Origin of the sequence: Mesobacillus jeotgali (genome assembly GCF_900166585.1) — a bacterium.
Lineage (GTDB): Bacteria > Bacillota > Bacilli > Bacillales > Cytobacillaceae > Mesobacillus > Mesobacillus jeotgali_A.
Genome location: NZ_FVZC01000009.1, coordinates 1 through 56,953, shown reverse-complemented (window position 1 = coordinate 56,953; position 56,953 = coordinate 1). Strand labels below are relative to the sequence as shown.

54 protein-coding genes, 15 tRNA genes, 2 rRNA genes, 1 pseudogene and 1 riboswitch are annotated in these 56,953 nt (G+C 42.6%); of the genes and pseudogenes, 19 read left to right on the top strand and 53 right to left on the bottom strand.

Annotated elements, in window-relative coordinates:
• Positions 1-250: 250 nt before the first annotated feature.
• Positions 251-619 carry a YidH family protein gene (locus B5X77_RS10370; protein ID WP_079507816.1) on the bottom strand — a complete coding sequence of 123 codons (369 nt, stop codon included), beginning with the start codon at positions 617-619 and terminating at the stop codon, positions 251-253.
• Between the two features lie 342 nt (positions 620-961).
• Here B5X77_RS10370 and B5X77_RS10365 point away from each other — a divergent pair, with 342 nt between their 5' ends.
• Positions 962-1,648, top strand: a complete 687-nt coding sequence (locus tag B5X77_RS10365) for a DUF421 domain-containing protein (RefSeq protein ID WP_079507814.1) — start codon at positions 962-964, stop codon at positions 1,646-1,648.
• A 112-nt stretch (positions 1,649-1,760) separates the two neighbouring features.
• The gene (locus B5X77_RS10360; protein WP_139378414.1) at positions 1,761-2,024 is read left to right on the top strand and encodes an ArsR/SmtB family transcription factor; all 264 of its coding nucleotides are present in this window, start codon (positions 1,761-1,763) and stop codon (positions 2,022-2,024) included.
• 224 nt (positions 2,025-2,248) lie between these two features.
• On the opposite strand, the gene B5X77_RS10355 is transcribed toward B5X77_RS10360, so the two are convergent.
• The 3 genes from B5X77_RS10355 to B5X77_RS10345 all read right to left on the bottom strand — a co-directional run bounded on the left by B5X77_RS10355 (position 2,249) and on the right by B5X77_RS10345 (position 5,148).
• The gene (locus tag B5X77_RS10355; protein WP_079507810.1) at positions 2,249-3,178 is read right to left on the bottom strand and encodes a cation diffusion facilitator family transporter; all 930 of its coding nucleotides are present in this window, start codon (positions 3,176-3,178) and stop codon (positions 2,249-2,251) included.
• Positions 3,179-3,349: 171 nt separating this feature from the next.
• The gene (locus tag B5X77_RS10350) at positions 3,350-4,756 is read right to left on the bottom strand and encodes a SpoVR family protein (RefSeq protein WP_079507808.1); all 1,407 of its coding nucleotides are present in this window, start codon (positions 4,754-4,756) and stop codon (positions 3,350-3,352) included.
• 68 nt (positions 4,757-4,824) lie between these two features.
• Positions 4,825-5,148 (bottom strand): DUF3889 domain-containing protein, encoded by a 324-nt coding sequence (locus tag B5X77_RS10345; protein WP_079507806.1) that lies wholly within the window; start codon positions 5,146-5,148, stop codon positions 4,825-4,827.
• Positions 5,149-5,323: 175 nt separating this feature from the next.
• On the opposite strand from B5X77_RS10345, the gene B5X77_RS10340 reads away from it, so the two are divergent.
• Entirely contained in the window at positions 5,324-5,578 is a 255-nt protein-coding gene (locus B5X77_RS10340) for a YhdB family protein (protein WP_079507804.1), read from the top strand.
• Between the two features lie 100 nt (positions 5,579-5,678).
• Here B5X77_RS10340 and B5X77_RS10335 read toward each other — a convergent pair whose 3' ends face one another.
• From B5X77_RS10335 to B5X77_RS10315, 5 genes are all read right to left on the bottom strand, one after another.
• Complete coding sequence (locus B5X77_RS10335) at positions 5,679-6,338, bottom strand: response regulator (RefSeq protein ID WP_079507802.1); 660 nt, start codon at positions 6,336-6,338, stop codon at positions 5,679-5,681.
• Between the two features lie 17 nt (positions 6,339-6,355).
• On the bottom strand, positions 6,356-7,468 hold the full coding sequence (locus B5X77_RS10330) for a GAF domain-containing sensor histidine kinase (RefSeq protein WP_079507800.1): 1,113 nt from the start codon (positions 7,466-7,468) through the stop codon (positions 6,356-6,358).
• A 142-nt stretch (positions 7,469-7,610) separates the two neighbouring features.
• Positions 7,611-8,333: an SDR family oxidoreductase gene (locus B5X77_RS10325; protein ID WP_079507798.1), complete on the bottom strand. Its 723-nt coding sequence runs from the start codon at positions 8,331-8,333 to the stop codon at positions 7,611-7,613.
• Between the two features lie 37 nt (positions 8,334-8,370).
• Positions 8,371-10,116 (bottom strand): phospho-sugar mutase, encoded by a 1,746-nt coding sequence (locus B5X77_RS10320; protein ID WP_079507796.1) that lies wholly within the window; start codon positions 10,114-10,116, stop codon positions 8,371-8,373.
• Between the two features lie 353 nt (positions 10,117-10,469).
• Positions 10,470-12,008 (bottom strand): bifunctional GNAT family N-acetyltransferase/carbon-nitrogen hydrolase family protein, encoded by a 1,539-nt coding sequence (locus B5X77_RS10315; RefSeq protein WP_079507794.1) that lies wholly within the window; start codon positions 12,006-12,008, stop codon positions 10,470-10,472.
• Positions 12,009-12,282: 274 nt separating this feature from the next.
• Between B5X77_RS10315 and B5X77_RS10310 the strand changes: the two genes are divergently transcribed.
• Positions 12,283-12,720, top strand: coding sequence for a disulfide oxidoreductase (locus B5X77_RS10310; protein WP_079507792.1), 438 nt, complete (start codon positions 12,283-12,285; stop codon positions 12,718-12,720).
• Between the two features lies 1 nt (position 12,721).
• Entirely contained in the window at positions 12,722-13,192 is a 471-nt protein-coding gene (locus B5X77_RS10305; RefSeq protein ID WP_079507790.1) for a thioredoxin family protein, read from the top strand.
• Positions 13,193-13,229: 37 nt separating this feature from the next.
• Here B5X77_RS10305 and B5X77_RS10300 read toward each other — a convergent pair whose 3' ends face one another.
• On the bottom strand, positions 13,230-13,628 hold the full coding sequence (locus B5X77_RS10300; RefSeq protein ID WP_079507788.1) for a YhcU family protein: 399 nt from the start codon (positions 13,626-13,628) through the stop codon (positions 13,230-13,232).
• Positions 13,629-13,801: 173 nt separating this feature from the next.
• Between B5X77_RS10300 and B5X77_RS10295 the strand changes: the two genes are divergently transcribed.
• The gene (locus B5X77_RS10295; protein WP_079507786.1) at positions 13,802-14,722 is read left to right on the top strand and encodes an RluA family pseudouridine synthase; all 921 of its coding nucleotides are present in this window, start codon (positions 13,802-13,804) and stop codon (positions 14,720-14,722) included.
• 67 nt (positions 14,723-14,789) lie between these two features.
• On the opposite strand, the gene B5X77_RS10290 is transcribed toward B5X77_RS10295, so the two are convergent.
• Positions 14,790-15,047, bottom strand: a complete 258-nt coding sequence (locus B5X77_RS10290; protein WP_079507784.1) for a GlsB/YeaQ/YmgE family stress response membrane protein — start codon at positions 15,045-15,047, stop codon at positions 14,790-14,792.
• 413 nt (positions 15,048-15,460) lie between these two features.
• The gene (locus tag B5X77_RS10285; protein WP_079507782.1) at positions 15,461-16,288 is read right to left on the bottom strand and encodes an aldo/keto reductase; all 828 of its coding nucleotides are present in this window, start codon (positions 16,286-16,288) and stop codon (positions 15,461-15,463) included.
• Between the two features lie 386 nt (positions 16,289-16,674).
• Between B5X77_RS10285 and B5X77_RS10280 the strand changes: the two genes are divergently transcribed.
• On the top strand, positions 16,675-17,292 hold the full coding sequence (locus B5X77_RS10280; protein WP_079507780.1) for a DUF47 domain-containing protein: 618 nt from the start codon (positions 16,675-16,677) through the stop codon (positions 17,290-17,292).
• A gap of 12 nt (positions 17,293-17,304) precedes the next feature.
• Entirely contained in the window at positions 17,305-18,303 is a 999-nt protein-coding gene (locus B5X77_RS10275; RefSeq protein ID WP_079507778.1) for an inorganic phosphate transporter, read from the top strand.
• Positions 18,304-18,363: 60 nt separating this feature from the next.
• On the opposite strand, the gene B5X77_RS10270 is transcribed toward B5X77_RS10275, so the two are convergent.
• Together B5X77_RS10270 and B5X77_RS10265 are read right to left on the bottom strand one after the other, a co-directional pair.
• Positions 18,364-18,747: a DUF302 domain-containing protein gene (locus B5X77_RS10270; RefSeq protein ID WP_079507776.1), complete on the bottom strand. Its 384-nt coding sequence runs from the start codon at positions 18,745-18,747 to the stop codon at positions 18,364-18,366.
• Between the two features lie 159 nt (positions 18,748-18,906).
• Positions 18,907-19,089: an H-type small acid-soluble spore protein gene (locus B5X77_RS10265; RefSeq protein WP_079507774.1), complete on the bottom strand. Its 183-nt coding sequence runs from the start codon at positions 19,087-19,089 to the stop codon at positions 18,907-18,909.
• A gap of 216 nt (positions 19,090-19,305) precedes the next feature.
• Here B5X77_RS10265 and B5X77_RS10260 point away from each other — a divergent pair, with 216 nt between their 5' ends.
• The 3 genes from B5X77_RS10260 (at position 19,306) to B5X77_RS10250 (ending at position 24,650) form a co-directional block, all read left to right on the top strand.
• Positions 19,306-21,120, top strand: coding sequence for a dihydroorotate dehydrogenase (locus B5X77_RS10260; RefSeq protein ID WP_079507772.1), 1,815 nt, complete (start codon positions 19,306-19,308; stop codon positions 21,118-21,120).
• Between the two features lie 1,483 nt (positions 21,121-22,603).
• Positions 22,604-23,905 (top strand): NCS2 family permease, encoded by a 1,302-nt coding sequence (locus B5X77_RS10255; protein ID WP_079507770.1) that lies wholly within the window; start codon positions 22,604-22,606, stop codon positions 23,903-23,905.
• A 169-nt stretch (positions 23,906-24,074) separates the two neighbouring features.
• Positions 24,075-24,650: a YitT family protein gene (locus B5X77_RS10250; RefSeq protein ID WP_079507768.1), complete on the top strand. Its 576-nt coding sequence runs from the start codon at positions 24,075-24,077 to the stop codon at positions 24,648-24,650.
• Positions 24,651-24,750: 100 nt separating this feature from the next.
• Here the strand turns inward: B5X77_RS10250 and B5X77_RS10245 are convergent, their stop codons facing one another.
• The 4 genes and pseudogenes from B5X77_RS10245 to ytvI all read right to left on the bottom strand — a co-directional run bounded on the left by B5X77_RS10245 (position 24,751) and on the right by ytvI (position 28,132).
• Positions 24,751-26,103 (bottom strand): L-cystine transporter, encoded by a 1,353-nt coding sequence (locus B5X77_RS10245; protein WP_176167410.1) that lies wholly within the window; start codon positions 26,101-26,103, stop codon positions 24,751-24,753.
• A 251-nt stretch (positions 26,104-26,354) separates the two neighbouring features.
• A pseudogene (locus tag B5X77_RS24005) lies at positions 26,355-26,576 on the bottom strand (glutaredoxin domain-containing protein); the annotation flags it as partial.
• Positions 26,577-26,842: 266 nt separating this feature from the next.
• On the bottom strand, positions 26,843-27,022 hold the full coding sequence (locus tag B5X77_RS10230) for an H-type small acid-soluble spore protein (RefSeq protein ID WP_079507760.1): 180 nt from the start codon (positions 27,020-27,022) through the stop codon (positions 26,843-26,845).
• A gap of 78 nt (positions 27,023-27,100) precedes the next feature.
• On the bottom strand, positions 27,101-28,132 hold the full coding sequence (ytvI, locus tag B5X77_RS10225) for a sporulation integral membrane protein YtvI (protein ID WP_079507758.1): 1,032 nt from the start codon (positions 28,130-28,132) through the stop codon (positions 27,101-27,103).
• 157 nt (positions 28,133-28,289) lie between these two features.
• Here ytvI and B5X77_RS10220 point away from each other — a divergent pair, with 157 nt between their 5' ends.
• Both B5X77_RS10220 and B5X77_RS10215 read left to right on the top strand, forming a co-directional pair.
• A complete protein-coding gene (locus B5X77_RS10220; protein WP_079507756.1) occupies positions 28,290-28,931 on the top strand; it encodes a DNA-3-methyladenine glycosylase in 642 nt (213 codons plus the stop codon).
• Positions 28,928-29,458, top strand: a complete 531-nt coding sequence (locus B5X77_RS10215; protein WP_257391785.1) for a D-glycero-alpha-D-manno-heptose-1,7-bisphosphate 7-phosphatase — start codon at positions 28,928-28,930, stop codon at positions 29,456-29,458. The genes B5X77_RS10220 and B5X77_RS10215 overlap by 4 nt, the downstream gene beginning before the upstream one ends.
• Before the next feature lie 1,103 nt (positions 29,459-30,561).
• Here B5X77_RS10215 and B5X77_RS10210 read toward each other — a convergent pair.
• From B5X77_RS10210 to B5X77_RS10185, 6 genes are all read right to left on the bottom strand, one after another.
• Entirely contained in the window at positions 30,562-31,107 is a 546-nt protein-coding gene (locus B5X77_RS10210; protein WP_257391784.1) for a 2-oxoacid:acceptor oxidoreductase family protein, read from the bottom strand.
• A complete protein-coding gene (locus tag B5X77_RS10205) occupies positions 31,107-31,865 on the bottom strand; it encodes a thiamine pyrophosphate-dependent enzyme (RefSeq protein ID WP_257391783.1) in 759 nt (252 codons plus the stop codon). Before B5X77_RS10205 ends, B5X77_RS10210 begins: the two co-directional genes overlap by 1 nt.
• Positions 31,862-32,926, bottom strand: a complete 1,065-nt coding sequence (locus B5X77_RS10200) for a 3-methyl-2-oxobutanoate dehydrogenase subunit VorB (protein WP_079507750.1) — start codon at positions 32,924-32,926, stop codon at positions 31,862-31,864. Before B5X77_RS10200 ends, B5X77_RS10205 begins: the two co-directional genes overlap by 4 nt.
• A gap of 16 nt (positions 32,927-32,942) precedes the next feature.
• Positions 32,943-33,173 carry a 4Fe-4S binding protein gene (locus B5X77_RS10195; RefSeq protein ID WP_079507748.1) on the bottom strand — a complete coding sequence of 77 codons (231 nt, stop codon included), beginning with the start codon at positions 33,171-33,173 and terminating at the stop codon, positions 32,943-32,945.
• 14 nt (positions 33,174-33,187) lie between these two features.
• A complete protein-coding gene (locus tag B5X77_RS10190; protein WP_079507746.1) occupies positions 33,188-33,862 on the bottom strand; it encodes a nucleotide-binding protein in 675 nt (224 codons plus the stop codon).
• 286 nt (positions 33,863-34,148) lie between these two features.
• Complete coding sequence (locus B5X77_RS10185; RefSeq protein ID WP_079507744.1) at positions 34,149-34,469, bottom strand: hypothetical protein; 321 nt, start codon at positions 34,467-34,469, stop codon at positions 34,149-34,151.
• Positions 34,470-34,979: 510 nt separating this feature from the next.
• A riboswitch (purine riboswitch) is annotated at positions 34,980-35,081 on the top strand.
• A gap of 101 nt (positions 35,082-35,182) precedes the next feature.
• Here B5X77_RS10185 and B5X77_RS10180 point away from each other — a divergent pair.
• Positions 35,183-36,475, top strand: coding sequence for an NCS2 family permease (locus B5X77_RS10180; RefSeq protein ID WP_079507742.1), 1,293 nt, complete (start codon positions 35,183-35,185; stop codon positions 36,473-36,475).
• 54 nt (positions 36,476-36,529) lie between these two features.
• Here B5X77_RS10180 and B5X77_RS10175 read toward each other — a convergent pair whose 3' ends face one another.
• Positions 36,530-37,375, bottom strand: coding sequence for a DegV family protein (locus B5X77_RS10175; RefSeq protein WP_079507740.1), 846 nt, complete (start codon positions 37,373-37,375; stop codon positions 36,530-36,532).
• Positions 37,376-37,582: 207 nt separating this feature from the next.
• Here B5X77_RS10175 and B5X77_RS10170 point away from each other — a divergent pair, with 207 nt between their 5' ends.
• On the top strand, positions 37,583-38,257 hold the full coding sequence (locus B5X77_RS10170) for a hypothetical protein (RefSeq protein ID WP_079507738.1): 675 nt from the start codon (positions 37,583-37,585) through the stop codon (positions 38,255-38,257).
• A 1-nt stretch (position 38,258) separates the two neighbouring features.
• Here the strand turns inward: B5X77_RS10170 and B5X77_RS10165 are convergent, their stop codons facing one another.
• A complete protein-coding gene (locus B5X77_RS10165) occupies positions 38,259-38,486 on the bottom strand; it encodes a thioredoxin family protein (protein ID WP_079507736.1) in 228 nt (75 codons plus the stop codon).
• A 364-nt stretch (positions 38,487-38,850) separates the two neighbouring features.
• Between B5X77_RS10165 and B5X77_RS10160 the strand changes: the two genes are divergently transcribed.
• Positions 38,851-39,681 (top strand): aldo/keto reductase, encoded by an 831-nt coding sequence (locus B5X77_RS10160; protein ID WP_079507734.1) that lies wholly within the window; start codon positions 38,851-38,853, stop codon positions 39,679-39,681.
• Between the two features lie 170 nt (positions 39,682-39,851).
• Positions 39,852-40,811 (top strand): NAD(P)H-dependent flavin oxidoreductase, encoded by a 960-nt coding sequence (locus B5X77_RS10155; RefSeq protein ID WP_079507732.1) that lies wholly within the window; start codon positions 39,852-39,854, stop codon positions 40,809-40,811.
• A 116-nt stretch (positions 40,812-40,927) separates the two neighbouring features.
• On the opposite strand, the gene B5X77_RS10150 is transcribed toward B5X77_RS10155, so the two are convergent.
• From B5X77_RS10150 to B5X77_RS10140, 3 genes are all read right to left on the bottom strand, one after another.
• Positions 40,928-41,683 (bottom strand): NRDE family protein, encoded by a 756-nt coding sequence (locus tag B5X77_RS10150; RefSeq protein WP_079510188.1) that lies wholly within the window; start codon positions 41,681-41,683, stop codon positions 40,928-40,930.
• A 375-nt stretch (positions 41,684-42,058) separates the two neighbouring features.
• A complete protein-coding gene (locus B5X77_RS10145; RefSeq protein ID WP_079507730.1) occupies positions 42,059-43,000 on the bottom strand; it encodes a sugar-binding transcriptional regulator in 942 nt (313 codons plus the stop codon).
• A gap of 200 nt (positions 43,001-43,200) precedes the next feature.
• A complete protein-coding gene (locus tag B5X77_RS10140) occupies positions 43,201-44,718 on the bottom strand; it encodes a glycine betaine uptake BCCT transporter (RefSeq protein WP_079507728.1) in 1,518 nt (505 codons plus the stop codon).
• Positions 44,719-45,028: 310 nt separating this feature from the next.
• Between B5X77_RS10140 and B5X77_RS10135 the strand changes: the two genes are divergently transcribed.
• Positions 45,029-45,829 (top strand): C39 family peptidase, encoded by an 801-nt coding sequence (locus tag B5X77_RS10135; protein ID WP_373887808.1) that lies wholly within the window; start codon positions 45,029-45,031, stop codon positions 45,827-45,829.
• A 70-nt stretch (positions 45,830-45,899) separates the two neighbouring features.
• Here the strand turns inward: B5X77_RS10135 and yhbH are convergent, their stop codons facing one another.
• The 7 genes from yhbH to queG all read right to left on the bottom strand — a co-directional run bounded on the left by yhbH (position 45,900) and on the right by queG (position 53,749).
• On the bottom strand, positions 45,900-47,069 hold the full coding sequence (gene yhbH / locus B5X77_RS10130; RefSeq protein WP_079507726.1) for a sporulation protein YhbH: 1,170 nt from the start codon (positions 47,067-47,069) through the stop codon (positions 45,900-45,902).
• A gap of 310 nt (positions 47,070-47,379) precedes the next feature.
• Positions 47,380-47,562 carry a hypothetical protein gene (locus tag B5X77_RS10125; RefSeq protein WP_079507724.1) on the bottom strand — a complete coding sequence of 61 codons (183 nt, stop codon included), beginning with the start codon at positions 47,560-47,562 and terminating at the stop codon, positions 47,380-47,382.
• A 257-nt stretch (positions 47,563-47,819) separates the two neighbouring features.
• Positions 47,820-49,715: a PrkA family serine protein kinase gene (locus B5X77_RS10120; protein WP_079507722.1), complete on the bottom strand. Its 1,896-nt coding sequence runs from the start codon at positions 49,713-49,715 to the stop codon at positions 47,820-47,822.
• A gap of 525 nt (positions 49,716-50,240) precedes the next feature.
• Entirely contained in the window at positions 50,241-50,990 is a 750-nt protein-coding gene (gene nfsA / locus B5X77_RS10115) for an oxygen-insensitive NADPH nitroreductase (protein ID WP_079507720.1), read from the bottom strand.
• A 59-nt stretch (positions 50,991-51,049) separates the two neighbouring features.
• A complete protein-coding gene (gene trmL, locus B5X77_RS10110; RefSeq protein WP_079507718.1) occupies positions 51,050-51,529 on the bottom strand; it encodes a tRNA (uridine(34)/cytosine(34)/5-carboxymethylaminomethyluridine(34)-2'-O)-methyltransferase TrmL in 480 nt (159 codons plus the stop codon).
• An 84-nt stretch (positions 51,530-51,613) separates the two neighbouring features.
• Positions 51,614-52,504: an amidase domain-containing protein gene (locus B5X77_RS10105; protein ID WP_079507716.1), complete on the bottom strand. Its 891-nt coding sequence runs from the start codon at positions 52,502-52,504 to the stop codon at positions 51,614-51,616.
• 87 nt (positions 52,505-52,591) lie between these two features.
• A complete protein-coding gene (queG, locus tag B5X77_RS10100; RefSeq protein WP_079507714.1) occupies positions 52,592-53,749 on the bottom strand; it encodes a tRNA epoxyqueuosine(34) reductase QueG in 1,158 nt (385 codons plus the stop codon).
• A 107-nt stretch (positions 53,750-53,856) separates the two neighbouring features.
• Between queG and B5X77_RS10095 the strand changes: the two genes are divergently transcribed.
• Positions 53,857-54,525: a B3/B4 domain-containing protein gene (locus B5X77_RS10095; protein WP_079507712.1), complete on the top strand. Its 669-nt coding sequence runs from the start codon at positions 53,857-53,859 to the stop codon at positions 54,523-54,525.
• Between the two features lie 129 nt (positions 54,526-54,654).
• Here the strand turns inward: B5X77_RS10095 and B5X77_RS10090 are convergent.
• The 17 genes from B5X77_RS10090 to B5X77_RS10010 all read right to left on the bottom strand — a co-directional run.
• Positions 54,655-54,728, bottom strand: a tRNA-Gly gene (locus B5X77_RS10090).
• A 52-nt stretch (positions 54,729-54,780) separates the two neighbouring features.
• Positions 54,781-54,865 (bottom strand) — tRNA-Leu (locus B5X77_RS10085).
• Positions 54,866-54,913: 48 nt separating this feature from the next.
• Positions 54,914-54,988 (bottom strand) — tRNA-Cys (locus B5X77_RS10080).
• A 9-nt stretch (positions 54,989-54,997) separates the two neighbouring features.
• A tRNA-Gly gene (locus B5X77_RS10075) sits at positions 54,998-55,072 on the bottom strand.
• 3 nt (positions 55,073-55,075) lie between these two features.
• Positions 55,076-55,150, bottom strand: a tRNA-Gln gene (locus tag B5X77_RS10070).
• 40 nt (positions 55,151-55,190) lie between these two features.
• Positions 55,191-55,266, bottom strand: a tRNA-His gene (locus B5X77_RS10065).
• A gap of 11 nt (positions 55,267-55,277) precedes the next feature.
• A tRNA-Trp gene (locus tag B5X77_RS10060) sits at positions 55,278-55,351 on the bottom strand.
• A gap of 8 nt (positions 55,352-55,359) precedes the next feature.
• Positions 55,360-55,444: transfer RNA gene (locus B5X77_RS10055), tRNA-Tyr, on the bottom strand.
• Positions 55,445-55,516: 72 nt separating this feature from the next.
• A tRNA-Phe gene (locus tag B5X77_RS10050) sits at positions 55,517-55,592 on the bottom strand.
• A 151-nt stretch (positions 55,593-55,743) separates the two neighbouring features.
• Positions 55,744-55,819 (bottom strand) — tRNA-Asp (locus B5X77_RS10045).
• Positions 55,820-55,859: 40 nt separating this feature from the next.
• Positions 55,860-55,933: transfer RNA gene (locus B5X77_RS10040), tRNA-Met, on the bottom strand.
• A gap of 181 nt (positions 55,934-56,114) precedes the next feature.
• Positions 56,115-56,190, bottom strand: a tRNA-Val gene (locus tag B5X77_RS10035).
• Between the two features lie 26 nt (positions 56,191-56,216).
• Positions 56,217-56,291 (bottom strand) — tRNA-Glu (locus B5X77_RS10030).
• Between the two features lie 17 nt (positions 56,292-56,308).
• Positions 56,309-56,400: transfer RNA gene (locus tag B5X77_RS10025), tRNA-Ser, on the bottom strand.
• 4 nt (positions 56,401-56,404) lie between these two features.
• Positions 56,405-56,479 (bottom strand) — tRNA-Asn (locus B5X77_RS10020).
• Between the two features lie 65 nt (positions 56,480-56,544).
• Positions 56,545-56,660 (bottom strand): 5S ribosomal RNA (gene rrf, locus B5X77_RS10015).
• A gap of 178 nt (positions 56,661-56,838) precedes the next feature.
• Positions 56,839-56,953, bottom strand: a 23S ribosomal RNA gene (locus B5X77_RS10010); the annotation flags it as partial.

Below are 56,953 nucleotides of genomic sequence, written 5' to 3'. Positions count from 1 at the left end.
CCTATGGCCAATCCTGAAAGGTGGAATTGAAATGAAAACGGAGAAAAGCAGTGGAAATAGGCACGGATTCGTGACGGACTGGTGGTTTGTCGAAAGGACAAGCAAGTTCGGACAAAACACGTCCTGGTGGTGATCGTTTTGTCTGAAGCAGAGGCAAGTTCGGACAAAAGGCCGGCTGATGGTGATCATTTTGTCTGAAGCAAAGGCAGGTCCGGACAAAATAAAAGATCATAATGTCGAGGAAAAGTATCTAGAACAAGATCGTAATTAAATATAATCCCAGTAACAGGAAAATCAAAAATATAATTCCGGTTGATACCTTTATCAAATTATTTGCCGATACGAAAGTTTGGCTGTTTATGTTTCTCCGAACCGAAAAATAATGGACAGTGGCAAGCAGGAGGATTGTCAATCCAATAAGCAGTGAAAAAATACTGACAAACACAGCAATCGTGTCGGCAAGCTGGCTCACTGACTTAATATTGTTAAAATGCAGGCTTGAAGCTAAAAACCCAATCCCAATGATGGCGATGGATGTCCTTACCCAGGCAAGATATGTCCGTTCATTTGCAAGATGCTGCTGGATATACTTGGACTCTGCCGTTTGATTTTCTTCCATCTCGATCACCTCTTTCTTATTAAAAGGCTGTTTTCGTAAAGATTGTTGTTAAAATCCTAAAGCCGATTTTAACGAGATAAAAGCCATTTTGCAGGTCGGTACTAAGTTGGCAAGCTCTTTTCTCTTATTAAGCGTTAGTTTTGTGAAGAAACTTATGTAATTCCATCCTATTTTGTAGTCAATTGCAACAAAGTTTGAGAAAAGAACCTATTAAAATTAAGTTTATCATTATGTAAAGATGATTCCCCTTCATTTGCTCATCTACTATCCACTTTCTGCCTGTTTTAGCTTTCCTCCATACCGGGAATAGATATTCATCGTCAATGAGGAGAGGTGTACTTTATGATATATTTCATGCTCGCATTAAAGCTGGTGATCGGGCTTGCTGCGTTGATCATTGTCACCAGGCTTCTTGGAAAAAAGGAGATGTCGCAGGTCACTCCTTTCGATTTTGTGTACGCGGTTGTTTTAGGTGGATTGGTAGAAGAGAACTTATTTGAAAAGTCATCTTCAACAATCTGGGAAATGCTTTTTGGAATTGCAGTGTGGGGAATCTTAATATTCATAGTTGAAAAAACAACCCAGAAATCAGATAAGCTGCGGCCAATCCTTAAAGGTAAAGCAGAGCTGCTGGTGAAGAATGGAAAAATACAGATTGAAAACTTAACAAAGGCTGAGCTTGAAATGGAACAATTAAAATCCCTTTTAAGACTTAAAGGTGTCTTCTCAATGAATGACGTGAAGGATGTATTCCTCGAAACAAGTGGAAGCATCAGCGTACTGTTAAAGCCTAAAGCACAGACGCCAACATATGACGGACTTGGTGTACAAGCCCCTGGTACTGATATCCCTGAAATTGTCGTCGATGAAGGGAAACCAGAAATGAATGGCTTGAAAAATATCGGCAAGGACGAAAACTGGCTCAGTCAAAAACTAAGTGAGGAAGGTGTACAAGAGTTGAACGACATTTATTATGCAGAATGGTCAGAGTCTGACGGCTTCTATATCCAGCATAATATCGACAGCTGATTTTAAAAAGCCATGATTCCAGCCGTTGATGAGTTATAATAGGGGTGGGAGGCTGATTACATTGAAGGAAAAGAAAAAGGAGACTTCCGGGCTGGACGAGGAAACCTTATTCATGGTGTCACAAACCTTTAAGGCCTTATCCGACCCAACTCGGCTTAGGATTCTGCATTTGCTGTTTGAGGGTGAACATTCTGTAAATGAAATTGCCGAAAAGCTTTCATTGCTGCAATCTACGGTCTCACATCAGCTGCGTTTTTTAAAGAACCTCAGGCTGGTCAAATTCAGGAGAGAGGGTACTACCCTTTATTACACACATGACGACGAACACGTTATTGACTTGCTTAGACAAAGCATAGAACATGCCAGCCATCATTAAAATTGAGGGCTGGCACTTTTTTTAAAAGGCTGTTTTCGTAAAGATTGTTGTTAAAATCCTAAAGCCGATTTTAACGTGATAAAAGCCATTTTGCAGGTCGGTACTAAGTTGGCAAGCTCTTTTCTCTTATTAAGCGTTAATTTTGTGAAGAAACTTAGGTAATTCCATTCCTATTTTTTAGTAAATAGCAATTAAAGCTTGAGAAAAGAGCCTTTTAAAAACATTTAATTACAAGGTCCGTGTGCACACGGACATCCGTGTTCCCCTGCTTCTACCTGAAGGGTGCTATGGTCGATGCCAAATCGCTCATGCAGCAATTCTTGCGCAGCTCTCAGGACACGGTCATGCGCTCCTTCCCCTTCGACAGCTATATGGCCGCTAAGCATGAAAACACCTGACGTGATTGACCAGACATGGACATCGTGCACATCTTTAACCTCAGGAATCTTCATTATTTCATCTTTTACTTCTTTCAGTTTAATCTGCTCTGGTGTACCTTCCATCAATACATGGAAGCTTTCCTTCGTTACCCTCCAGCCACTGATGATGATCAGGATTGCCACTGCGATGCTTGCAATTGGATCTGCAAATCCCCACCCGAAAAAGTAAATCAGCAATGCTGCTGTGATTGCGCCAACTGACCCTAGCATATCACCTATTACGTGGAGGAACGCACTCCTTACGTTTAAGTTCTCATCTTTGTCCCCACGCATTAAAATCCACGCGGCAACAATATTGACAAGCAAACCTACGACCGAAATTGTCAGCATCCCCAGGCTCTGTACTTCAGGAGGGTCAATTAAACGTTGGTACGCTTCTGCAAAAATATAAATCGAGATAACGATTAAGGTTAGTCCATTGAGTGCCGCTGCAATGATTTCAAATCTTTTAAATCCGTATGTCTTGGAATGGGTCGCTTTCCTCTCCCCGAGCTTCATCGCAAAAAGACTAAGACCAAGTGCAGCTGCATCGGAAAGCATATGTCCGGCATCTGAAAGAAGTGCCAGACTGTTAGTGATCATTCCTCCAATTACCTCAACAATCATGAAAGCTGCGATTAAAAGAAAAGACCAGAATAATGCCCTTTTATTGTTTGTATGACTATGGCTATGGCCATGAGCATGACTGTGGCCATGGGAATGATTATGTCCCATTTGTTCCCCTCCTTTCGCATATATGAGTATATGCTCATATATATTATTATGACGCATCTTATAAAATGGTTCAATATCAAGCCTGTCTTTTTATTTATCTTTCTATTTACCTTTTTATTATCAACTTTACACATTAAAAAAACCGCCGATAGACAGCGGTTTGTTAGCAACTTATAAATATTTCCGGTGAACTCCCTTGCCATCGTATGTGTAAAGCATCGCTCTGCCTTCGACCATCGTTTCGATATGGCATTTCCGGCCCCAGAGCTGGTGGATATACGGCAGAACCTTTTCCAAGTATTTAATATCAAGTTCGATTCCTTCGAATCCGTGCGTTATATAGAGCTCCCCGTTCTTGAGGTAATCACCGTCAGTCACAGTCAGATAAGGGAATCCGCCATTCACCCTCATGCTTACAAGCTGGTCACGGACCTGTTCCCAGGCTTTGTCGACGACTTTGTATTCCCGTCCCTGCTTTTGGAAAAGGTACATATCCTCACGCATGACCAAATCCTTCGTTAAGTAATTGCGCAAAAAGGAAATATCAGATTCAATTTCCCGGACTTCGAACATTTTTTCCCGGCCAGAACCCGGTTTGACACCTCGGCGTTTCATTTCCTCGGTCGGGTTATTATAACGCTCTTCGATATCTTCAAAAATTTTGATTCCTAAATAATAGGGGTTAATCCCTGTCTTTGACGGCTGCACAACTCCGGCATTCAATTTGGCAAATTCGATTGATTCCCCGCTGGTGAGATCCATCTCACGGAGGATTCTCTGGTGCCAGTATGATGCCCAGCCTTCGTTCATGATTTTCGTCTCCAGCTGCGGCCAAAAATAGAGCATTTCTTCACGCATCATCGTCAGGATATCCCGCTGCCAATCAGCCAATTCACGGCTGTAGCTTTCTATGAACAATAATAGATCTTTTTCAGGCCGCGGCGGAAATTTCTTCTTCTTTTTTTCTTTAGGTTCTGCCTTTTTCGTATCAAGGCCCCAAAGATCATCATACGGAGTAGCTGAAACTTGCTCATCATCCTCGTCATCATCTTCAATTGACCAGGCAAGCTTCGGTCTCATCAAGGACGGATCAATATGTTCTTCTATGGCCAATACAGCATCTAGAAATGACTCAACCGTTTGCTTTCCATGTTCGATTTCATACTTGCGAATCCTTTCCGCTGTTGCTGCCATGCTTTCAACCATATCCCTTTTGGTATTTTGGAAACGCACATTGTTCTTGAAAAAATCGCAGTGTGCAAGCACATGGGCAACAATCAATTTGTTCTGGATCAGCGAATTCGAATCGAGCAGGAAAGCGTAACAAGGATTCGAATTGATTACCAATTCGTAAATCTTTGAAAGACCAAGGTCATAGTGAAGCTTCATTTTATGGAACTGTTTTCCAAAGCTCCAATGTGAAAATCTCGTTGGCATACCATATGCTCCAAATGTATAGATGATTTCGGCAGGACAAATTTCGTACCGCATCGGATAAAAATCCAGCCCAAATCCCCTGGCTATTTCAGTAATTTCAGAAATGGCTTTTTCGAGTGACTTCTGTTCTTCCGACACCATCTCTCCTCCTTTCGCCTCTTACAACAATGTATGAGAAAAAAAGGAGAAAGATGAACAGGTTAAAAACTTTACTGCTGCGGCTGTTCAGCTACGCTAAGGTTTAATAATCTGTTATTTTTCAAATCGTGTGTGATTAGCACATTCATCAAAACAGGTTTTCCACTGACATTGACTTTGAATTGGAAGGAATCTAGAACCTGACGATCATCAATTTGCTTTCGGCCCATATACTTATAATCCATGACCTCTTCTGCAGGAAAATCCTCTTTGATCACAGCGGTTGCGATCCTGCCATACTTTTCATAATCCGGCCTTTGCGCGCTGATATCGATACTTAGAATTCCCATTAACAAAATCAACAATGTACTTATAGCGATAAAATACTTTTTCATAAAAAACTCCTTTCGGCTGCCTGGTTTCCTTCGTCTAACACTCGTTCATTTCCAATGCCGTTTATACAGGTAAAATTTAAAAACCCCTGTAAACAAGGACGTCCAACATTTTCTGAGGAAGTTCCATGAGCAACTCCATATAATATTATCAACTCCTCATTAAGGAGGATTGAAAATGAACAAAACGGATTACGATCGAGCATTGTATTACACGCACCGGTCTCAATGGGATAACTTGCTCATCCTGATGGTAAGGACCGAGGACCAGTTTCTTGCTAAAAAGATTGAACATTTTCTCCACGCTTACAACTTTGAAAAAGATTATGCTGTCATTGAAAAACGCCTGTATTCACTGCTGAGATATATCGACCACGCAAACGAAGCCGACGGCGATGACTACCTGGACACCGCTGTTACAGGCTCTTTTTAAACAGAGAATTCCACCAAAAAATAACACGGCCACCTATATTAAGGTGCCGTGTTTGTTTATTTTTATGCTGCTAATGCATAGGTATTTATTGGATTCATTGTTATGCGGATGGGGGATCCTGGTTTACAAGGCGATTGCGGACGGCATATAAAGCTGCCTGTGTTCTGTCCGCAACTTCCAATTTTGCAAGAACATTGGATACATGGGTTTTGACTGTTTTCTCTGTGATAAAAAGCGAAGCTGCGATTTCCTTATTGCTTTTGCCGCTGGCTATTTCTTTCAGCACCTCTACCTCCCGCTTTGTTAACTCATCTAGCGGTCGTTTATCATAACGGTTATTGCCGGAAAGGTGTTTTAAAACAAGAGAGGTTGCTTTCGGATGAAGGTGATTTTCCCCTTCCACAATCCTTATGATCGATTTGACTAGTTCATCAGGCTGTATATCTTTTAGCTGATAGCCAGATGCACCTGCTTCAATCGCTGGAATCACATGTTCCTGGTCTGAAAAGCTTGTCAGCATCATGATTTTAATATCCTTATTTTTGGCTTTGATAAGTTTTGTCGCCTCAATTCCATTCATCTCGGGCATGATTAAATCCATTAATATAATGTCAGGATTCAGCTTTTCGGCAAGTTCAACTGCTTCCCTCCCATTGCCCGCTTCTCCTACAATTTCAAGCTGATCTTGTGTCCTGAGAAAAAAAACTAATCCCCTTCTGACGACATGATGGTCATCGGCTATAAGAACTTTAATCGCCATATCCTTTTCCTCCATTATTAAATTGGGATTTTGACAATAACCAGGGTTCCTTCCCCATGTTTACTTGCAATTTCCAGGCTGCCCCCAAGGGAGGCAGCACGTGTCTGCATACTTTTCAACCCCAGAGAAGGCAGCACTTTATCAGGATCATAATTAAAACCCCTGCCTTTATCTCGTATACTCATCTCGACCATTCCACTGGTAATTTCAAGTTCCAATTCAACCTTTTTTTCCTGTGCATGCTTCTTGCAGTTGCCCAGTGCTTCCTGCCCAATTCTCCAAAGCACTTCTTCCACCTTCCCAGGCAGACTCGCTGCGCCAGAAACCTTTGTTTCCATTTCTAGATCCAGCATTTCGGCATACCCGGAAAGTGCGAAAATAATCCCATTTTCAAGGCCGCGGGGACGCAATTGCCAGATCAGCGCCCTCATTTCCCCCTGTGCTTCCTGTGCGAGGTTTTGTATGTATGAAAATGTATCTTTCAGCTCCGAAGTTCCTGCCATCTCCATTCCAGCTCTTGCTGTCAGACTCAATGAAAAAAGGAGTTGGTTCACTGAATCATGAAGATCCCTTGCCAGGCGATTCCGTTCAGCCGCAAGCGCAAGCTCCTGCTCCTGCTGGGCAAGACGCAGTCTTTTAATCGCCGTACCGATCTGGAATGCAACCGACTCAAGCAAAGCAAGCTCATCTTGTTTGAAATGTGTTTTATGGGGGGAGCCAACATTCATGACGCCAAACTTTTCCTCTCCGGCGCGCAATGGAACTGTTGCATGATGCGTCAATCCATTGGTGTCACCAGTTTGATTTTCAATTGCTTCCTCAAGCCTTTTACATTCAAATATATTCGTCGCTTTATTTAATCTTCCATCATTGTAACGGTCTACACACCAGCAGCCGCCCTCACACATCGGTGCACAATGGTTCAATGATAATGCTGGGGGCAGCTCTTCCTTTGCAGCCAACTGGTACTTACCATCATTGTCGATTAGAAAGATCCAACCAGTTTCCAGCCCAGTTATATGCAATAGCCTTCTTAAGACCTCGGTCAGAACACGATTAAGCTCCGTTCCCTCGTTCAATAATTCAGCAATCTCCTTAAGAATGCCAATATGTGAATCATTACCAGCCATTGTAATCACCCCATTTCCCATTATTATATCTTTAATTTAAACATTGCGCTTTCAGAAAAGGTCTGAATTTTTCTCAGTCTAAAGTCTCAATGGCAATAAAAAATCCGAAGAGAAACAGATTCTCTTCGGATGGGATTTAGCGTTATGCAATTGGGTAGTTCTGTACTAGTGGGTGGATAACAATTTCATCGATCAGCATATGCTTTGGAGCAGACGCCATATATACAACAGCATTTGCGATATCTTCCACCTTGAGCCAGTCGTGTTTCTCGGGAAGGCCCTGTTTTGAATCGGCAAAATAAGTATCAACCATTCCCGGGTTGATGGTGCCAACACGGATCCCGAATTCCCTTACTTCCTGGGCAAGTGCCCCGCTGAAGCCCTGTACAGCATACTTTGAAGCAGTATAAGCACTCCCGTTTGGAATGGTATAACGGCCAACATCAGATGAGATCGTGATGATGGTACCGGTCTTTCGTTCCTTCATATGCGGCAGCACAGCTTTAGCGCCCAGGAAAACACCCTGGACATTGACTTCAAAAAGCTTCTTCCATTCATCAATTGTCACTTCTTCAGCTAACTTGAAAAAGCCGATACCGGCATTATTCACAAGTACATCAACCTGGCCGAAAGCTTCAAGCGTCTTCTCTACAAGGTTTTTCACCTGCTGTTCATTGCTGACATCAGTCTGTACAGCAATGACCTCCGAAAACCCCTGTTGCTTCAGCTCTTCGGCTGTTTTGTGGATATCGTCTGAGGTTCCTGCCAGCGAAAGCTTCATTCCCTGCTCAGCCAATTTCACTGCGATTTCTTTGCCAATACCTCTTGATGCGCCTGTGACTATTGCGACTTGTTCTTTTAACATTCCATTCTTCCTTCCTTGCTGAATCTCTATGTTGAACTTATAGTGTTTTGGCGGCTTCCATTTTCTTTTCTACCAGGTCCATGAAATCCTGTTCAAGCTGCTTAAGTTTTTGCTGGCTGTCTTTAAGGCTCTGGTCATTTACGCCAAAATAGAATTTGATTTTCGGCTCCGTCCCTGATGGACGAAGGCACATCCAAGAACCATCTTCAAGATAGTATTTGATGACATTTGACGATGGAAGCTTGATTTTCTCTTCCTCATTACCTGAATTCACTCTAATACCTGTCAAATAGTCTTCCACAGACGTAACTTTCAATGCTCCGAGCTGCTTGAGCGGCTCCTTGCGGAAAACTCCGAGAGTTTTCTGGATTAGTTCTGCGCCCTCTTTTCCTTTTAGCGTCAGTGAACGCAGGCCCTCCTGGTAATAACCAAACTCTTCAAAAACACTAAGCAGCGCTTCGTATAAGGACATTCCCTTCTTTTTATAATAAGCGCAAACTTCAACAGCAAGCATGGCTGCCTGGACCGCATCCTTATCCCTGGCAAAGTCGCCAATCAGGTAACCGTAGCTTTCTTCATATCCGAACAGGAACCTGTACTCCCCTGTTTCTTCATATTGTTTGATTTTTTCAGCAATGAACTTGAAACCCGTGAGGACATCAATTGTGTCAAGACCGAAAGATGACGCGATTTTGCGGCCAAGTTCGGAAGTCACAATCGTTTTCAACACGACTCCATTCGCAGGTAATGTGCCTTTTTCCTTCTTTTGAGTAAGAATATAGTGCAGCAGAAGCGCACCAGTCTGGTTTCCAGTCAGGACAGTATACTCCCCATCCTGACCCTTTACCGCAATACCTAGACGGTCAGCATCTGGATCAGTTGCGATCAGCACATCCGCATCAATTGTCTTTCCTTCGCGGATGGCCAGTTCAAAAGCAGCATGCTCCTCCGGGTTCGGACTCTTTACTGTTGAAAACTCAGGATCCGGAAGCTCCTGTTCTTTTACGACCGTGACATTTTGGTACTTCAAATTCGTCAGTATATTGCGGACTGGCATATTTGCCGTTCCATGCAATGGAGTGAAGACAACTTTTACATCGGTTTCATCTGAAAGTGTCGGATTTTCAGATATGATCATCAGCTTCTCGAGATAAGCCCGGTCCACTTCAGGTCCAATCATCTTGATCAAACCCTTTTCTTTCAGCTCCTGCTCGTCCATAACCTCAATTGACAGTTCATTTTCAATTTCGTTTACTTTGGCAATGACTTCGTCCGCACTGTCCGGTGGAAGCTGCCCGCCGTCTGGTCCGTATACTTTATAGCCGTTGTACTCAGGCGGATTATGACTGGCCGTGATGACAATTCCTGCGTATGCATGAAGGTAACGGACTGCGAATGAGAGTTCAGGAGTAGGTCTCAATTCTTCAAAAACATATGTCTGGATGCCGCGCGTGGCCAATGTCTTAGCAGCTTCCATGGCAAATTCAGGTGACTTATGGCGGGAATCATAGGCAATCGCCACACCGCGCTGCTTCGCCTCAGCTCCTTGTTCTTCTATGTATGCAGCCAGCCCGGCAGATGCCTTTCGGACAGTATATATATTCATGCGATTTGTCCCGGCGCCAATCTCCCCGCGCATTCCGCCAGTACCGAATTCAAGGTTTTTATAAAAGACTTCTTCTAAATGCTTCTCGTTATTTTTAAGTGAATCAAGTTGGGTTTTCAGCTCTGGATCTAATCCAGCAAAACCAAGCCACTTGTCAGCGTTCATCTTCCAATCCATCGAATGACCTCCTGAAAAAATAAGATTTGAATCTTAGCTAATTATAAAACAAGATGTAGCTTGATTGATAATATTTGTTGATTTTATTTAAGGCAGTTTATTTTTTAGAAAAAATTCCTTTTAATGGTAAACGACTTTCAGCTTTCTGCTAATTTAGTGCACCAAAACGGGTTATTGGTCTTTCCCCTGTAATTTAAGATTCCAACACTCTCTATAGGTTACCTCTTTTTCCTCCTCGCGGTTTAGGGCACCCAATCTCGCAAAACGCTTAAACACACTAAATCAATGCATCTCAATCACCACAGAAAAAACACCTGGGAATACTCTTCTCTCTCCCAGGTGCTCCAGTTAGCCTACTTCTTATACTGAATGCGGTAAATATCGTGGCGCCGGTCTTTAAGCTGGCGAACTGTTCCGTCCTGTCGCTGGCGGCGGAGGATTTCGAGGTCAACATCGCCAATCATGACCATTTCAATATTCGGGTTTGTTTCACCGACGATTCCGTCTCTGGCAAATTCAAAATCAGATGGTGCGAAGATTCCGGACTGTGCATATTGGATATCCATGTTTTCCGTCTGCGGCAGGTTCCCGACTGTTCCTGAGATAACGGTGTAGACCTGGTTCTCGACTGCTCTGGCCTGAGCACAGTAACGGACACGAAGGTACCCCTGGCGGTCTTCTGTACAGAAAGGAGTAAAGATGATTTTTGCTCCCATATCCGTGGCGATTCTCGCAAGCTCAGGGAATTCGATATCATAACAAATCTGGATAGCGATTTTGCCACAGTCTGTATCAAAGACCTTCAGCTCATCACCCCTGCTGATGCCCCACCATCTGCGCTCATTTGGTGTAATGTGGAGCTTATATTGCTTATCGATTGTTCCATCGCGGCGGAATAAGTAAGAAATATTGTAAATTTCTTCATCATCTTCTTTAACTAAATGAGAACCTCCAATAATGTTGACATTGTATCTTACAGCCAGATCGGTAAAAAGCTCAATGTATTGCTCTGTGTATTCAGTAACCCTTCTGACAGCCAGTGATGGGGATTTTTCATTCATGAATGACATGAGCTGTGTCGTGAAAATCTCCGGGAACACCGCAAAATCTGAGCCAGCATCTGAAGCAACATCGGTAAAGTACTCTACCTGATGTGCAAAATCTTCAAATGATTCAATCTGTCTCATCATATACTGGACAACGCAAATTCGGACCGGGTTGCTGGTCTTGAAGAAACGCTTGGACTTTGGCTGGTATTCAACATTATTCCATTCCATCAATGTCGCATATTTATTTGACTGGAGGTCGTCCGGCAAATAATTCGGATTGATCCTCATCAAAATAAAGTCATTCCTTAGCTGGAAAGATAGAACCGGATCATATATTTTATGAGAAGCAACCTGCCGGACATATTCACGGGGTGACATTTCTTCTGCATGAAGATGATAATTTGGGATTCTGCCGCCGATAATTATACTCTTCAGGTTCATCTGCCGGGCGAGGTCCTTCCTTGCTTCATACAGACGGTAGCCCACCTTCATCCGCCTGAATTCAGGGTGGGTCATGACTTCAATTCCATATAAATTATAGCCATCAGGGTTGTGATTGGTGATGTAGCCTTCATCTGTGACATCATCCCAGCTATGGCGGTCATCATATTCGTCAAAGTTTATAATCAGGCTGGAGCAGGATCCAACCACATTGCCGTCATACTCAGCAACGAACTGGCCTTCCGGAAATATTTCCAGGTGGCTTTCCAGCTGATCCCGCTTCCATGGATCCATGCCAGGAAAGCAGCTATTTTGCATTTTAATGATTTCGTCTATATCCTCATATCTCGTATTGCGGATGATCATTCTTTTTTCAAATTTTGATAAGTCCAGTTCAGTCATATCGTCGTGCACCCTTTCTTTCGTAAAAAATTCGTCTTGTTTCGGGCTCTTGCAGATCCTTATGTAAAAAGAGTCAAAACATCATATCCCTATACCCTTTTTCAACCCAGCCTAATACATTTTCTTTAGCTTCTCCACATCCATTGGGAAAAATTATTTCACATAATGTTAATTGAAATATTTTATTACATTCCTTAAGATGTAATGAGAGATAATTTTATTCCTTTGATAAAAATTGTTTCAATAGAGATTACATTAATTAGGGGAGATTAGCTTGAAAGAGCCGAAAAAAGATTTAAGGGAAACCTTATTATTTGCTGCATGGGCCACTTCCATCATCGCGATGTTTGGCAGCCTGTACTTTTCAGAAATCCGCCAGTATGAACCTTGCCTCCTATGCTGGTATCAAAGAATCCTTATGTATCCTTTTACTTTGATTCTGGGGATTGCCGTTGTGAAGAGGGATTATAAAATATCTTTTTATACAATGATCATGGCTGCTGCGGGCGGTCTGATATCGCTTTACCATTACTCGTTGCAAAAAGTGCCATTCATGGCTGATAATGCTGTTACATGCGGAAGAGTGCCTTGTACCGGGCAGTACATAAACTGGTTGGGTTTCATCACCATTCCATTCCTGGCTTTGACCGCATTCATCATTATTTTTGCATTGAGCCTTGTTATTTGGAAGAAATCGAAGGAGGAAGCTTAATTTGAAAAAGGTTATCATTTTTTTAGTTATTATCGTAGGATTGTTCGCGGCTTTATTCTTTGTTAATAAAGCACAAAATGAAGAAAAGGCTGAGGGGAATCCATACGGAAAAGATACGCTCCATCCCGAAACCGTCAAACAACTGGATGATCCAAACTATCAGAATATTATCCTGCCAGACGATCTTGACAAGAAGCTTGAAGATGGCGAAGATGTTACGGTTTATTTTTACAGCCCGACATGCCCACACTGTGTGCGTACGACCCCAATAGTCGCTCCTCTGGCAAAGGATATGAATGTAAATCTCGTACAATACAACCTACTTGAGTTCGAACAGGGCTGGAATGATTATGGTATTGAATCAACACCAACGATTGTTCAATACAAAGATGGAAAAGAAGTCAACAGAGTTGTCGGCTATCAGGAAGAAGCCACATTCGAAAATTGGTTTAATGAGAACACATTGAAATAAAGAAAACGCCTGCTATTCTGCAGGCGTTTTCTTTCTACTATAACAGTAATCGATTGGCAGCTTTTGAGTAAGTACTGATATAATCCAGATGGACATGTTCTGAATCAGAGAACTGATTGTAATTAAAAGGGAAGCATATCCCATAGTCCGTCAAAATCTGTACATTTTTACGGAACATTGCCTGATATTTTCCGGGAATATGGCCAGATTCCAAGATAGAGATCAATGTCTGCATACTTGTGATTACCTGGAAAGCATCTCCAAGTGTACTGAATCTCTCGAACTGTTCGGGTCTGGTATGTAAAACTTCAAGCCTTTCAAATTCTTGAATGTCTTCATCCGTGAAGTATAATGGAAAAATATCAGTGTAAAAATAATTTGCCAGCTCTACAATTTTCTCTTCTTGTCCGGGCGTAGACGCATAAACAATTTTCAATGATTGACCCACCTTTTATAACCCTTTGTAATCTATTCGTAATATATATACCTAGAATAACATATCCATTCCAATTAACTGGGTGGTAATTATGCCCATGGGGAAGGTAAAAGTTGACAAAATTGCAAGTATAATAAAAACTTTTCACACATGGCACAAACAAGGAGATTTCGATGAATCAAACAAACAAAAAAGGCGACTGGTTTGAAGTCACCATTCCTGAAACATGGGAACAATACACGCTTGAAACATTATTCAAGGATTTTTGGAAGGCACCGAAAAAACAGGTCCATAATTTCAGAATGGAAAAAAGTGTCTTAATTAATGGAATAGTTCCTGATTGGACTCTTCCCCTCCGTAAAAATCAACGATTAAGCATTAAACTTTTCACAGAAGAAGAGTCGGCCTTCATACCCGAATATATGAATGTTGATATCATTTTTGAAGATGATCACATGATTGTTTTCAATAAGCCTGCAGGAATGGACACTCATCCTAATGAAGCCAGCGAGACTGGCACTCTCGCGAATGCAGCTGCGTTTCATATGCAGGCAAATGGTGAGGCAAACCGCCCGCGCCATATACACAGACTCGATCGTGATACTACAGGAGCTGTCCTGTTTGCAAAAAATCCGCTCATTGCAGCAATTCTCGATAAAATGCTCGAAGAACGCTCTATAAAAAGAACTTATCTGGCACTCGCGGATGGAATCATCAAGCAAAAAAAAGGCACGATTGATAAGCCAATCGGGCGCGATCGGCATCATCCGACAAGAAGAAGAGTATCGGAGACAGGCCAGAAGGCGATCACTCATTTTAAAGTTTTAGATAAACTCAAACAAAAAAATCTTACCCTTGTACAGTGTTTTCTGGATACTGGCAGGACCCACCAAATTCGTGTCCACCTTAACGCCATTGGCCACCCGCTTGCAGGAGACAAGCTGTATGATGGAAGTGACCAATTTTACCGGCAGGCATTGCACGCCGTCAAAATGGAATTCATCCACCCTTTTACACAGGAAAAAATAATATGTCATGCTCCTTTTATCGACAGGGAACCGATTTTCGTTAATATCGATCCCTATGAAATTTAACTCCAAGGTTTCAAACAATCGCACAAAAAAATCCCTTCCGAAAACGGAAGGGATTTTTTGCTGAATATTAGTCAGCTTTACGCATGCTCTTCATTACAAGGCTGACGATGAATACTAACGCAATTGCACCAATCAAGGCTGGAACAATCGCAAAGTCAGCAACTACTGGTCCCCAGTCACCTAAAATAGCTTGACCAATCCAAGCACCTACAAAACCGGCAATGATGTTACCGATAACGCCACCTGGAATATCTCTTCCAAGGATTAATCCTGCTACCCATCCAATAATACCACCGATAATTAATGCCCAAAGAAAACTTAACATAATTTTTTTCCTCCTTATAATGTTAATGTAATGTAAAGTAGTAGTGCCGGGTATTTCCACACCCATTTTCATACTGCAGAGTTTTTGTAAAATTAGGCTGTACTGATGAGTATTGCATCCCGGGAGCTTATCAGCTTGCTCTAATTTTATCTTACCTCTAATTTGGAGGTATTAAACCATTGTTTCTGCAGCAGACAAGCAGTCAGTCTAGGATGTTGTTTCATGTTGCTTTCTGCTTGTACACCTACATTACCACCCTCTGTTTATTTTAAAACCTTCCCAAACTGGAATTTGTTTTAAAACGGTTTAAAAGGGCCCGGCTTTCTCTTAATGTATCCAATTTGGAAAATAAAAAACGGGCTGATAAAAAATTCAGCCCGTTACGTGCTATCTTTATTTCTTCTGGTGAAACATTAAAAATCGATATGGTCAGGATCGGCACCAAAACGCTGATCTTTGTTAAGTCCATCAATCTCCGCCATCTCTTGTTGACTAAGCTGGAAATCGAATACCTCAGTATTTTCTTTCAGCCTTGATGGATTGACCGATTTTGGAATCGGAATAATCTCATGCTGCAGATGCCATCTTAAAATGATCTGGGCAGATGTCTTTCCATAGCGATGCGCGATGCTGCTCAATATTGGGTCAGTAAGGAATCTTCCTCTGGATAATGGGGACCATGCTTCGACTATAATGTCATTTTGACGGCAGTAATTTCGAAGCTCTTCTTGCGAAAGCAGTGGATGGAGTTCTACTTGATTAATAACTGGCTTTTCCTCGCAATGATTTAAAAGATCCTGCAAATGATGTATTTTAAAATTGCTGACACCAATCGCCTTTACCCTTCCTTCATGATAAAGCCTCTCCAGGGCCCGCCAGGTTTCCAAATACACCCCTTTTACAGGCCAATGCACTAAATACAAATCAAGGTACTCCAGACCAAGTCTGTCCATACTTCGATTGAATGCCCGTAAAGTATTGTCATATCCCTGTTCCGAATTCCAGACTTTCGTGGTGATGAATAGTTCTTCCCTTGGAATATTGCTGTTCCTGATTGCTCGCCCTACACCTTCTTCATTGTTGTAAAAAGAAGCGGTATCAATCAGCCTGTAGCCTAAATCAAGGGCTGATTGAATCGTTTCTTCGATTTGCACCCCTTCTTCTACTTTATAAACACCAAGACCGAAAACAGGCATTTCCACTCCATTATGTAATTTTACCTTATCAAAAACGTTTGCCATGAAATCCCCTCCTGTTTTATACATTTTATCCCTGAGTCAAGATCATTACAAATCAAAACGGCTGCCATGCCGACAGCCGTGAATCTATATAAACGGCTCAATAGCCGAAGTTTTCAGGTGGGTAATTTCTAATTTCCCGGCAAAAAATTGTCCTAAACAGGTGGACAAATCATTATAGAAAAAATAGGCTTTTCCACTGAAAAATTGTTTAGAGGATGAATAAACGAGGAATCTAATATTAATCTTTTGTGAAGAATGTAAAAAGTAAAACGAGGCAATTATTAAGTTTTTGTAAATTTTTTTGCAAACATCTTCATATTTCGACATCTATAGGCTAAAATGAATCTCGCTTCAAAAATTATTTGGATAACAGTGGGGGTAACATTATGGTTTTCAGGAAAAAAGACAAGTTTGCCATCTTGCTTACGGATATTTCCGTGAATCTGAAAGAAAGCAGTGAGTATTTTGCTGATTATAAGCTAAACAATGCAAGCGATCTAAAAATTTTCACTGAAAAAATGAAGGATATGGAGACGAAGGGTGATAATTTGATCCATGATGTGATCATGGAATTGAATAACGCATTCATCACTCCTATCGAAAGAGAAGATATTCTAGCCCTTTCTATGTCAATGGATGATGTCCTTGATGGAATGGAACAATGTGCGAACCTGTTCGACATGTATTCAATCACGAAAGCTGATGAGTTCATGATGCAGTTCGTGGCTGCCATCAAGAGTGCTTCATTTGAGATTGAACAAGCTGTTCAGTTATTAACTACAAAGAAACTTAAACAAATAAGAGAACATGCCATCCGGATTAAAGATCTTGAATCAAAATGTGATGGCGTCCTTCGCCAATCCATTAAGCATCTATTCTCTGTTGAAAAGGACCCAATCCGAATCATTCAGTACAAGGAAATATATGAAGGTCTTGAAGAGATCGCAGACAGCTGCCAGGATGTTGCAAACACCCTCGAAAGCATTGTCATGAAAAACGCGTAAGGAGCCTGAGAAATGGATGTAGTATTTTTAGTAACAGTATTGATTGTTATTGGGGCTCTTGCATTTGACTTTATCAACGGTTTCCATGATACAGCTAATGCGATCGCCACTTCCGTGTCAACAAAAGCTCTTAAACCCCGCCATGCGATTTTGTTGGCTGCCATCATGAACTTTGTTGGAGCCATGACGTTTACTGGTGTAGCTAAAACAATTACAAAAGATATTGTCGATCCTTTCACCCTTGAAAATGGATCGCTAGTTATCTTAGCTGCTTTGATTGCTGCAATCTTCTGGAACCTGTTGACATGGTATTACGGAATTCCCAGCAGTTCGTCGCATGCTATCATTGGCTCGATTGCCGGTGCGGCAATTGCAGCTTCAGGATTTAGTGCCCTGAATTACAACGGATTCTTAAAAATTCTTCAGGCACTGATCATTTCACCACTTTTAGCATTTGCAGTAGGATTCCTTGTTTACAGCATTTTTAAAGTCTTGTTCAGGAATAACAATCTGACAAAGACAAACAAGAATTTCCGTTATTTCCAGGTTGCTACGGCGGCCTTGCAGTCTTTTACACATGGAACGAACGATGCGCAAAAGGCCATGGGGATCATTACGATGGCATTGATTGCAAATAATTATCTGACAACCAATGATATTCCTTTCTGGGTTCAATTCTCCTGTGCTCTTGCTATGGGTCTTGGTACATCAGTCGGAGGCTGGAAAATCATTAAGACAGTCGGCGGAAACATTATGAAAATCCGTCCTGTAAACGGTGTAGCCGCAGATTTAACAGGTGCCATGATCATTTTCGGAGCAACCTATATACATCTGCCTGTAAGTACAACTCACGTTATTTCATCTTCTATTCTAGGAGTTGGAACAGCACACAGAGTAAAAGGCGTAAAGTGGACAACTGCTCAACGTATGATTATTACGTGGGTTATTACCTTGCCAATTTCGGCAACTGTAGCAGCCATCTCGTACTTTATTTTAAATGCTATCCTTTAATAAGATCAAAAGGCCCAGGGAATCCTCCTGGGCCTTTTGATTTCTGTTTTTTAAAAACTACTATTTAATGCTGTCAATCGCACCGATCAATCTCTTTTCAATGTCTGAAGCAATTGCCTGCAAGTCATCGTTTTCAACAAATTTAATTAATTCTGTTGGTTTTGGAAGCCCAACTTTGGTTGAATCATTTTCTTTATAGACAACAACTTTGCAAGGAAGGAAATAGCTTATAAGAGGATTTTTCTCCAGTACCCTTTTTGCCTCATGCGGATTGCAGACTTCAAGGATGATATAGTCCCCATCTAGTTCAACGCCCTTGCCTGCCAGTGTCTCCTTCATATTCAATGACCAGAGGACACCAAATTTCTCATTTTTCAAGCTCGCTTCCAGTGCCGATACCGCTTCGTCCAATGACTTGTCCACTTCAATTGTATGATGGAACATTTTCATCTCTCCTTTCAAATGTAAAATACCTATAAACAACAGTGAATAAACCTCTATAGGTATTATTTATATTGTGCCATACTAAAAAACCGCCGTACATTTATTTGCATAACGGCGGTCATGATTATTTAAAAAGTGGCCTCTCCTCGCCTCATTAAATCAAGACCTTTCCTGCAGCTCGGAAATTTCCACGGTAGTCCTCTCTTCCAGCGGCCCCCGAAGGTGTACGGTCGCCGTCCTGCCATCCTCATTTAATTGGTCAATCCAGACGGAAGCACCATTATAAGTGACATCAATTTCTGCAGATGAAGATAATATTTGCTTAACACGGTTTACATCCATTCTTCTACCTCCACATTCAAATTTCTACCCTATTTTTGCTAGAAGTATTCCTTTTTATGCAGGGCAAACGGGAAACTATGTACACTTACAAAAGATTTCTTCCATTTCACATTTCTAATTGCAGTCGATTTTTCTTAAAAGTTTATTTTGCCCAGCTGCCACGTGAATCCTTTTACGTTAGAATGAAAAGAAAAGATACAAATTTTGGAGGTTATTATGCCGGACTGGTCATATCACCCGCTATTTAAACCCTGGCTGTCTCGGCTGCCGGGGAATGCAGGCCGGGAACTTATCCACCGGGGAATGTCGACGATTTCTAAGCTGCCAGGAGGAAGATCATTCATCGAGTTTCTTGGTCATTTGTCTCCTTCCGAAAAAATATCCCGCTCTCTCTTTGGAGTCCATTTCAAAAGCCCGATTGGGTTAAGCGGAAAAATAGACCCTGGATTAACAGGAATTCACGCTTTCCCAAACCTTGGGTTCGGTGCTATTGAGATTGGTCCAATCACTACTCAGCCCAGGAAACCTGAAACTAAAGCATCCATTTCCCCGACAGGAGATGTCCTGATTCTGCCTGAAAATCCACAAACGATTGGTCTTAAAGCTACAATCGAATCCTTAAAAAAGGCCAGTGTTACTGTCCCAGTCATGATACGGATTGAGGAACCAGAAATAATTGCCGGACAATTAAAAGAAATTGGTGATGCTTTTGTTATTGGAATTGATTGTATAAAAAGCCGCGAGGATCTTGTAAACCTAAAAACAGTATTGAGCAATAAACCTTTACTTTTAGCTATCAGGCATTCGGAAGTTGGTGAAAGTCTATCAAAGCTTAAGTTTGCAAGTCAGTTCTGTGATGGAATCATGATTGAGGAAGACCGTGTGCTGACAGCACATAACCAAGTTTTGCCCCTGCAGCAAACTAACGATTTGGTGCGCGCTATAGAGTTGGTAAAGCAAAAAATTGCTTTACCCGTCATAACATCAGGCGGAGTGGCTGAACCGGCTGACGCACTTGAACTATTCAAAGCAGGAGCAGAACTTGTCTTTTTGTCTGGAGGCTATGTCGCTTCAGGACCAGGCTTGCCTAAAAGAATCTATGAAGCAATGTTGGATTGCCGACAAGAAGAAAAAGTTATTTATCCAGGATGGCTTTGGTATTGGCTGTTTGGGCTGTTTATTCTAATCGGGGGCTCTGTTGTTCTATTCTTTAGTTTTACAAAGGTGATCCTTTCCTATGATGAAGCTTTCATGCAGATGAGCAGGCTGGAGTTGATGGCCTATAACCCAAATCTGTATAAATTCATGTCCCATGACAGGATGACCCTGGCCGGAACGATGATTTCTGGTGGATATATTTATATGCAGCTTGCCCGGCATGGCATCAGACACGGAATCCACTGGACAAGGAAAGCGTACAATATCGGCGCCATCACCGGCTTCCTCGGAATTTTGCTGTTCCTTGGGTTCGGTTATTTCGACTGGGTTCACGGCTTGTTTTGGCTGATTCTGCTCCCTGTATATATACTTGGATTCAGAAAGACACGGGCAGTGAATGAACCGCCAATTTCCAAAAACCGCACGAACCATCCAGCCTGGAAAAAAGCAGTTTATGGTCAGTTTATGTTTGTAATCTTAGGGTTCTCTTTTGTCCTGGGAGGAATCGTGATTTCCACTATCGGAGCTACATATGTCTTTGTCGATACAGATCTCCAATATATTTGCATGACACCTGATCAGCTAAATTCTCTGAATCAAAAACTGATCCCTGTGATCGCCCATGACCGTGCAGGATTTGGCAGTGCACTTTTCAGCGTAGGACTGCTGGTCCTCACTTTAGCTCTTTGGGGTTTCCACGAAGGCTCAAGCTGGGTTTGGAGGGCATTTTTGTTTGGCGGTATTCCAGCTTTTTCTGCTGGGATATTCACACATTTTTATATCGGTTATATTGATTTTATTCATCTTCTCCCTGCCTATTTTGCCCTGGCACTTTACCTTGGCGGTTTATGGCTGACAAAAGACTTTTTTTAAAAAATCCAGGTGATTAAAGACTGCAGATAAAGCCTGCAGTCTATTTTAATGAATAAAGATGCTATTCCGCTCGATCGGGACCCTTATGGGGGTGAGAACGTTCTTATAAGGACCTCTTTACGGCCGATCGGCACCCTTATGCAGGATAGAAACCATCCATAAGGGTCTCTTTACGGCCGATCGGCACCCTATGCGGGAGAGAGCGCGCTCATAAGGACCTCTTTCCGCTTGATCGGGACCCTTATGTGGGAGAGAACGCGCTTATAAGGACCTCTTTACGGCCGATCGGCACCCTTATGGGGGAGTGAAACCGTCCATAAGGGTCTCTTTCTGTCCAATCGGCACCCTTATGCGGGAGAGAGCGCGCTCATAAGGACCTCTTTACGGCCGATCGGCACCCTTATGCGAGAGAGAACGCGCTCATAAGGGCCTCTTTACGCTCAATCAGCACCCTTATGCAGGAGAGAATACGCTCATAAGAACCTCTTTCCGGCCGATCGACACCCTTATGCGAGAGAGAATGCGCTCATAAGGACCTCTTTACGCTCAATCAGCACCCTTATGCAGGAGAGAATGCGCTCATAAGAACCTCTTTACGGCCGATCGACACCCTTATGCGAGAGAGAATGCGCTTATAAGGACCTCTTTACGGCCGATCGGCACCCTTATGCGGGAGTGAAACCGTCCATAAGGGTCTCATTCTGTCCAATCGGCACCCTTATGCGGGAGAGAGCGCGCTCATAAGGGCCTCTTTACGCTTGATCGGGACCCTTATGTGGGAGAGAACGCGCTTATAAGGACCTCTTTACGGCCGATCGGCACCCTTATGCGGGAGTGAAACCGTCCATAAGGACCTCTTTACGGCCGATCGGCACCCTTATGCGGGAGAGAAACCACCCATAAGGGCCTCTTTATGGCCGATCGGCACCCTTATGCAAAAGAGAACGCGCTCATAAGGACCTCTTTCCGCTTGATCGGGACCCTTATGTGGGTGAGAAACTATTTATAAGGTCCTCTTTACGCTCAATCGGCACCCTTATAGGGGAGTGAAACCATCCATAAGGGTCTCTTTCCGGCCGATTGGCACCCTCATGCGGGAGAAAACGCGCTCATAACGACCTCTTGCGCTTGATCGGGACCCTTATGTGGTAGAGAAACCAATCATAAGAATCTCTAACAGCTTGATTGGCACCCTTATGTCAGAGAACCCCATTATAAGTGCCTCATTACCTGCAATTGGAACCCTTATGGGAACAGAAACCCCACATACGGTCCCCTTCCCAACAATTATGCGTACCTGTGGGAGAGAAAACTTCCTGATAAGGGTAAAATATTACAGCCTGACCGCGCTACTTAAGATATCCACCGATTATGCGCACACCAAAATTATTTGGCTTAAATTTAAATTCACCCTTGTAAAAATACCTAATAACGAATATTATATTTATTGTGCTTAAAAATCGTTCGTATTTTGGAGGAACTCATGTTTAAATTAAAAGAGAACAACACAAATATAAAAACTGAAATGATGGCCGGTTTAACGACCTTTTTTACTATGGTGTATATCGTGGTTGTCAACCCTATCATCCTTGCTGATGCTGGCGTTCCCTTTGAACAAGTTTTCACAGCGACAATCATCGCTGCAGTCATCGGTACATTGTGGATGGCCTTGTTTGCCAATTATCCAATTGCTATCGCTCCCGGAATGGGCTTGAATGCTTATTTTGCCTATTCCGTTGTCGGCAATCACCAAAATATCACTTATGAAACAGCTTTTGCCGCTGTTTTTATTGCTGGTTTAATCTTCGTTATACTTTCCCTGACGCCATTTCGGGAAAAATTAATTGAAGCAATACCTGTCAATCTAAAACACGGAATCACGTCTGGGATTGGCCTGTTTATCGCTTTTATAGGATTGCGCCTTACTGGAATTATCACCGACCATCCAAGTAACCTTGTGGGACTTGGTGACTTGCATTCACCATCAGCAGTGCTCGCCTTGATCGGGCTCGCCATTACACTTATCTTAATGGTGTTAAATGTAAATGGAGCTCTGTTTCTCGGAATGGTCGTCACGGCAATCATTGCCTTCTTTACTGGCCAACTGGACTTTAAAGAAGGATTTATGTCAATGCCTTCCCTGCCTGAAGGGATGATTGTCCTTAATCCATTGACAGCTCTTATGGATGTTATTCAAAACAGCTTGTACGCTGTCGTCTTTTCTTTTATCCTTGTGACGATATTCGATACGACAGGGACAATGATCGGCGTTGCTCACCAGGCTGGACTGATGAAGGGAAATTCACTGCCGCGTGCCAGGGAAGCTTTACTTTCTGATTCGATTGCCACTGCTGCAGGTGCTATGTTCGGGACAAGCCCGACAACTGCTTATATTGAATCCTCATCAGGTGTTGCAGCAGGAGGGCGTACGGGTCTTACTTCGCTAACGGTTGCCGGTCTGTTCATCGTTGCAGCATTCTTCGGCCCCCTTGTCAGTGCGGTTTCCGGACTCTCCGCGATTACTGCTCCAGCCTTAATTATTGTCGGAAGCTTGATGATGGGTAGCATTTCTAATATCAGCTGGAATGAACTTGACGAAGCTTTCCCTGCTTTCCTGATCATTCTGAGCATGCCGCTTACGTCCAGCATAGCGACTGGAATTGCGCTTGGCTTTATATCCTATCCTCTTCTAAAAGTAGTCAGAGGAAGATGGCGTGAAGTTCATCCGTTGCTTTATGTTTTCGCAGTGCTGTTCTTTTACCAGCTTGCTTTTCTGCCTCATTAACTGTTTGATAATGGACAAGAACCTGCCAATTTTGGCGGGTTTTTTTTTATATGATCCGGGAACTTGTACTGCTGGAACCTACACCAAAAGGGTTTTTATGCTGTTCAGGTTCTAACACTTGTCTTTCCACATAGAAATAGTTGAAGAAGGACAAGGCTGGTGATCTAGAATGAAAGGGAAATTACTTGCTGTACTAGTGGGAAGCTTAATGCTTGGAGTAGGAGTGAATGGATTCTTGGTTCCGCACCATCTCCTTGATGGAGGTATGATCGGGATTGGCTTGATTATTCATTATTTTTATGGTTTTCCTGCTGGTCTCACAATGATCCTCCTGAGTATACCTCTATTCTTTTTGGCATGGATACTGGAACGAAAATACTTTTTTCATAGCTTGTACGGTTTATTGGCATCAAGCTTGTTCATTGATTTGTTCGTACCAGTGAAACGCGGAATACACTTAGGCATTTTGCCTAGCGCATTCATGGGGGGGATTTTGGTCGGCTGCGGGATTGGATTGATGCTTCGTTACGAAACCAGCACAGGCGGAACGGATTTATTTGCCCAATTGATTCATAAATTTTTTCCTCTTAATGTCGGAATCTTGATTTTCATAATTGATGGTGTAGTGGTTTTGTCTGGCCTGAAGGTGATTGGGTTGGAAAAATTCATCTTTTCCCTGCTCACCATAACCTGTGCTGGATTGATGACATCGTTGTGCGTGATTAAGCGCAGAATTGTTTATTAATTTTTATTGTTGGATAAGTACTTAAGAATCTGGACCCTTGATAGCTGTGTAACGGCAATAAAAAGCCAGCCAAGACATCCTTGGCTGGCTTCTTGCATTATTAAGCTTCTGCTTCGATTTTTTGATTCATATCTGTATAGACAGTAGAATCGATTTCCTTTGTTATTCTGCTTGTCAGGATACCTGATGTCATCGATCCGCTGACATTAACTGCTGTGCGTCCCATATCAATCAATGGTTCGATTGAAATCAGCAAGCCTGCAAGGCCGACTGGCAGATTTAATGCAGAAAGTACTAGCAATGCTGCAAATGTTGCCCCGCCACCAACACCAGCAACGCCGAAGGAACTGATTGCTACAACGGCAATCACTGTAGCCAGGAACGATGGTGATAATGGATCAATCCCCACTGTTGGAGCTATCATGACTGCCAGCATTGCAGGATAAATACCGGCACAACCGTTTTGTCCGATGGATAGGCCGAATGATCCAGCAAAGTTTGCAATTCCTTCTGGAACGCCAAGTGATCGCTGCGTTTTGATATTCAATGGCAATGCCCCTGCACTCGTTCTTGAGGTGAAAGCAAAGGCTAACACAGGAAACGCCTTTTTAATATAAGTGATCGGATTCAGTCCGGCGATTGTCAGTAATAGCAAGTGAATCAGGAACATAATTGCAAGTGCAACATAAGAAGCTACTACGAATTTCCCCAATTTTAGGATTGCGTCGAAATCACTTAATGCAACCGTCTTCGTCATAATCGCAAGAACACCATAAGGAGTCAAGCGCAGAATCAGTGTCACAACTCTCATAATGATTGCATAGAAAGCATCAACAATCTTTGCAAACAGCTCTGCCTGATCCGGAGATTTTCTTCTGACTCCAAGGTACGCAATACCCAGGAAGGCAGCAAAAATCACGACAGATATTGTAGATGTCGGTCTTGCCCCAGTGAAATCGAGGAATGGGTTGGCGGGCAAGAGGTCAAGAATTTGCTGTGGCATAGTGCGTCCCTCAATACCACTATATGTTTCCTCCAGATTGGCAGCCCGCGCCTGCTCTGCTTCCCCCTGCGTGATTTGCACGGCTTCAAGATCGAAACCAACAGCAGTTGCGATGCCGATAGCGGCCGCTACTGCGGTAGTACCGACTAGCAAGCCGAGGATCAGGGTACTGATTTTACCTATATTGTTCGTAAGCTTAAGTTTAGTAAAAGCAGCAAGGATGGAGATGAATACAAGCGGCATGACCACCATTTGCAGGAATTTTACATAACCGCTTCCTACAATAGCGAACCAGTCTGTACTCTTGATTATGACTTCGGAACCCGCTCCATAAATCCATTGAAGGGCGAAACCGAAGACAATCCCTACCCCCAGTGCAATAAATACTCTTTTAGAAAAAGATACATGCTTCTTTTGCATGAAAAAAAGAACAGCTATAATACCAAGCATAACCGCAATATTTAGAATTACTAATCCAGTGGTCACTAATTTACCCCTCCTAAGTTATCTTTCTGGAATAATATAATACAGGTATTCTTATAAGTCAACTCGGAATTAAAATATTTTCCTCCTTCTCCCAGACTTATATATTCTAATTTATGATGATGTTTTTTGTTCCATGTCATATAAAATTTAACCTTTAAAAAAAAGATGCCCGCAATCACCTTTGGGCACCCTCTTCATCATTAGCATTCTATTAGTTACTTCAGGTTTCCAACAAGCTTTTCTATCTCACGTCTGTTATTTTCAAATCCAATCAGAACTTTTTTATCCTTCATTAAAAAGAACTTTGTATTGGTAAATATGAATGCGGGAACAATTATAGTACCCGTCATTTCTTTAAGCTTTTTCTCCTTTTCAGGCTCTCCCTGGACATTGATTTCTTCATACGGTACATGATTATGCGAAAGAAACTCCTTCGCGTCCTGGCAGTCATTTCACATCGGACGGGTGAAAAGTGTTAATGAGCTTTTTGCCATTATTGTTCCTCCTAAAATAAATACTATTATATCTGAATAAAGTACCTCAGATCCACCATCTCTCTTCCTCCCATACCCTTGAACAAAGTTTACAAGCTTCATACCAGCCAAACAGCTAGTAATAAAAATCTTCAAAAAAAAAAGGTTACAGGATTCAAGAATCGCTTCTTAAGAAAATGAAAAACGGGAGATATCAAATCTCCCGTTTTTTAATCTTCTATTAAATTAAGGACTGGCACGTCCTTCTCCAAATCCGGTTGTGATTTTGAATAAACCCTTGCCATCTTTGTCTTCTCGTCAACATGCTGGATTATGACGGGTATACCCTCATGTGTCACATTGATCATATCTGCTGATTCAACAATTTCTTTTGCACGGCCAACATTCATGCTTGAGTCCCTCCTTCGTGATAACAAACATAATTTATGCTTAAATATGATATGCTATCCAAAAATAAGTCCCAAACTTTATATCCTGAAATTCAATCTGATCACATTTGCTTTTCTTAATGTATCAAAGATAATCACAATGATCGGACCGATAAATACACCTGAGATTCCAAGCAGCTTCAAACCAATGTACATGCTGGTCAGAGATGCGAGTGGGGAAATGCCAAGATTCGATGAATAAATTTTTGGCTCAATCACCCTCCGTACAACGGTAATGACAAGGAACAGGATAATCAGTCCTATACCGAGAAAATGGTTATCCTGAAGGATTGCAATGATTGCCCACGGAACAAGGACGGAACCGGTACCGAGAATTGGCAGGATATCCACCACCACAATCAATAGTGACAACAGTCCTGTATACTTTACCCCTAATATGCTCAATCCTGCCATGGCCATTGAAAACGTAACAAAACTCAGGATAATTTGAGCTTTTAAAAACCCAATTCCTGCCTTGTTTAACTGACTGCCGACAAGAAAAACCTTTTGACGGGTTTGTTCCTTTAAATGGGATTCCAGCTTAAGTTTCAGCTTAGGAAGTTCAAGACTGAACAAGAACAAAGCAATCAGGTACACTAGAAATTCAATCATGAAACCCGGTATTGCTGTCAGCAAATTTAAAGTTCCTGCAATAAATTGCTGCAGGAAAGAGTCTAATGTATTGATATTCTTTTCAATCGTTACCTCGATCTGTTCAATTACATTGATAGGAAAATTTTGCGAATAAAATTCCCACTTGTGCATCAACGGAAGTATGGCTGTCCTGTATATATCCCTTACAAATGTAGGGGTTCTTTCCGACAAGGATATTGCCTGGTGGGCGATGATCGATACAAGATTATATCCTATCACTCCCAAAAGAAGGACAAATCCAATGAACACAACGATTACAGCTTGTAATCGCTTGAATGAAAATCTTTTTATAATCCATTTAACCATTCCCTCGAGCATGACTGCTGTCAAAAAGGCAAAAATAAGCGGAAGGCTGTAAGGAATTAAAAAAAAGATGACTGCAGCAGCCACTGCAATCCATATCCATTTTTTCCACATAATCAATACTCCCTTTTAAAAAACTAAACCTGTACTATCTTTTAAAGTTACTATAAACTATCTTGGGCTTTATCGCTATTTTTTTCACAAAGAAAATTGATGGATGTCTCTTACTGTTGCAGGGTATAAAGGTAAAAAAGAATAATGAGGAGATAATATGAAGGAAATAATCAATTTCTCGAGCGTGCTGGACGATGATTTTTTTCAAGAGCCTACCCTCGAATTGGCTGCTTCCCTGCTGGGATGCATATTGGTAAAAGAATCTGAAGCAGGTACTGCCGCGGGCATCATTGTCGAGACAGAAGCCTATGTTGGGCCAATGGATAAAGCCGCACACAGTTACAATAACCGGAGGACAAAGAGAACTGAAATAATGTTCCACCAGGCCGGCCTGGCCTATACCTATGTCATGCACACCCATACCCTTTTCAATGTTGTCAGTGGGGAGGAAAGCAATCCAGAAGCTGTCTTGATTCGGGCAGTGGAACCTTTGGCGGGAGTGGATTTAATGGTCAGTCGCCGGGGAATGCCCGAATCCGTCAATCTCACAAATGGACCTGGTAAGCTTACGAAAGCTTTGGGAATAGATATGTCAGATTACGGACATACATTAACGAAGAAGCCACTTTTTATCACCAAAGGGATCATACCAGACAGCATCTCGTCTGGCAAAAGAATCGGCATTGATAATTCCGGAGAAGCGAAAGACTATCCATGGCGGTTTTGGATAACAGGTAACCGCTATGTGTCCCGGCATCAGAATGCTGAAAAAATAATTGTGAACAATGGGGGTTTATGATGAATAAGAAAGCCATCTTTTTGGACAGGGACGGGGTCCTTAATGAAGTTTTATCCGACCGGGTAAAATTCGTCAACCGTCCGGAAGATTTATACCTGCTTGAAGGAGCATCCGAAGCAGTAGCGGAATTAAGCAAAGCTGGTTATGAAATATTCGTTGTCACGAACCAGGGAGGCGTCGGGCTGGGCTTTTTAAAAGAAAAACGACTCAAGGAAATCCATGACCATATGATAGAAATGATCATGGAACATGGCGGCCATATCAAAGAGGTCGCCTACTGTCCCCACAAACCTAAGGCTGGCTGCGACTGCCGCAAACCGAATGCAGGAATGCTTCTGGACCTAGCAAGCAGGCATGATATTGACCTAGAAGGAAGCGTCATGGTCGGTGATCACGAGCGCGATATTGAAGCCGGTAAAAAAGCTGGCTGCAAAACAGTCTTCATTGGTTCCGAAGAAACAAGTGCCGATAAGCAGGCACCATCACTCCAGGCGGCTGTCCCATTAATACTTGAGCTTTTGGAGTAGGCGGCTGTCCCGCTTCGCGCAGTGCTTCATGCATTGCCACTGTACTAAAAAGCGTGCCATTAGTGAACTAAACCGTTCCGTTTTGAGGTGCTTTTTTAAAATATGTGCCGAAATGACAGTTGTATTGGCATCATTATTGGTAAGTAAAAAAGTAAAACTCGCCGTAGTAAAATTGGCGAGTACCTTTATTAGGCATACCAAAACCGTATTTAAATAAAACCTCACTTACTTGTGATATGGTTCACGGTAATCTTTTAAATAAGATGTCTTGTCCTTTATCGAAGCCCAGCAAAAGTAAAATAAGCGGAGATTTTCCGGTTAAATTCAGAATGGAGCTTGTTTCGGGGTAAATAAGGGAAGGTTTTCCGCTTATGCACAGCAAAATCACCTATTTTCGAATTTTTTTAGTCAATAGGCGGAACTTCTCCGTCTATTTTAGTCTTTTTTAATATTAATTACTAATTAAGCGGAATTATTCCGTCTACTTATCAGCTCTGGCGCTTAACCTGATCTCCCAACCGATAAGTGCGGACCCTCTTGATCCTAGAGGCGGAAATCAGCAGCTTATTATCGACTAGCTTATAAGGTTCAATAAAACTGGTGCTTAAAACGGCATTGCAAATGACAGAAGTTTTGCCCCTCTTTAAAGTGTACAATACTTATTGTCCATCATAATAATGATATGTCAAAGTTAATGAAATTTCGTAGAAACCTTGATAAATAAAGAAAAAGACGTATGCCAATTCACACGTCAATTCCTGTGTCTATTAATAAGAAAGCACCCGAAAACGGAACCCTTTGAACTGGCAGCGCTTTTTGGTGTTGGGACATTGTGACATCACTTTTTGGCGTTGGGACATTGTGACATCGCTTTTTCCTGGTTATGTGACCGTCAGCCTGTTTTCGCTCTCTTTTCGGGCACATGTTTGCCTTTTATGTGACCGTCCCCTGTTTCCTCTCTTTTCACGGGGACATGCTTTCCTTTTGCAGCCCGGCATCACTTCACGTGTAAAAGTTTTCCTATATGTTTTCCACAATCAGTTTTTGTTTTCCCTGCCGTAATCAGACCAATAGATGAACACCCTTTTCCCCCGTCCAATTCTTTACGGTGCCATAACTTTTGTCAAAGACCGCCCAAGTTCCAATGCCTGGCGGTTGATGGCTAATAAGGAGTGCTTCTCTGGAGCTAGCACTTTTTTTAACGCTTCTAAAATCGATTCATCCGGCAATATTCCTGTTTCCTCCAAAAATGCCCCTAAAAGGATCATATTAGCAACCTTAGGATTGCCTAGCTCATTTGCTTTATCGGTTGCATGGATATTCAAAACCCTTATATCGGTTCTTTCTGAGACTTTCGAAATTAATGATGAGTTAACAACCAATAGACCGCCGGGCCTTACCATCGGCTCGAATTTTTCATAAGAAGGATTGTTCAGCACAATGGCTGTGGTTGGTCTTGAAACAAGTGGCGAACCAACCTGTTCCTCACTGACAACGACTGCACAGTTTGCGGTACCGCCCCGCTGCTCTGGTCCGTAGGAAGGGAGCCAGGAGACATACTTGCCTTCTGTCATTCCGGCATATGCGATCAATTGGCCCATCGACATGACCCCCTGGCCGCCAAAGCCGGCAATCAAAATTTCTTCCATCAGCTAACATCTCCCTTCTGGACATCCCTATACACACCAGGTGGATATGCAGGCACCATATTATTTTTGATCCAATCGAGGGATTCGCCCGGATCCAGACCCCAGTTTGTCGGACAGCTTGAAAGGACTTCAATCATCGAAAAGCCAAGCCCCTGCTTCTGCGTTTCGAACGCTTTGCGGATTGCTTTCTTCGCTTTAAGAATATTGGGCACGTCGTGTGTAGAAACTCGCTCGATATAAGCCGTACCATCAAGTGTGGACAGCATCTCACTTACACGAATCGGCAAACCCTGGATGCTGGCATTGCGCCCGAATGGTGTTGTAGCCGTTTTTTGTCCAACCAGGGTGGTCGGCGCCATTTGTCCCCCTGTCATGCCATAAATTGCATTATTCACAAAAATGACTGTTATATTCTCCCCTCGTGCTGCAGCATGAACAGCTTCCGCAATGCCAATCGAAGCCAGATCGCCATCTCCCTGATAGGTAAAAACAAAACGGTCTGGCAGGACTCTCTTTATTCCAGTCGCAACTGCAGGTGCCCTGCCATGCGCCGCCTGGGTCATATCACAATTGAAATATTCATAGGATAAAACCGAGCACCCTACTGATGCAACGCCGATTGTATCTTCAAGAATCCCCATTTCTTCCAATACTTCGCCAACCATTCTATGGATGATTCCGTGCGTACAGCCGGGACAGTAGTGCGTCTGGATACCAGTCAAACCCGTTGTCTTTTCGAACACCGTTTTCATTGTCATACCTCAACACCCCCGGCCAGCTTGATGATTTGGTCGTAAATTTCTTCCTGCGTCGGTACTACTCCGCCAGTTCGGCCAAAAAATGAAACAGGAGCCCTGCCGTTGACAGCCAGTCTTACATCCTCAACCATCTGGCCAGCACTCATTTCAACTGAAAGGTAGCCCTTCACCCTGTCCCTGGTTTCAACAAACGGCAATTCAGGGAATGGCCATAATGTGATTGGCCGAATCATGCCGATTTTCAATCCATTCTTACGCGCTTTATTAATCGCATTCATGGCAATCCTTGCTGCTGTTCCGTAAGCTGTGACGATATACTCTGCATCCTCAGTTTCATACGTCTCATATCTAACCTCATTTTGCTTGATCAGAGCAAATTTTTTCTGAAGATGTTCATTTCGTTTTTCCAAGGCATCTGCATTCAATTCCAGCGAGGTGATAATCCTTGGCTTTCCATCACCGCGAGTACCTGTCGTAGCCCATTCCTTTTCCTCATGCTCCCTTTCAGACAGGTCCTGAAACTCAACCGGTTCCATCATCTGCCCGAGCATACCATCCCCAAGCAATATGACTGGCGTCCGATAGCGGTCCGCAATATCAAATGCAGCGGAAGTCAGGTCGATTATTTCCTGAAGCGTAGAGGGCGCCAGCACTGGTGTATGATAATCGCCATGTCCACCGCCCTTTGTTACTTGAAAATAATCGGATTGCGCCGGCTGGATGTTCCCAAGTCCTGGACCTCCACGCACAACATTCACAATCAGTGCAGGCAGCTCAGCCCCAACCAGGTAAGAGATGCCTTCTTGCTTCAGGCTGAACCCGGGACTTGATGAAGACGTCATCACACGGACACCGGTCCCAGCAGCGCCGTATACCATATTAATTGCAGCTACTTCACTTTCCGCCTGTAAAAATAAGCCGCCAACCTCGGGCAGCCTTCTAGCCATATAGGCTACAAGCTCACTCTGCGGCGTAATAGGATAGCCGAAAAAATACTTACAGCCCGCATGGACTGCGGCTTCCGCAATCACCTCATTACCCTTCATCAACACTTTCCCCATTGTCGCATCTCCTTTACTATATAGATTTACGGACTTTTTCAGGCCTATAGACAATGATTACGGAATCCGGACACATTTGCGCGCATTTCCCGCAGCTGATACAGTTCTCCTGATCGGTCACCACGGCCGGCCGATATCCTTTTTCATTCAAATAATCAGCCAGATAAATAACATTTGTCGGACAAGCATTCAGACATAATTTGCATGATTTACAAGTCTCTTCATTAAAAACGACTCTCTGATCCATTACTTTTGCCTCCTTTACATTTCCCACGGCAATTTCAAATATCTCGAGATTACTTTTACAGGAGATTCCGCCTCAATCCCAACTGCTGCTTTTGATAAATGCTCCGGCACCACCGTATATAATAGCGGAACACCAAGCTGCTTGGATAACTCCATGCTGAGTTGCAATCCTTTTTTCACATCATGATCCGTAGTTTCATTTCCAACATTAGAATTATTGATGATTCCTGTTACCTTAAGCCTTGAAGCTTTTTCAATCTTTTTCAACGTATCAATCGCCCCCTCCAGGTTACTGACATATGGACGGTTGGCATTCAGGATAAAAAGCACCTCAGGCTTCATATCCTTCCAATCATTGTAAAACTGACCCAGTGCTGTGGCTCCATCCTTATCCCCGCCAGCATCCACGATCAGCCTGTAATCTGGACTATAGATCACCCTGCCCAACTCGCCAGGAACAATCGGTAAATCCGCAGCAGCGAGTCTTTCAGCTGGTGCAATCAGTTCAATTCCTTTTTCCAAAAAAATCTCCCTGGCGTCCCTTGCACGGTAATATGGGTTGACGATATCAAGGTCGGCAACCGCCACTCTCTGATTCAGTTTTTCTGCTTCGACAGCTAGATTGATTGATATTTCGGTTTTACCGCTGCCAAAATGGCCGGTAACAATGGTAATATTCGCACCTTGCATACCGTGCTTCACCTCTTTTTGAAAGCGTTTTCATTTTATATTATATAAACTTACATTCGAGTTCTCTTTGATAAAAGTCACGTTTTCAAAGATTTTTAATAAGGCTGTTTTCGTAAAGATTGTTGTTAACGTGATATTTTGTAGGTCGGTACTAAGTTGGCAAGCTCTTTTCTCTTAATAAGTATTAATTTTGTTAAAAACTTAGGTGCAGCCAATAGCAACAAAGTTTGAGAAAGGAGCTTTAGATAAAAAAGGAGTTCGGCATGAACTCCTTTTTATCGATGCTTTATATTGCAAAGCTCAGGATTACCTTTTGCGGCATGTCCTGTTCTTCGTAAACATCTTTTCTCAATCTCTCACACGATGGCATTTCATAAGAAAAATCGTGTACTCCTTCTGGAATCAGTCCATCAGCTTTCAATGTATCGAATACTTTTTGCATTGCATCATCAGTATCCAGGCAGTCCTTTGAACCTTCATATTTAAAACAGTCTACACAAGTCTCCACGATATTTGCATCAACCTGTTCCTGGGTAAAAACCAGTTTCGCGCCAGCCATCTTCTCCACTTCACGATTTTCCAATTCAATAATCGTCGTTACGTTCATTTTTGGCACCTCCGTTTGGATTACACTATCATTATAGTAAGTTGGAAACCAAACAGGGGTGTTTTGCTGATTAGTTCATTTTTTCTTCACATATTTCATTCAAAAATTTGTCAAATCTCTGTAAAAAGGGATTTAAGCAGCTAATCCCGAACCAGACCTGCTTCCTGCAGTGGGTCAATATCTATTCTGAAGGCTTTCTGATTTCAAAAACGACTTCAGTTTCCTGGTTTCATTATCGGATAATTGAATAATTGATTCGGAACCTCCGAATTCCGCGAAAAATTTATATTATTCCGCGAAAAACCTATATATTTCCGCTAAAAACCGACTTAATTCCGCGAAATACCATGATTATTCCGCGACTTGGAAAATAGCAGACAAAAATGACAAGGATATCCTGCCTATTTCGAATTTCAGGCATCTCCCTAATAATCAGAAAAAATCAAATAGATAAACTTCCGCAAACCCAATTGACCTGGGTATAAATAACTGATACTATCTCTAGTATTATTTAAATCTATAATCTTTCCTTGTATATGTTCGAGAATATGGCTCGGACGTTTCTACCATGCTTCCGTAAAAGGCGTGACTACAGGGGACTTCAATATTTGCTAATCTTTTTTGGCATCTATTTGTCCTTTGTGGTACTCCGGCAGCATATACTGCCGGAGTTTTTTATTTCATCAAAAAATACAACCAGGAGGACAGAACATATGAAAAACTTTTTCCAGTTTGCAGAACGAAATACAAATTATAAACAAGAGTCCCTCGCCGGGATCACGACATTCTTATCGATGGCATATATTCTTGTGGTTAACCCCCTGATCCTCAGCCAGGCAGGCATGGATAAGGGAGCAGTTTTTACCGCTACGGCTCTATCGGCGATTATTGGTTCGCTGCTGATCGGCCTGCTTGCTAATTTCCCAATCGGAATTGCTCCAAGCATGGGCTTGAATTCCTTTTTCACTTTCAGTGTCAGCATCGGCATGGGAGTTAAATGGGAGGTCGCCCTTACCGGCGTGTTCATTGCAGGTGTCTTATTCGTCATCCTGAGCCTTTTAAAAATCCGTGAAAAAATCATCAATGTCATACCGCAAGATTTAAAGCATGCAATCGCTGCTGGCATCGGTTTTTTCGTTGCCTTCATCGGCTTGAAAAATGCGGGAATCATCGTTGGCAGTGAAGCTACCTTTGTCTCGATCGGCAATCTGACTGCGGGTCCTGTCCTTCTTGCGTTGTTCGGTTTTATCATCAGCGTGATCATGATGGCCCGGGGAATCAGCGGCGGTATTTTTTACGGAATGGTGATCGCCACAATCGTTGGGATCATTACTGGCTTAATTGAAAAGCCAGACGCCATCATTGGCACAATTCCTGACATCTCACCTACTTTCGGTGTTGTTTTCAACCATTTGGGCGATATCTTTTCCCCGGATGTGCTTGCTGTCATTTTCACTTTCCTTTTCGTCGGGTTCTTCGATACAGCTGGAGCACTGATTGCTGTAGCAAGCCAGGCTGGTTTGATGAAGGAAAATAAGATTCCAAATGCAGGTCGCGCCCTGCTTGCTGATGCAGGCTCTTCTGTTGTCGGTGCCGTACTTGGCACTTCAACAACTGCATCATTCGTCGAATCTTCAGCAGGGATCGCGGTCGGCGGCCGAACTGGTTTCACCTCGGTGATCATCGCAGCCTGCTTTGGCGCAGCCTTGTTTTTTTCACCAATTTTATCGGTAATCACTCCTGAAGTGACCGCACCCGCTCTAATTATTGTAGGCGCGTTAATGGCAACTGAAATAAGTAAAATCAACTGGAACAATCTTGCGGTTATCATTCCTGCATTCGTAACAATCATCATGATGCCACTCACATTCAGTGTCGCTACAGGAATCGCGCTCGGCTTCATCCTTTATCCTTTGATGATGCTTGGCATGGGCAGGATCAGAGATGTCCACCCGATTATGTATGTCCTGGGATTTTTATTCGTTGGCTATTTTATGTATATATAGCACACTTAAAAAGGAAAGAAATCAGCCTGCTCTGGCTGATTTCTTTTTTATGTCCTATTCATTAACCCAGGCTAGTCCTATAGTGCCCTGCCCTGTATGCGTGCCGGCTACTGGACTGAATTTAGTCGTTGTAAACGAGATATCTGGGAAGCGCTGCTGCAGCTCTGCCTGCCATTCATTGGCCAATGCCTGTACATTCCCATGGATGACACTTGCTGCCTTGACGTTGCCAGAAGCCTCCTCAAATATTTGGAACAAGCGCTCCTTTACCTTTTTCTCCGTCCTGATTTTATCAAAGAGGACAACCTTCCCATCATCGAACCTTACGATCAGCTTCAGTTTAATCAAGCTGCCGATGATTACCTGAGTAGTGGAAAGACGGCCGCCTTTATGCAGCTGCTCCAGACTTCCAGGTGCCATATAAAGATTTGCCTTGTCAGGCAGCGTTCTTAGATAGGATACAATTTCATCGTAGGACTTGCCTTCCTTCTGGAGTTCAATTCCTTTTTCAACCATGCGGCCCAGCGGGAAAGAACCGATTTTCGAATCGATGACATCGACCTTGAATTCCACCATACTGGAAGCGGCTACAGAGGATTGGTAGGTTCCTGTCAGAGCACTGGAAGCGTGAATTGCAATCGCATGCTTATATTGCTCCTTGAGCTTTTGATAAAGTTCTACAAACTCACCGATCGCTGGCTGGGATGTTTTCGGCAGCACCTTTGATGCAGATAGCTTTGGATAAAAGTCCTCCGCAGTAATATCCACGCCCTCTAAATAGGATTCTTCGCCAAAAATAATGCTTAACGGCACAACGTATATATGGTTTTCTTTTATGAATTCTTCTGAAAGGGAAGATGTACTGTCAGTTACCCATGCAATGTCATTTAATGTCGTCATGATTTCTCCTGTTCTTCGTCAAAAATATCGATGAATATGCTTATATTTCTCATGATATATGAAGTAGCCTTATAAAACTATTAGTAATTTTTAAGAATACGATTTATTTGTTTAAAACTTTACTAAAGTTAATAACCTTGACACATGTTTTCCATCCTGGCTCAAGGGGAACAATGGTATAAACTTGACTTTGGAGGAAACTGAGTTATGGACCCATATATCTACGCATTATATTCCCTCATCTACTTATTTTTATTCCTTTGGGGTTTAAAATCCTCCATCAAAAATGGCTTTATATTATTGATGAATGTTCTTTTGCTAGTTACGTTTGGATTGATATACGACAACTTGGTTCTTGCATTGGGGAGCCTGATCGGGGAAGGGACTTTTTTAAAGACTATGAACCTCCTGCGTTTTTGGTTCCATGCCTTGTTTACACCCCTGTTGATTTTATTTTCCTGGGCAGCTGCTAGCAAAACAACAGACATCAGTTGGATTAAGGGACGCGGAGGTTTGCTTTTCGCTGCTTTCCTCACCATTGCCATGATCATTTCCGAGCTTGTGCAAAATACTCTGGGAATAAAGCTGGTGCCAGATCGCTCTAATGGAGTGTTAAGCTATGATTCGGCAGCCTCACATGGGCCGCCAATCATGATCATCGGTGTAACAGTCACTTTGCTAATTGCTGGCTTCATCTTATGGATAAAACGGAAATGGAAGTGGATGGCCATCGGTGTCATCTTAATGGGCATTGGCAGTGCGGTCCCCCTTCCATTGGAAAGCGATGCGGCCACAAATGGCTTTGAGCTGATTCTGCTGCTATCACTATGGGCCACTAATGACTATCTAGAAAAAAACAGGCCCCGGCTAAGGCCTGATTGATCTAGAATAGTCTTTTAATCTCATCCGCTGATAATTGTTCCCCTGCTGAAACCACTTTTTCATCAATTACCATGGCAGGGGTGCTATTCACTTTGTACTTTTCAATTTCCTTATCATCTTCTATCTTTTCAACAACTGCCGCCACACCTGCTTCCTGTATGGCTAAATTAATATTTTCCTCAAGATCTTTGGATTTTTCACAACCACTTCCTAGTACCTTGATAATCATATCAGCTCTCTCCTCCCTATTCCAAGTCAGTTATGATATATAAAGTGATATACCCGTTATCGATAAATAAAAGACTTTTTGTGGGACGATTTAGATTAAATTAACTTCGGATAACCTGTCTGCTTTGAACCGAATTTTGCATGGACGGCTTCTTATTGACAGCTTCCCTTGGTACTCATCCTAACCTATCAAAATTACTGCGCATTCTTGCCAGCTTTCCGAAGTACCCTTCCAACCTGTCAGATTAGGGGTTTATTGCCTTACCATTCTTCTATAATCATCTCTTTCTGATGCAATTTCTTTTTAGAAATTCCAAAAATGTGAGAAAATGGGGAGGCATTAAGTTGAAAAGGAGGCGCATGATATGCCAAATAATCTCCAGGATACAACTACACTACATAATGGAGTCAAGATGCCTTGGTTTGGCCTTGGAGTGTTCAAGGTACAGGAAGGGTCCGAGGTTGTTGAGTCTGTAAAAGCTGCCCTTAGGAATGGCTATAAAAGCATCGATACTGCAGCAGTTTACAAGAACGAGGAAGGCGTAGGACAGGCGATCAAAGAAGCTGGCGTTCCTCGTGAGGAGTTATTTATCACAACAAAGGTATGGAATTCCGATCAGGGCTTTGAATCGACACTTCAGGCTTTTGAAACAAGCATGGAGAAGCTTGGCCTTGACTATCTAGATCTTTACCTGATCCACTGGCCTGTGGCGGGCAAGTACAAGGAAACATGGAAGGCACTTGAAAAGCTATATAAGGATGGACGGGTTCGTGCTATTGGAGTGAGCAATTTCCATGTTCATCATCTTAAGGACTTGCTGGCTGATGCTGAAATTAAGCCAATGGTCAACCAGGTTGAATATCATCCACATCTGGCACAGACTGAGCTGCTCGAATTCTGTAAAGCTGAAGGCATCCAAATGGAAGCCTGGTCTCCACTGAAACAGGGTGAGCTTTTAACGGAACCGACGATTGTTGAAATTGCCGAAAAATATAGCAAATCACCGGCTCAAACCATTCTTCGCTGGGACTTGCAAAATGGCGTTGTCACGATTCCTAAGTCCATTAAGGAACACCGTATTATCGAAAATGCAGCTATCTTTGACTTTGAGCTTTCTTCTGAAGATATGGACCGTTTGAACAGCTTGAATAAAGACGAGCGTGTAGGGCCGAATCCCGATAATTTCAATTTTTAATGAAAATTAATGTAATGAGACGCAGAAATAATTTCTGTGTCTTTTTTAATGATTAAAAATTAATACTTCATTCTTATACCTAAACTTAATATCTGGTGCTAAAAGTCACTTCTTTTTAAAACGGCACGTGTTAAACTGCAGAGGAATAACGATAGAAAGGGGTAATTAGCATGGATTTTCCAGAACTAAAAATTGGCCATATGGTGACAAGGGTTCCGATTATGCAAGGCGGAATGGGGGTGGGCATTTCACTGAGCGGATTAGCCTCTGCAGTGGCAAACGCAGGCGGAATCGGGATCATTTCCGGAACAGGGATTTCAACCGAGGAATTGCGGTTACATATCAGGAAGGCCAGGGAACTTACAAAGGGTAAAGGGTACATCGGTGTAAATGTCTTGTTTGCCATGAATGACTTTGCTGAAAAAATGAAAGCTGCGTTAGAAGAAAAAGTGGATTTCATCATCTCTGGAGCAGGGATATCAAGAGATATGTATTCTTGGGGTAAGCAAGCTGGAATCCCTGTCATATCGATTGTTTCCTCCGTGAAGTTGGCGAAAATCTCGGAACGTCTGGGTGCCTCTGCAGTCGTTGTGGAGGGATTTGAGGCGGGCGGCCATCTGGGGACAGACAAGCCTTTATTTGAAATACTCCCTGAGATCGCAGAGTCTGTGTCTATCCCTGTAATTGCTGCGGGCGGAATTATGACCGGCGATGATATTGCCAGGGCTTTATCAATCGGAGCTTCCGGTGTCCAAATGGGCACAAGATTTGTTGCCAGTGAGGAATGTGATGCTCCGCAAAGCTTTAAGGAAAAGTATGTTTCAGCTACTGAAGAGGACACACAGCTCGTAAAAACAACTGTAGGATTGCACGGGCGGGCGATAGCAAATCATTTTACCAGGCTGATTACTACTTCAGATAAATTAAGGATCAAAAAATGCCGTGATTGCCTAAAAAATTGCTCCTATCAATTTTGCACACTGGACTCTCTGCTTACCTCGGTAGCAGGGGATGTAGAAAATGGCCTAGTATTTGCTGGTGCCAGGGTAGGTGAAATTAAAGATATCCTTCCAGTCCGGCAAATTATTGAAAATTTAAGGATGGAATACAAAGCATCTGCCTTTGTCTAAATAAGGGCATATAGATTATTTTTTCACCTTACCGGTTTTTTGGTGGTAATAGAAACATAAAAGGACGGACTTCAAACAAAAACAGACAACCATATTTAGTGGTTGTCTGTTTTAATTTAGAGCGTTATTAAAAACTCCTGGTTTGATCGCTGATCTTCCTTAAAAACCCGTTCATTAAAATAGATTTCTCTGTCATTCATTAAAATGACAGTCGAGCTTATCGTCCCGTATCCTTCACTTTTAATGAACATAGGTGACAGCAGGCGTTCCCACTCAAGTGAAACTCCCGTCGAAGGAAGTAAATGGTCAGGTGCAGGATCGGCATTTTCCAATAGGCTAAATAAGCTGTCTGGCAGGTCAGTAGAGTCTTCAGTCAGGATTTTTTTCAACCCTTCTTTGCCTTTTTCAACTTTTGGCCAATCAGTATCAAGTAAATGGTTGCTGACTCCGTGGATGCCTGGCTCAACTCTTAACAATTTATCTGCAGTGTTTGAATAATAATAAAGTTCTTGAAGGTCACCGGTTAAAAGATTATACCCGGGATATTCATGCCGCAGCTGAGCCATTTTCTGAAGATACATTTCAGGTTTTACCGTTCCCTTAAGATAATCCGCTACAAGCTCCCCGCGTGTTCTTTTTCCAGCGGTTTGTTCACTTGGATCACGATAATTTGTCAGGGCGGCAAACCGGCCATTAGCAGTCACCCCCATCCAGGTCCCCATCTTTACAAGATCACGCCCCGCAAGCAGCTCCGGTGCGTCTTCCCAAAAGTGAGCTGGGGCAGTTTCACGAGCATATGCTTCATCCCTGTTAGCAGCGATGACCAGCTTATACCTTGGGTGCCCTTTGTAGGCAAATAAAATCAAACACATTATCATCACGTCTTTCGGGGCATTTTCTTCTATTATAACGAAAAGCAAAAAAGAGAAGGACAAAGGCCCTCTCTTTTCAAACTTTTTTATAAAAACATCCTGCAAGTCGGCACCCAATAATGATGCAAGCATCCCTGCAACGATAAGTCACACAACCATTTTTGCGTATATCTTTAAAATGAAAAAAATTCATCTAAAAAAACGTTTACAATTGTTTTATTTAAACCTTCAATAGCAAATATATCAGAATCAAAGAACTTTTTTATACGTTTTTGAACTTTTGTTAAAATTAAACCTATGTCTTTTTTTAATCCGAGAAAATTACCTGTAAGGCTTAGAATCTGAGATCTTTATGATTTTCCTGAATTCTAACTATTAAAACTTGTCCAAAAGAAATTTTGCTGTGAATTGGTCTGTTACGAGCACATTTGTAAACTTCCCTTTTAATGCGCCATAAATACCATCAATTTTATGGGCTCCGCCTGCCACTAGGATTGAATACTTTTTCTTCTTTAATTCTTCCAGTTCAATCCCCAGTGTTCTCGCATTCAGGTTTTCGTTGCATACATTTCCATCTTTATCGAAGAAGCGCGAACAAATATCCCCTACCGCTTTTGAATAGATCACTTGCAGGTCTTCTTCTGTAAAATAGCCGAGCTGGAACAATAATGACTCTGATTTTATTGGCCCGATTGTATAAACAGCGATGGATGACTGCTTCCCCATTTCAAGGATTTTCTTGATATGCCTGTCCGCCTCCATCGCTTGCTTTACAACAATATGGTCAACGATTGCAGGCAGCGGAAGATGGTGAGGCGCACTGTTGAAGGCCTTGCCAAATAAGTACAGAATTTCATTTGCATACGTATTCGTTTCAGAATGGCTGACTCCGCCCTTCAACTGAACGACCTTGACGTTCTTGCATGGCTTTTGCTTCAGTTCCAGAGCCACATGGTACAGCGTGGTTCCCCATGTGACACCGATGATATCGTCATGATCGACGACTTCATTCAAAAAAGCGGCAGCCTTCTCCCCTATATATTTTTTAATGACACTGTCTTCGTACTGTGGAATATGGGTAACAATTGCTTTTTTAAGCCCAAACTTTTGTTCAAGCTGTAGTGACAGGTTTTCAACATCCTCGGTCGGATCCATGATTTTGATATCCACTATTCCCTCCTGCTTTGCAATTTGCAGGAACCTGGAAACTGTTGGTCTCGACACCCCCAGCTCTTTTGCAATATCATTCTGGTTATAATCTAACAGATAATATAACTTTGCCGCCTCGATTATCTTCAATAATTTTTCTTTTTCCATTCTGATCACCTTAGGAAATGACTTAAATTCAATACCTTTATTTTAGCAAAAAAACCGAATGAAAACATTTACATATTAAAAAGAACAAATTGTTCATAATTCACCACATCTTTACATTTGATTATTCTTAATTGAACACTTAACTCAGCGGGCTCATAAAAAAAGTATCCTCCCCAATGGAAGGATACCTTTATCTATTACTATTCAGGCTTTCGCTTAGGTATTTTGCCAATACCCAGCTCTTTTGCCTCCTGTCTTAATGCCTTAATTAAACTGAAGGCCATCAATGCCATTATGACGGAGAATGGCAATGCAGCGACAATCATGGTGTTTTGCAGCGCCTGTAAACCGCCAGAGTACAGCAGTACAAGGGAAATTGCCGCAAGCATGATTCCCCAAGTAAGTTTGATTTTGTTACCTGGTGTTAAAGAACCATTCGTCGTCATCATTCCTAAAACGAATGTCCCTGAATCTGCAGAAGTGATAAAGAAAGTACCGATAAGAATGAGTGCCAGGATGGACAATAATGAACTCATCGGATAATTGGCAAAGACCCCAAACAATGACTCTTCAGTCGCAAGCTGAGAAAGATTAGCAATTCCTTCATGCTCCAGCATGATTGCTGACCCGCCAAAAGCGGAAAACCATAGGAAACCGATCAGGGAAGGTACAAGAAGAACACCGAATACAAACTCCCTGATCGTCCTGCCTTTAGAAACTCGAGCTATAAAGATTCCTACAAATGGCGCCCATGCAATCCACCATGCCCAATAAAAAATGGTCCAGCCATTGATCCATGAACGGACTTCTTCATTCAACGGTGCAATACGGAAGCTCATTGCAGGGAGGTTCTGAAGATAAGTACCGATGGTGTTTGTGAACAGGTTTAGTATAAATTGCGTTGGTCCAAATATCAACATGGCTGCAAGCAGCAGTGCTGCCAGAATCATATTCGCATTACTTAGGATCTTAATTCCCTTGCCTAGTCCCGACAATGCTGAAATGGTAAACAAAACTGTCACGACCAAGACTATTACTAATTGAGTCAAGAAACCAGTAGGTAATCCAAACAGGTAAGAAAGTCCCCCGTTAATTTGTACAGCTCCAAATCCTAAAGTCGTTGCCACACCTATTACCGTCGCGACAACTGAGATTACATCTACCGCTTTTCCGGCTGCCCCTTCTGTGCGGTCACCCAATATAGGGCTGAGCGTAGCACTGATCAATCCGGGCTTCCCATGGCGGAAATTGAAATAAGCCAGTACCAATGCCACTATTCCATAGATGGCCCATGCATGGATGCCCCAATGGAAAAATGTGAATCTCATGGAATCTCGGATTGCCTGTTCTGATCCCGGCTCTACTCCAGTGGGTGTCGAAACCATATAGTGGCTGATTGGCTCAGCAGTTCCCCAGAAAACCAGCCCAATCCCCATGCCTGCACTGAAAAGCATGGCAAACCAGGTCGGTGTCGAGAATTCCGGACGGTCATCCTGCTTGCCTAATTTGATCCTTCCCAATGGACTGATCAAGAAATAAAGACATATTACAACAATTAAAGATACTAGGATTAAATAATACCAACCTAATGAATCAGTGATAAATGCCTGAATATTGGCTGTAACAGATTCAAGTTTTTCTGGAACAAACACACCGAACAGGACCATCAGAAGTAAGATTGCGATTGAGATAAAAAACACAGATGAATCCTTTTTCATCAAAAAACTCCCTTCACTAATTTGACACTTTAATACCCTAACATAAAAAAAGGTTTTTTTAAAAGATTGTACTCATAGCAGAGTTAGTATTGCCAGATACAGACATAAAAATGTTAATCATTGAGTTATTTATACAGCTCCATATTTATTCGAATTTTGTATGTCGACAATATATGAATAAAAACGTAATTATTTCGTGAATCAAATAACATATTTTTCAACCGATAGAAAAATTATCCTATTATTCTGTTGAAGCGCTGTCGAAACTTGTTTAAGATTGAAAGAGAGATGTTGTGGGGAGACGATATTCTTGAATAAAAAAATTTGGGTCAGGACATTATCTGTGGGAGCAATTTTCCTCGCCACCTTCCTGGGTGCGGAGAAAATACGATCGATTGAAGATCCAACTGCGGAGGCAAGAGCAGAAGAAGTGCCAAAAATCACCCGTACAGAAGCTCATTTCGTGAAAAAAAATGCCGATCACACAGACTATCTTATAGAATTTACGAAAAAAGAAGATAGAACAATAATTAATGGTGTCCCTCACATCAGCCAGCTACCAGAATTACAACGGGGCTGTGAAGTCACCAGCCTTTCTATGCTGCTGCACTATCAAGGCACCGCGGTGGATAAGATGACTTTAGCCAGTGAAATACATAAAATTCCTTTCCGCGACGAGAATTATGTGCGAGGCAATCCGTATGATGGATTTGTTGGTGATATCTACACATTCAGCAAATCTGGCTACGGAGTCTATCACGGGCCAGTGGCCAGTCTGGCAGAAACTTACCTTCCCGGCAAAATCATGGATATTACAGGACAATCATTTGATGCTATATTAAAGCTGATTAACAGTGGATCGCCGGTGTGGGTCATCATCAATTCGACTTTTGCTCCTCTGCCCGAATCTGAATTCACCACCTGGAAAACCAATACCGGGAATGTCAAAATCACCTACAGAGAGCATAGTGTCGTAATTGTAGGCTATGATAAAAACTACATTTACGTTAACGACCCTCTTGCTGCCGAAGGATATAAGCCAGTTCATCGCAAAGCGTTCGAACAGGCCTGGATTCAAATGGGCAGCCAGGCAATTGGCATTGAAAAATGATAGTTTAAGAGTTTTTTAGTGTTTACATATAAAGGAAAAATCGGCAGGGTCTCTACCCTGCCGATTTTATTTAAGCGTACATTTTATTTTCTTCATTTTTGAAAAAACTCTTCATGGCATGGAATACATCGGCTTTTTGCTTGAGGATATAATATCTGAAATGGTCATCTTTAATGTTTTTATACGCGGACATTAGGGTCGAGTGGCGGTTGTACTGATTGACTTCTCCATATCCGAACATATTGGAGACCTTCATCAGCTCTTCAACTAACTTTACACAGCGGGCATTATCGGAGGTCAGGTTATCCCCATCGGAAAAATGGAATGGGTAAATATTAAACTTGCTTGGATTATACTTTAAATCAATGAGTTCTAAAGCTTTTCTATAGGCGGATGAACAAATTGTGCCACCGCTTTCTCCTTTTGAGAAAAAGTCTTCCTCAGACACCACTTTTGCTTCGGTATGGTGAGCGATGAACTCAATCTCGACAGTTTCATATTTGGAGCGCAGGAAGCGGGTCATCCAGAAGAAAAAGCTTCTTGCCATATATTTTTCCCAGAGCCCCATACTGCCGCTCGTATCCATCATGGCAAGCACCACTGCTTTTGAGTCGGGCTTTACGACCTCATTCCAGGTCTTAAACTTTAAATCTTCCTTATAAATAGGGTGGAAGGATGGCTTGCCTGTCATCGCATTCCTCTTGTAAGCAGACATCATCGTCCGCTTTTTGTCAATGTTGCCCATTAAACCGGTCTTCCGGATGTCATTGAATTCAATATTTTCGACGAGATGTTCCTGATCTTCCTTCTTTTTCAGGTTAGGAAGTTCCAGCTCTTTAAACAACGCTTCCTCAATTTCCATCATCGATACTTCTGCTTCATAATAGTCTTCTCCAGCCTGGTCTCCTGCTCCTTGCCCCTTACCTGGCCCCTGCTGCTGGCCTGAACCGTCGCGGGCGACAACATCACCAACCTTTGTATCCCCGCTGCCCTGGCCGACATGTTTGTTTTTATCATAGTTATAACGGATTTTGTACTCATCCAGTGACCTAATCGGAATCTTTACGACATCCCTGCCGTTGGACATGATAATATTCTCTTCGGTGATCAAGTCAGGAAGATTGCTCTTAATGGCCTCCTGTACCTTTTCCTGATGGCGCTGCTGATCATCATGTCCTTTGCGGTGGAGGGACCAATCTTCCTGGGAAATCACAAACTGGTGACTGCTTTCATCGGTCATTTTCAACCCCTCCTTTGAAATTTTCATTTTTAGTAACACAATACTGTTTACCTTCATACAATATCCCGATGGCCTTTAACCCAAAAGGTAATTGTAATTACTCTATCTTATGCAAAAAGACAAAATAATTTACAAATAATTTTGACAATTAACCTTTTCAGTTCATACTGGATAAGCCCATTTTCTCACGGGAATATCGACAGTGCTGCTGTTTCAGTTGTTTCTATTGACTCTTTCTTTCGATTGGTTATCTGAATGCACTTTTTCAACAGAATGGAACAAAAAAATAACCTTTGCATTTTCGCAAAGATTATTTCTTTTCATTCGCTTTATCATATTGAATTGGATCTGGCACTTTATCATATTTTTGTTTTAGAACCTCTCCACTGCGGCGGTGTTCCATTTGTTTTCCCAGGTTTTCGATTTCCTCTTCATTGTGAGCCATAGAGCTATTTTTTGGGACATAGTTCTTTGGTAATTCTTCTTTAGCCATTCTTATCACCTCTTGCCTGTACTATTCCCTCCATGGAGTCTGAATAAACACTTTTACACTTGGCAACAAAAAGCACAAGTGCCCCGTGTAAGCCTCGAAAAGCGCTTGAGAGTCCACCCAATGAAGTCGTTCTTGACTTCATTGGGTGGACCGAATTGACTCGAGGGGCCAGGCCCTGAAGCTGGATTAGTAAAACCGATTAGTTATGCAAATTCCCAGAAAGTAAAACAGGACCTGCAGATTGCAGGTCCTTAAAACTATCTATTTAACAGACTTCCCACATACCGCAGCAGTTCGTTCGCGGAAGTGGAGTTGTATCCATGCTCATCGATCAGCCTGGCGACGACATTGTTGATTTTTTTCAATTGCGTCTCATCAGGTGTCTTTGTAGACGTCGTAATCTTGACGACATCCTTTAAGTCAGCAAATAACTTCTTCTGGATTGCTTCACGAAGACGGTCATGTGAATTGTAATCAAACCTTTTGCCTTTTCGGGCATACGCTGAAATCCTGATCAGTATTTCTTCACGGAACGCCTTCTTGGCATTTTCAGAAATACCAATCTGCTCTTCGATAGAACGCATCAGCTTTTCATCCGGATTGATCTCTTCTCCAGTCAGCTGATCACGCATCTTCGCCTTATTGCAATATGCCTCGACATTATCAAGATAGTTATCCATAAGAGTTTTTGCTGATTCTTCATAAGAGTAAACAAATGCCTTCTGAACTTCCTTCTTAGCAATATCATCATACTCTTTACGTGCAAGAGAAATATAATTCAAATAACGTTCCCTCGTATCCGAAGTGATGGATGGATGCTGGTCGAGCCCTTCTTTCAAAGACCGCAGAACATCCAGGGCATTGATCGTAGTAATTTCTTTCCTGATAATTGTAGAAGATATCCGGTTAATAACATAGCGGGGATCGATTCCGCTCATACCTTCATCCTGGTGCTCCTTCTTCAACTCCTCAACATCTGCTCTGTTATAGCCCTCTACACTTTCACCATCATAGAGCCTCATCTTCTTGATAAGATCGATATCGCCCTTTTTGGGATCCTTGAGGCGTGTGAGGATTGTGAACATCGCAGCCACCCGCAACGTGTGAGGCGCAATATGCACATCATTGACGTCGCTCTCCCTGATCATCTTTTCATAGATTTTCTCTTCTTCTGACACCTTCAAATTATACGGAATTGGCATTACGATGATCCTTGAATGCAGCGCTTCATTCTTTTTATTGGAGATGAATGAACGATACTCCGTTTCATTCGTATGCGCGACAATCAATTCGTCCGCGCTGATCAAAGCGAATCTTCCAGCTTTAAAATTGCCTTCCTGCGTCAAGCTCAGCAAATGCCAGAGGAATTTTTCATCACACTTCAGCATTTCCTGAAACTCCATCATACCTCGGTTCGCTTTATTCAGCTCGCCGTCAAATCGGTATGCACGCGGATCGGATTCAGATCCATATTCAGCGATAGTAGAAAAGTCGATGCTTCCAGTCAAGTCCGCAATATCCTGGGATTTCGGGTCGGATGGGCTGAACGTACCGATTCCCGTTCTTTTATCTTCAGAGAAGAAGATCCTTTCCACCACGACATCTTCAATCCTGCCCCCATATTCCTGCTCAAGCCTCATCATATTTAGCGGAGACAAATTCCCTTCAATCCGGATACCATATTCATCATAAAAATCCTTGCGGAGATGGTGCGGTATCATATGGAGGGGATCTTCATGCATCGGACAGCCCTTTATTGCATAAATAGCCCCTCTGTCTGTATGCGAATATGCTTCCAGACCTCTTTTTAGCATTGTGACAAGTGTAGATTTACCTCCGCTGACAGGACCCATCAGCAATAAGATCCTTTTTCTGACATCCAGCCTTTTTGCTGCTGGATGGAAATACTCCTCGACAAGCCTCTCCAGCGCTTCCTCGAGGCCGAATAATTGAGAATTAAAGAAAGAATAGCGTTTTTTGCCTTTATCACTTTCGATTCCTGCATCTTTGATCATATTATATACACGCGAATGTGCCGATTGCGCCACCCATGGCTGTTCCTTCACAATCTCAAGATACTCCCTGAACGTCCCTTCCCATTTAAGCTTCTCTTCACCCTGGCGATACATTTCAATCTTTTTTAAAATATCCATATGGACCTCCCCATGTAGCGTTATCAAGAGACGATTAATAAATTCTATGCAGCAAACAATTTGAACATGCGTAATCATTGGGCTGTCCTGATTGTCCTTTTTTACTCACGGAGCAAAAATAAAAGGCTATCCTTCACAGTTCGAAGATAATAGGCTATAATAATTTCTATATGGACAAAATCGAATAAAGGGAGGCTTACATACATGAAATTGATTTTAATTCTGGGTGTAACTGTTGCGTTCTTATCTGCAATCTTCACTGCAGGTTACGATGATAAGCCGGGGATCACAAAAAAATAAAAAGCTGCCGATTGGCAGCTTTTTATTTTTTTAGGCTCTTTTCTCAAACTTTGTTGCTATTGACTACAAAATAGGATGGATTTACTTAAGTTTCTTCACTAATTAACGTTTAATAAGAGAAAAGAGCTTGCCAACTTAGTACCGACCTGCAAAATAGCTTTTATCACGTTAAAATCGGCTTTAGGATTTTAACAACAATCATTACGAAACAGCCTTTTTTTATGATTATTTTTTATTTAAATTCTGTTTTTCCACAAACTCTTTCATATACATCCTCGATTTACGCCCGAGCATCCTGGCCATTTGGCCGGTCCAGGTGTCTTCACGCTTCCCGCCGGTTCTTGCACGGTAATATTCCGAAGTTGTTTCATTATAGGTATGCAGCTGCTTTTCAAAAACACTCCGGTCTTGCAGATACTCATTCTCCATATAAATATGCTCCATTGCAAGGCGAGGCTTCAAATCCGTCTCCTGCTCAGGGTAACCTACTGCCATACCAAAAAGGGGAATGACATGTTCAGGCGTCTTCAATACTTCCTTCACTGCTTCAAGGTCATTGCGGATCCCGCCAATATAACAAATACCCAGCCCCATTGATTCAGCAGCAACTGCAGCGTTCTGCGCAGCCAGTGCAGCATCAATTAATGCAACCATGAATTTTTCTGTGCTTTCAATCGAGTCATCCAGGTCAGCCTTTTCCATTTCTGCTATCACCTTGTGGCGATGGAGGTCCGCACAGAACACAAAGAAATGGCCATTAGCGGCAACATATGATTGATTGCCAGCAATTTCAGCGAGCTTGTCCTTCTTTTCCTGGTCTGTTACCCCAATAATCGAATAAGCCTGTATGAAGCTTGAAGTAGATGCTGCCTGTGCACTTTTCACAATTGCCTCGATTTGCTCCTGGTCCAGCGCCTTACTTTTAAAGCTCCTGACAGAGCGGTGGTTTAATAAGGTTTCAATCATCTGATTCATTCTTCTCTCAGCTCCTTTAATGATATGAACATGCCAAAAAGGAGGTCAGGCCTGACCTCCTAATATTTGCGCAAATCTCGATAGTCCTGCTGTCTCAGTGCCTCATAAATTAAAATTGCGGCTGTGTTGGACAGGTTAAGAGAACGAATATTTTCATTCATTGGCAGCCTAAGGCATCTGTCCATATTTTTTTCAATGACTTCTTCAGGAAGTCCGGTTGTCTCTCGGCCAAAGATAAAGAAGAAATCTTGATCGGTTGCACTATAATCAAAATCAGAATGCGCCCTCTTGCCAAATTTGGTCACGTAGAAAAATTCTCCACCCTCGTTCTTCTGATAAAAATCATCGAGCGAATCATAGTAATGGATCTTTACGTGTTCCCAATAATCCAACCCGGCACGCTTCAGCATTTTGTCATCCGTGGAGAATCCCAACGGCCTGATCAAGTGAAGCTCGGTATCAGTGCCGGCGCATGTGCGCGCGATATTTCCAGTATTTGCTGGAATGAGCGGCTGGTATAATACAACATGCAATGCCATGACTTTCACCTCTAATCAAAACTACAGCTATTATACCATTACGTTCCTTCACAGCAAAAGAAATGGACCAGGAAACACTTCCTATTAGTCATCACCATCATCCGTGATTGTAAAGAACTTATACTTTATATTAGGTGTGTAGGCAGTGGAGTCCTTATAAGCCCAGTAGCGCATGCGGCAATTATACGTGTGTGCATTGACCAGCGGCATTCCGTCGGCATCATGCCCGGTTACAATTGTCGTATGGTCAAATCGGCCGTCACCCTCGAAATCATAACAGATCACGTCACCAAGCTTCAGCTTTTCCGGGATAGTCACCTCTCTTCCCCTTAATCCAAGCTTGGAACCAGGAATATGCCACCTCATTGCATTTGCTACTGACCAGCTGAAGCTCCAATTGTTACTTTGCATCCACCATCCATTACTTCGGTTGGGGTACCCGCGCATAGGAGCGCCACCGGCATGAAGACATTGTGATATATAGTTCGTACAATCCACTTCAAACTTCTTAAATGAGGGATTATAGTCATTCCACCAGCGCTCAGCATACTGGACTGCCTTTAACCTGTCGTACCTGAAGCCTTTCCTATCCTGTGCCACATCCTCATGCGAAAAGACAGGCATTGATTCCTCAATTGTTTCAGCGGGCTCAATCTCACTCAATTTCTCATCCTTAACCAGAACACCTTTGTAAAATTCAGCGCGTCGCTTTTCCACTTCCTCCTCCATGTAAAATAAACCCTTTTGCTTAATCAAATATTGAAAGTTAACATCGTATAAAACTGAAGCGTTTTCAGCATCTTCAAATTTATTCTTGATTCTCCCGTCTGCCTTTGCTTTTACGATTTCAGCAGACCTATTTGCAAAACTTTGCTTCTTCAGTTCAATGCCTGGACACTCATGCAACTGATTGCGGGGCATGGATACACATTGAAGGACACGCTGTTCCAGCAATTCCTGCAGTTGATCACGCATCGTCATCTCTCCCTTCACCTATCATGTTTATGTAGGTGTACGGAATTTCAGGCATAAAAAAGAATGGATTACGAAAATCCATTCTTTTTAAATTCTTATATTTGTCTCTGAATCTGCATTGAAAAATTCAAGACCTTTCCTGATTTCCTCCAATACTTCTTCATCTTGTTCTCTATCAGCTGCACGCAACAATGCATCCTGTGCGTCGCTCCCTCCAATTTTTCCGAGAGCCCAGGCTGCAGTTCCCCTCAAGACAGGTCTTGGGTCATCTCTCATTACCAATATTAATTCCTCTATCGCTGTATCATCCTTATAATGGGCGAGAGCAATGATTGCATTACGCTGGATTGGCTTCTTTCCTCTCCATGACCCGGAAACATGGCCGAATCTTTCCTTGAACTCTCTGTTGCTGATCGTCAGCAGGGGCCTCAAAAGCGGTTTTGCAATCTCGGGATCCGGCTCCATTTCTGTATGGAAGTGAAAATCCTTCCCCTTATTTTCAGGACATACAGTCTGGCAGGTATCACATCCATAAATACGGTTTCCAAGCTTTTCCCGGTACTCATCGGCTAAAAACCCCTTAGTCTGAGTCAGGAAGGCTATACATTTTTGCGCATCAAGCTGACCGCCCTGTACAAGCGCCCCTGTCGGACAAACATCGACACATTTATTACAGCTGCCGCACTGGTCCTCCATAGGTGTATCAGGCTCAAACGGAATATTCGTTATCATTTCTCCCAAGTAAACATATGAACCGAACTCAGGGGTGATGATCGAACAGTTTTTGCCGCTCCAGCCTATTCCTGCCCTTTCAGCCACGGCCCTGTCAACAAGCTCTCCAGTATCAACCATCGATTTGAAGCGGGCTCCCGGAACTTTCGAAGCTATATATTCTTCCAGCTTTTTTAGCCGGTCTCTTAACACCGCATGATAATCCGTCCCCCATGAAGCCCGGCAAAATATTCCCCTTCGCTCTCCCTTCTTGCTGACCACCAGGGTTTTCATTTTGGAAGGATATGCGAGAGCAATCGATATAATCGATTTGGGACGATTAAAAATAAGTGCAGGTTCTGTCCTCTTTTCAATATCTTTCTCTTCAAAACCTGATTGATATTGAAGTTCCTGCTGCCTGTATAATCTAACTTTCATTTCTTCAAACGCAGTTGGCGCTGCAAAACCGATTTTATCAATACCTATGCTTTTACTATAAGCAATAATATCTTTCTTCAGAATCTCCGTATCCAATTTGACTTCCTCCTTTCCAATAAGATGATCTATATTAGAACTCATAAATTTAAAGGCAAATTACTTTTATGATAAACTATTTTAAAGCAGATTTGGAGGTGTAATCAATGGAAATTCAAGTTTCCAGGACGATATGCGATTTAATACCCGGATTCTCAGTCGGGGTAATCGAATATAAAGATATTCAGGTAGGCGAATCCCCACAAATGCTAAAAGGAAGGCTTCAGCTTTTTCAGGAATCCATCTATTTCGACCTTTTAGAAAAAAACGTTACTGATCTCGAAGGGATTAAAGAATGGCGTGCTATTTTTAAAACAACAGGCAAAGATCCGAATCGCTACAGGCATTCAGCAGAAGCTCTCTATCGAAGAATTGCCAGGCAAAACTATCTTCAATCCATACATAGTGCGATTGACTTGAACAATTTCTTCTCACTAGAATATCAAATTCCAATTGGCGTATATGACAGTGACAAGCTTCAAGGAAACATCACCCTTAAAATAGGCGGACAAAACGAAGAATACACGGGATTGAATGGGAGAACCAACAACCTTGCAAACTTGATCATATCTGCAGACGAATTAGGTCCATTCGGAAGCCCATTTGTCGATTCTGATCGCACCTCTGTAAAAGAAGGCTCAAAAAACGCGCTGCAGATCGTCTACATGAGACCCTCATCCTCACCAGAAAGCATGCAGAAGATGACCGAATCATTGATGAACATGTTCACCCAGATTCATGGAGGAACGGGCACATACAGAATTGTGGGATGCTGATGCATCCCCTTTCTTGTTAATAAGAAGACTGCTTCCTTTAACAGATGGCTTCGGTAAAAAATAAAAAAGATAAAAAAAACGCAGTACGTCGTTTTTAAGAAACGAAATACTGCGTTAGTCGCGTATGTATGGAGCGGGTGATGGGAATCGAACCCACTACATCAGCTTGGAAGGCTGAGGTTTTACCAGTAAACTACACCCGCATACATATCCTTATGAAATAAAGAAAACAGGAAACCCTGTTTAAAATTAAGATGGTACCGGTGGTCGGGGTCGAACCGACACTCCAGAAGGAACACGATTTTGAGTCGTGCGCGTCTGCCAATTCCGCCACACCGGCATATTAAGATTTCAAGTACTGCTATAACCACTAAATAAATAATGATAATGGAGGCGGCAACCGGATTTGAACCGGTGAATAAAGGTTTTGCAGACCTTTGCCTTACCACTTGGCTATGCCGCCATATTATATTGGAGCGGAAGACGGGATTCGAACCCGCGACCCCAACCTTGGCAAGGTTGTATTCTACCACTGAACTACTTCCGCAAATGGCTGGGCTAGCTGGATTCGAACCAACGCATGACGGAGTCAAAGTCCGTTGCCTTACCGCTTGGCTATAGCCCAATATATTATATTCAATGATGATTGAATATGTGATTTGAAATGGGGCGACTGATGGGAATCGAACCCACGAATGTCGGAACCACAATCCGATGCGTTAACCACTTCGCCACAATCGCCATAATAAAATTGGCAGGGGTAGTAGGAATCGAACCCACACCAAAGGTTTTGGAGACCTTCGTTCTACCTTTAAACTATACCCCTATGTTAAATGGTGGAGGGGGACGGATTCGAACCGCCGAACCCTGAGGGAGCGGATTTACAGTCCGCCGCGTTTAGCCACTTCGCTACCCCTCCATTATAACATCATTTCCGATGTTGAAAAACCCATTTGTTTGAATTTCCTGAGGAACCAGGAAATGTTTTAAATGGTGGCTCAGGACGGAATCGAACCGCCGACACAAGGATTTTCAGTCCTTTGCTCTACCGACTGAGCTACTGAGCCAATGTAATATTGCTGCCTAAAGTATGTTAGGCTTATGGCTTATGTCCTTTGCTCGAATGACCTTCGGTCTTTCTCGCAAGTTGCCGCAGAAGCTAATTCGATGAAGTGAGCAACTTGCTCTACCGACTGAGCTACTGAGCCACAATTAAAATGGCGGTCCCGACCGGGATCGAACCGGCGATCTCCTGCGTGACAGGCAGGCATGTTAACCGCTACACCACGGGACCAAAGTCTTTTCAAGTGATTAACTTGAAAAGCACTTCATGATTGCGGGGGCAGGATTTGAACCTGCGACCTTCGGGTTATGAGCCCGACGAGCTACCGGACTGCTCCACCCCGCGACGGTAATAAAAATATTATTCGATTTATGCTCTTAGAGAGCATTGACTGTCCCGATCTCAGGAAGCTTGCTCAAGGAGCAGCTCGATCGGTACAACTCGCAGTTCATACAGTGAAGTAACGCTCGTTGCTCCACCCCGCGACGATCTTAATGAAGATTATTTTCGCTAGTGCAAAAAAATCTGGTGGAGGATGACGGGATCGAACCGCCGACCCTCTGCTTGTAAGGCAGATGCTCTCCCAGCTGAGCTAATCCTCCATTATTAAGTTACTAATTAAAGTAAATGGTGACCCCTACGGGATTCGAACCCGTGTTACCGCCGTGAAAGGGCGGTGTCTTAACCGCTTGACCAAGGGGCCATTCAAATAAGTTTCTATGGCGGAGAGCAAGGGATTCGAACCCTTGAGACAGCGTTGACCGTCTACACGATTTCCAATCGTGCTCCTTCGACCTCTCGGACAGCTCTCCAAATTGGCTCCGCAGGTAGGATTCGAACCTACGACCGCTCGGTTAACAGCCGAGTGCTCTACCACTGAGCTACTGCGGAATATTGATATTTTTCCGACCTGGATACACGATCCGTATCTTAAAAACGGATGTAAAATGCATCCTGCCCGGCGGCGTCCTACTCTCACAGGGGGAAACCCCCAACTACCATCGGCGCTGAGAAGCTTAACTTCCGTGTTCGGTATGGGAACGGGTGTGACCTTCTCGCCATCGCCACCAGACATTTTTTCAAGACAATATCTATTATACTGTCTTTATTGCATTTTGCAAGAGAAATTTTAAAGATAATTCACTTTGTAAACATCTTTATTCCCTCAAAACTAGATAATGTGTAAGAAGAATTCAAGAAGAACGAATGATCATTGTCCAGCTCCGGCTCCTAGCCTTTGCTTTTCGTTTTTGGTTAAGTCCTCGAACGATTAGTATCAGTCAGCTCCACACGTCACCGCGCTTCCACCTCTGACCTATCAACCTGATCATCTTTCAGGGTTCTTACTAGCTTGCGCTATGGGAA

Bases quoted from the DNA above. Each gene is read 5' to 3' on its own strand.
- B5X77_RS10370 (WP_079507816.1), bottom strand. From the start codon at position 619: ATGGAAGAAAATCAAACGGCAGAGTCCAAGTATATCCAGCAGCATCTT.
- B5X77_RS10365 (WP_079507814.1), top strand. From the start codon at position 962: ATGATATATTTCATGCTCGCATTAAAGCTGGTGATCGGGCTTGCTGCG.
- B5X77_RS10360 (WP_139378414.1), top strand. From the start codon at position 1,761: ATGGTGTCACAAACCTTTAAGGCCTTATCCGACCCAACTCGGCTTAGG.
- B5X77_RS10355 (WP_079507810.1), bottom strand. From the start codon at position 3,178: ATGGGACATAATCATTCCCATGGCCACAGTCATGCTCATGGCCATAGC.
- B5X77_RS10350 (WP_079507808.1), bottom strand. From the start codon at position 4,756: ATGGTGTCGGAAGAACAGAAGTCACTCGAAAAAGCCATTTCTGAAATT.
- B5X77_RS10345 (WP_079507806.1), bottom strand. From the start codon at position 5,148: ATGAAAAAGTATTTTATCGCTATAAGTACATTGTTGATTTTGTTAATG.
- B5X77_RS10340 (WP_079507804.1), top strand. From the start codon at position 5,324: ATGAACAAAACGGATTACGATCGAGCATTGTATTACACGCACCGGTCT.
- B5X77_RS10335 (WP_079507802.1), bottom strand. From the start codon at position 6,338: ATGGCGATTAAAGTTCTTATAGCCGATGACCATCATGTCGTCAGAAGG.
- B5X77_RS10330 (WP_079507800.1), bottom strand. From the start codon at position 7,468: ATGGCTGGTAATGATTCACATATTGGCATTCTTAAGGAGATTGCTGAA.
- B5X77_RS10325 (WP_079507798.1), bottom strand. From the start codon at position 8,333: ATGTTAAAAGAACAAGTCGCAATAGTCACAGGCGCATCAAGAGGTATT.
- B5X77_RS10320 (WP_079507796.1), bottom strand. From the start codon at position 10,116: ATGGATTGGAAGATGAACGCTGACAAGTGGCTTGGTTTTGCTGGATTA.
- B5X77_RS10315 (WP_079507794.1), bottom strand. From the start codon at position 12,008: ATGACTGAACTGGACTTATCAAAATTTGAAAAAAGAATGATCATCCGC.
- B5X77_RS10295 (WP_079507786.1), top strand. From the start codon at position 13,802: ATGAATCAAACAAACAAAAAAGGCGACTGGTTTGAAGTCACCATTCCT.
- B5X77_RS10290 (WP_079507784.1), bottom strand. From the start codon at position 15,047: ATGTTAAGTTTTCTTTGGGCATTAATTATCGGTGGTATTATTGGATGG.
- B5X77_RS10285 (WP_079507782.1), bottom strand. From the start codon at position 16,288: ATGGCAAACGTTTTTGATAAGGTAAAATTACATAATGGAGTGGAAATG.
- B5X77_RS10280 (WP_079507780.1), top strand. From the start codon at position 16,675: ATGGTTTTCAGGAAAAAAGACAAGTTTGCCATCTTGCTTACGGATATT.
- B5X77_RS10275 (WP_079507778.1), top strand. From the start codon at position 17,305: ATGGATGTAGTATTTTTAGTAACAGTATTGATTGTTATTGGGGCTCTT.
- B5X77_RS10270 (WP_079507776.1), bottom strand. From the start codon at position 18,747: ATGTTCCATCATACAATTGAAGTGGACAAGTCATTGGACGAAGCGGTA.
- B5X77_RS10265 (WP_079507774.1), bottom strand. From the start codon at position 19,089: ATGGATGTAAACCGTGTTAAGCAAATATTATCTTCATCTGCAGAAATT.
- B5X77_RS10260 (WP_079507772.1), top strand. From the start codon at position 19,306: ATGCCGGACTGGTCATATCACCCGCTATTTAAACCCTGGCTGTCTCGG.
- B5X77_RS10255 (WP_079507770.1), top strand. From the start codon at position 22,604: ATGTTTAAATTAAAAGAGAACAACACAAATATAAAAACTGAAATGATG.
- B5X77_RS10250 (WP_079507768.1), top strand. From the start codon at position 24,075: ATGAAAGGGAAATTACTTGCTGTACTAGTGGGAAGCTTAATGCTTGGA.
- B5X77_RS10245 (WP_176167410.1), bottom strand. From the start codon at position 26,103: ATGCTTGGTATTATAGCTGTTCTTTTTTTCATGCAAAAGAAGCATGTA.
- B5X77_RS10230 (WP_079507760.1), bottom strand. From the start codon at position 27,022: ATGAATGTTGGCCGTGCAAAAGAAATTGTTGAATCAGCAGATATGATC.
- ytvI (WP_079507758.1), bottom strand. From the start codon at position 28,132: ATGTGGAAAAAATGGATATGGATTGCAGTGGCTGCTGCAGTCATCTTT.
- B5X77_RS10220 (WP_079507756.1), top strand. From the start codon at position 28,290: ATGAAGGAAATAATCAATTTCTCGAGCGTGCTGGACGATGATTTTTTT.
- B5X77_RS10215 (WP_257391785.1), top strand. From the start codon at position 28,928: ATGATGAATAAGAAAGCCATCTTTTTGGACAGGGACGGGGTCCTTAAT.
- B5X77_RS10210 (WP_257391784.1), bottom strand. From the start codon at position 31,107: ATGGAAGAAATTTTGATTGCCGGCTTTGGCGGCCAGGGGGTCATGTCG.
- B5X77_RS10205 (WP_257391783.1), bottom strand. From the start codon at position 31,865: ATGACAATGAAAACGGTGTTCGAAAAGACAACGGGTTTGACTGGTATC.
- B5X77_RS10200 (WP_079507750.1), bottom strand. From the start codon at position 32,926: ATGGGGAAAGTGTTGATGAAGGGTAATGAGGTGATTGCGGAAGCCGCA.
- B5X77_RS10195 (WP_079507748.1), bottom strand. From the start codon at position 33,173: ATGGATCAGAGAGTCGTTTTTAATGAAGAGACTTGTAAATCATGCAAA.
- B5X77_RS10190 (WP_079507746.1), bottom strand. From the start codon at position 33,862: ATGCAAGGTGCGAATATTACCATTGTTACCGGCCATTTTGGCAGCGGT.
- B5X77_RS10185 (WP_079507744.1), bottom strand. From the start codon at position 34,469: ATGAACGTAACGACGATTATTGAATTGGAAAATCGTGAAGTGGAGAAG.
- B5X77_RS10180 (WP_079507742.1), top strand. From the start codon at position 35,183: ATGAAAAACTTTTTCCAGTTTGCAGAACGAAATACAAATTATAAACAA.
- B5X77_RS10175 (WP_079507740.1), bottom strand. From the start codon at position 37,375: ATGACGACATTAAATGACATTGCATGGGTAACTGACAGTACATCTTCC.
- B5X77_RS10170 (WP_079507738.1), top strand. From the start codon at position 37,583: ATGGACCCATATATCTACGCATTATATTCCCTCATCTACTTATTTTTA.
- B5X77_RS10165 (WP_079507736.1), bottom strand. From the start codon at position 38,486: ATGATTATCAAGGTACTAGGAAGTGGTTGTGAAAAATCCAAAGATCTT.
- B5X77_RS10160 (WP_079507734.1), top strand. From the start codon at position 38,851: ATGCCAAATAATCTCCAGGATACAACTACACTACATAATGGAGTCAAG.
- B5X77_RS10155 (WP_079507732.1), top strand. From the start codon at position 39,852: ATGGATTTTCCAGAACTAAAAATTGGCCATATGGTGACAAGGGTTCCG.
- B5X77_RS10150 (WP_079510188.1), bottom strand. From the start codon at position 41,683: ATGTGTTTGATTTTATTTGCCTACAAAGGGCACCCAAGGTATAAGCTG.
- B5X77_RS10145 (WP_079507730.1), bottom strand. From the start codon at position 43,000: ATGGAAAAAGAAAAATTATTGAAGATAATCGAGGCGGCAAAGTTATAT.
- B5X77_RS10140 (WP_079507728.1), bottom strand. From the start codon at position 44,718: ATGAAAAAGGATTCATCTGTGTTTTTTATCTCAATCGCAATCTTACTT.
- yhbH (WP_079507726.1), bottom strand. From the start codon at position 47,069: ATGACCGATGAAAGCAGTCACCAGTTTGTGATTTCCCAGGAAGATTGG.
- B5X77_RS10125 (WP_079507724.1), bottom strand. From the start codon at position 47,562: ATGGCTAAAGAAGAATTACCAAAGAACTATGTCCCAAAAAATAGCTCT.
- B5X77_RS10120 (WP_079507722.1), bottom strand. From the start codon at position 49,715: ATGGATATTTTAAAAAAGATTGAAATGTATCGCCAGGGTGAAGAGAAG.
- nfsA (WP_079507720.1), bottom strand. From the start codon at position 50,990: ATGAATCAGATGATTGAAACCTTATTAAACCACCGCTCTGTCAGGAGC.
- trmL (WP_079507718.1), bottom strand. From the start codon at position 51,529: ATGGCATTGCATGTTGTATTATACCAGCCGCTCATTCCAGCAAATACT.
- B5X77_RS10105 (WP_079507716.1), bottom strand. From the start codon at position 52,504: ATGCGTGATCAACTGCAGGAATTGCTGGAACAGCGTGTCCTTCAATGT.
- B5X77_RS10095 (WP_079507712.1), top strand. From the start codon at position 53,857: ATGGAAATTCAAGTTTCCAGGACGATATGCGATTTAATACCCGGATTC.